Raw genomic sequence first — 57671 nt, 5'->3', positions numbered from 1 at the left:
TTTGCACCTGTCAGCGCCTGCGCCGCCGCAAGCCGCCACACATTGCTGCGCGCCCGCGCGTCATCGGTCGTCTCGTTCGCAGCCGTCACGTCGATCATCTGAAATCCCGCCTTGAAGCCCCGGCGGGAGCCTCCAATCGCGCGCACTATGGAGAGCAGGTGCAGGCCGATCAACCGGCGCAAACGGACGAAGGCCATGCGGGAGGCGCACGGTTGTTGGCCAGGTCGAACACCGACACTCCGGCGTCGTCCTGGCGGCAGCCGGGACCCGTAACCACCGAGTCTTGTTGCGAGAGGGATCGCCGCCCCAGCTACGTGCAACAACCAGCATTTGGGGTAATGGGGCCTGGCTTTCGCCAGGACGACGTCACGCCTGTTGTATCGCGCGTCACCTACCGCACAGGCTTCTTGCCCGGCCGCTTCTCGGCGCGCAGCGCGCCGGTCTTGTGCACCTTGGAGCGCGGCGCGATCGGGGCGCCGCGCGGATAGCCGCCCGGCCATTCGAGCGCGAGCGAACTGGCAAAGCCGAAGAAGCTCGAACGGCTCATGCCGAGCTCGGCGGCGCGCTTGTCGATGCGCGCGATCAGGCTCTTCGGCAGATAGACGTTGACGCGCTCGGACGGATCGGGCGGATCGACGCCCACCATGAAGAAGGCGGCCACATCGGAGCCCTTCGGCGGCACGATCCGCTCGATCGGCGTCGGCTCCGGCAGCGGGTGGCCCTGCTCGACCCAGCCGTCCACCGCCTGCGCCAGCGCATGCTCGGCGCGCTCGATCGCCTCCTCCTGCGACTTGCCGCCGGCGACACAGCCGGGAAAGTCGGGAAACCACGCCCCGAACGCGCCGCGCGGTCCGCGCTCTAGCACGGCCGGATAAAGCCGTCTCTTCATTCTGGCCTCCGTCGTTGAAGTATGCTATTTCACACACGTCGGTGTGTCAAATCACACAATACAAGGCAGGCAGCAGTGATGGACCCGCAAGCCGAACTCCGCATCATACGAGCCGCCTATGCCAAGCAGATCATGGCCGCCGCATTTCGTCGGCCCGGGACCCTGGCTGATGCTGCGATGGGGCCGCGACTACGCGCCGACGCCCGATGCCGATCCGGTCTACCTCTACACCAACGATCTGGTCGCGCTGTTGCCCGAGCGCCGCCTCAACAACGGTCAGCCGTCGCTGCACGCCTATCTCATGCACCACGCCGCGCCGGCTAGCGGCGAGCATGTGGTGCATATCGGGACGGGCACAGGCTACTACACGGCGCTCCTCGCGCATCTGGCCGGACCGGCCGGCCGCGTCACCGGCATCGAATACGACCCGGAGCTTGCCGCGCGCGCCCGCGCCAATCTCGCCCCCTATCCGAATGTCGAGATCATCGCAGGCGACGGCACGCGCGCATCGTTCGATCCAGCCGACGTGATCTATGTCAATGCCGGCTGCACCCAGCCCGCCGCGCGATGGCTCGACGGGCTTGCCGACGGCGGCCGCCTGATCCTGCCGCTGACGTCGGATGAAGGATTCAAGGGCGGCGCGCCGGAGCAGATCGCGCGCTCCGGCGCGGTGTTCCGCGTGCGGCGCGAGGGCGTACAGTATCAAGCCACCTGGATCTCACCAGTCGCGATCATTCCCTGCGACGGCGGACGCGAGGAGGCGTCCGAAAAAGTGTTGGCCGAAGCCTTTGCCCGCGGCGGCTGGCAGAGGGTGACACGGCTCTACCGCGATGCCGAGATTCCCGACGAACGCTGCTGGCTGCGCGGCGATGCGTGGTGCCTGGCCTACGATTGAGCCGCACCCGTCCGCACAAACATCAAAATCATGTTGTTGGCCGGCATCTCGAAGGCCCCGTCAAGCTTGAGCCCGACGCTCTCCGCAAGCGCCTCGACCTCAGCGATATCGCGCACGCCCCATTCGGCGTCGCGTTCGCGCAAGGACGTGTCGAACACCGCATTGCTGAGCGCGGTATGCTTGCCGCCGCGCTTGAACGGGCCGTAGAGGAACAGCCGGCCGTCGGCACGCAGATGCCGCGCGGCACCCGCGAACAGCCCCTCGGCCACGCGCCACGGCGCGATGTGGATCACATTGGCGCAGAAGATCGCGAGCAATTTGTCCGGACCTTTGCCGTCCGCTGGCACGGGTGACCAGGCCGGGTCGGACAGATCGATCGGCTGCGGCGGCCGGATGTTTGGTAGGCCGGCATACGCGCGCCAGGCCTCGATGCTGCGCAGATGCGCGGCGTGGAGATCGCTCGGCCGCCAAATGATGTCGGGCGTCTGGCCGGCGAAATACACGACATGCTGGCCGGTGCCGCTGCCGGCCTCCAGCACGTCGCCGGATCGGCCGGCGAGGTAGTCCTTCAGCACCGCCCAGATCGGCTGGTGATTGCGATGGAACGCTGCCGCGTCGAGCCGCCCGTCCGCCTCGACCGGTCTGCCGTCCTTGCCGAACTCCACCACAAACTCCGCCACTACGCTTCTCCTTGAGGGCTCAACCGCACACACATGACAGGCGGATGGACCGCCACGCTTCCATTAACCCCGTCGCAACGCGCCTATTCTCCGAGTTGCCAGCCGATGGCCTTTGTGCTTCCACTCTTTATATTGCGATGGCATCATCAGATTGAAGCCTGGGAAACGTCCTTGATCGCCACTATCTCCAAACCAGCCCTCGTTCTGGCGCTGCTGGCCGGCACCGCCATGGCCGCGCAGGCCCAATCCGCCGCCGAGGGCCAAAAGCTCGCCTTTGACCGCGGCAAGGGCAATTGCCTGACCTGCCATGTCATCAAGGGCGGCGAGCTGCCCGGTACGATCGGCCCCGAGCTGACCGGCCTCAAGGCGAAATACAGCCGCGACGAGCTGATCGCGATCGTGACCGATGAGACCAAGCGCAACCCGCAAACGGTGATGCCGCCGTTCGGCCGCAACCGGATCTTGAGCGAGAAGGAAATCAGCGCGGTGGTCGACTTCCTGCAAACGCTGTGACGCGGCGACATCAGCTTGAGGAGATATTTTCGATGAGCATCACGACCAGCAAATTCTCGAGGACCCGCCGCCTGGTGCTGAAGGGCGCGGGCGTCGCCGCGCTGATCGGCCTCGGCGTCATTCCGTTCGACGTGCCGCAGGCGCTCGCCGCCGCCAACGACAAATATCCGGAAGAGGCCTTCAAGCAGAAGAACGAGGCCGACGCGATCAAGGCGCTCTACGGCAAGACCGCCGAGCCCTCCGACAAGATCAAGATGGACGCACCCGAGATCGCCGAGAACGGCGCTGTGGTGCCGATCTCCGCCACCACGACGCTGGCCGACGTCACCTCGATCTCGTTCCTGGTCAGCGAGAACCCGATCTCGCTGATCGCCTCGTACAGGATTCCGGCCGGCACGCTGCCGAGCGTCGCCAACCGCATCAAGATGGCCAAGACCAGCAACGTCACCGTGATCGTCGAGGCCGGCGGCAAGCTCTACAGCGCCCAGAAAGAAATCAAGGTCACCGTCGGCGGCTGCGGCGGCTGAGTTCAATTGAGGGATAATCAAGATGGCATCGAGCATTCGCGTGCGCGCCACGTCAAACGGCGATATCACCGAGGTGCAGGCGCTGATCCAGCATCCGATGGATTCCGGCTTCGTCAAGGACGCCAAGGGCGAGATCATCCCGCCGCATTTCATCCAGGTGCTGACCTTCGAGTATGACGGCAAGCCGGTGTTCGTCGCCGACTGGGGCGGCGGCGTCTCCAAGGACCCCTACGTCAAGTTCGCCTTCAAGGGCGGCAAGAAGGGCGACGACCTGAAGGTCAGCTGGACCGACAACAAGGGCGCGACCGACGCCACCACGGCGAAGATTCAATGACACGGCGCCTCGCAATCCGGGCAGCGTTTGCGGCGTTTGCGCTCGGCATGCTGGCGTACGTGCCGGCGCGCGCGGCCGAGAGCATCGATCCCGCGGCCGACAAGGCGGCGTTCCAGAAATTCTTCACCAGCAAATTCCCCAAGCTGAAGCTCGAGGATTTCGTCAACGGTCCCTATTCGATGAATGAGGACCTGCACAAGCAGTGGGAAGAGAAGGAGCAGTTTCCGCCCTACGAGTTCTCGCTCGAAGCCGGCAAGGAAATGTTCGCAACGCCGTTCAAGAACGGCAAGACCTACGCCGATTGCTTCCCGAACCAGGGCATCGGCATCCGCCAGAACTATCCCTATTTCGACGAGAAGGAAGGCAAGGTCGTCACGCTGGAGCTCGCGCTCAACCGTTGCCGCGAGGCCAATGGCGAGGCGCCGTTCTCCTATGTGAAGGACGACATGGCGGCGCTCACCGCCTACATGGCCTTCACCTCGCGCGGCAAGCCGATGGACATCAAGATCCCGAACGATCCGCGCGCGCTTGAGGCCTATCAGAAGGGCAAGGAGTATTTCTACACCCGTCGCGGCCAGCTCAATTTCTCCTGCGCCACCTGCCACATCCAGAGCCCGGGCCAGCGGATCCGCGCCGAGGTGCTGGCGCCGGCGCTCGGCATCCTGAACGCGATGCCGATCTACCGCTCGGAATGGTCGGGCATGGGCACCACCAGCCGCCGCTTCACCACCTGCAACAGCCAGATTCGCGGCGTACCACTCAATCCGCAGGACGACGAGTACCGCAACCTCGAATACTACCTCTCCTATGTCAGCAATGGCCTGCCGATCTCGGGGCCGGGAGCAAGGCCATGAGCGCGGCGATGCGAGCCATCTTCGCGGCATCAGCCCTGTTGATCGCAACAGCGACCGCAGCCCTCGCCGCCTCCGAAGCCGACTACAAGGCGGCCTATGCCGCGGCTGAGACCGCCAACAAGGAAGCGGGCCTGCTGCGCAACCAGTGGACCACCACAGCCTCGACGCTCGCCGCCGCAAAAAAGGCCGGTGAGGCTGGTGATTTCGACACCGCAGTCGCCCAGGCCAAGGAGGCCGAGGCGCTGGCAAAGGCATCGATCTTCCAGGCCACCAGCGAAAAGGAACGCTGGAAGGACATGGAAGTTCGCTAATGGCGCGCAGGCCACGGGGGCCGCGCGGAGAGAGTGATGATTGTCCGCCGCCGGGATTTCCTGACAGCTTCGGCCGCCGCAACGCTCGTGGCCGGCCTGCCCCGCCTCGCGCGCAGCGCCGATACCGCCAGCGTCTACGACCTCGAACGCTTCGGCAACGCCCGCATCCTGCACATGACCGACACCCATGCGCAGCTGAAGCCGGTGTTCTTCCGCGAGCCCGGCGTCAATATCGGCGTCGGCACGATGGCCGGCCAGCCACCGCATCTGGTCGGCAAGGCGTTCCTCGACCGCTTCGGCATCCGGCCCGACAGCGCCGACGCCTATGCCTTTACCTGCGTCGAGTTCGAGAAGGCCGCCGTCCGCTTCGGCCGGCTCGGCGGCTTTGCCCATCTGAAGACGCTGGTCGACAAGCTGCGCGCCGATGTCGGCGAGAAGCGTTCGATCCTGCTCGACGGCGGCGACCTCTGGCAGGGCACCGGGCTCGCCAACGCCATGAACGGCGCCGACATGGTGGAGGCCGCCAATCTGCTCGGCATCGAGGCGATGACCGGGCATTGGGAATTCACCTATGGCGAACAGGTGCTGCGTGACAATCTCTCCCGCTTCAAGGGCGAGTTTTTGGCGCAGAACGTATTCCTGACCGAGGAGGCCGCGTTCAACGACGCCAAGGCGTTCGATCCGGCTTCGGGGCGGGTGTTCAAGCCGTCTGTCATCAAGGAAATCGGCGGCCATCGCGTTGCGATCATCGGCCAGGCCTTCCCCTATGTGCCGATCGCGCATCCCAAGCGCTTCACGCCGGACTGGAAGTTCGGCATCCGCGACGAGGAGCTGCAAAAGCTCGTCGACGGCCATCGCAACAACGACAAGGTCGAGGCGGTGATCCTGCTGTCGCATAACGGCATGGACGTCGACCTCAAGCTCGCCAGCCGCGTCACCGGCATCGACGTCATCCTCGGCGGCCATACCCATGACGCGATTCCGATCCCGATCACGGTGACCAATCCCGGCGGCGTCACGCTGGTGACCAATGCCGGCTCCAACGGCAAGTTCATCGGCGTGCTCGATCTCGACCTCACCAAGGGCAAGGTCGCCAATGTCCGCTACCGCCTGCTGCCGGTGTTCGCCGAACTCTTGAAGCCCGATCCCGCGATGCAGACGCTGATCGACAAGATGCGCGATCCGCATGTCGACGAGTGGAGCAACAAGCTCGGCACGGCCGACCGCCTGCTCTACCGCCGCGGCAATTTCTCCGGCACCGTCGACCAGCTGATCTGCGATGCGCTGCTGAACGAGCTCAACGCCGAGATCGCGCTGTCGCCCGGATTCCGCTGGGGCCTCACCACGCTCGCCGGCCAGCCGCTGACCATGGAAGACGTACTGTCGGAAACCGCGATCACCTATCCCGAGACCTACGTCGCCACGATGACCGGCAGCCAGATCAAGGATGTGCTGGAAGACGTCTGCGACAATTTGTTCAACGTCGATCCCTATTATCAGCAGGGCGGCGACATGGTCCGCGTCGGCGGCCTCGCCTACACCTGCACGCCGGGCGAATCCGTCGGCAAGCGCATTTCCGAGCTGAAGCTCGGCAATGGCAAGCATCTCGAAGCCGGCAAGCATTACAAGGTCGCAGGCTGGGCCTCCGTCAACCAGCAGAACGGCGCGCCGATCTGGGATGTCGTGGCCAAACATCTGCGCTCCGGCCGGCCGCCGAACCGCGACGAACCCGCCGTGACGCTGAAAGGCGTCGAGGACAATCCGGGCATCGCGAGGCACGGATGAGGCGGCGCGCGTTCATCGCCGCGCTCGGCCTTGCGGCGGTCGCGCTGGCGACGCCGCCGGCCCGCGCCCAGCTCGCGCCGTTGCAGGACAAGCCGTTCGCCGAGCACAAGGTCGTGCTGCAGCTCTCCGATAACGATCCGAAGAAGCAGGGCCTCGTCCTCAGCGTCGCCAGCAATCTGATGAAGCACTACGACCCCGACAAGGTGGCGGTCGAGATCGTCGCCTTCGGCCCGGGCATCGACCTGCTCAGGCCCGACAATGCCAGCCGCAAGCTGGTCGAGAGCCTGGTCGCGCAGGGCGCGCGGGTCGACATCTGCCTCAACACCGTCGACACCATCGAGCGCGACACCGGCAAGCGACCGGACTACATCGCCGCCGCCACTCCCGTACAGGTCGGCGTCGCGCAGATTCTGCTTCTCACCGAGAACGGCTACACGCTGGTCCGTCCCTAGGAGTCCTCCATGCTTCGCCGTCTCGCCGCCGCCACCGTGCTTTCGCTCGGCTTCGCAACCGGCGCACTCGCCGCCGACAAGCCGCACCATATCGCGATCCAGGTCGACCAGAACGACCCACAGATCATGAATCTCGCGCTCAACAACGCGACCAACGTGATCGAATATTACCGCGCCAGGAACGAGGACGTGGACATCGACATCGTCACCTACGGCCCCGGCCTGCACATGCTGCGTAGCGACACCTCGCCGGTGCAGGACCGCATCAGGCGGCTCAAGGATCTCGTCTTCCCCGGCAAGATCCAGTTCTCCGCCTGCAACAACACCAGGCAGGGCATGGAGAAGGCCGAAGGTCACGCGATCGCCGTCGTCCCCGACGCCACCATCGTACCGTCCGGCGTGGTCCATCTGATGGAGCTGCAGGAGCAGGGCTGGAGTTACGTGAGGCCGTAGAGGCTCCAAAACTGCGGCGCGAAGGCTTCGCCTTTGCGCGGGGGTGACGGGACAGCTTGTCACCGGGGATGGATTTGCTTTGAATTGCCCCTATCTATGGAATAATATCCTCCTCACGACTCGCCCCGGAGAACAGGTAAGCCGTCATGATTTTTCGCCAGCTGTTCGACAGCGTGTCCGGCACCTACAGCTATCTGCTCGCGAGCCGCGCCGGCGGCGAGGCCCTGATCCTCGATCCCGTGCTGGAGAAGGCCGACCGCTACTGCAAGCTGCTGCAGGAACTCGACCTCCGGCTGGTCAAGGCGGTCGACACGCATCTGCATGCCGATCATATCACCGGCCTCGGCGAGCTGCGCGACCGCACCCAGTGCATCACCATCATGGGCGAGCAAAGCAAGGCCGACGTGGTCTCGATGCGCGTCTCCGACGGCGACAAGGTGACGATCGAGGGCCTCTGCCTCGAAGCCTTGTACACGCCCGGCCACACCGACGATTCCTATAGCTATCTGATGGGCGACCGGGTCTTTACCGGCGACACGCTGTTGATCCGCGGCACCGGCCGCACCGATTTCCAGAACGGCAGCGCGCGGGCACAGTATGATTCGATCTTCAACCGCCTGCTCAGGCTGCCGGAGGAAACCCTGGTATTCCCCGCGCATGACTACAAGGGCGACACCGTCTCCACCATCGGCGAGGAGAAGCGCTACAATCCGCGGCTGCAGGTGAAATCGATCGACGACTATGTCGAGCTGATGAACAACCTTCATCTCCCGAATCCAAAGATGATGGACGTCGCGGTGCCCGCCAACATGCATGTCGGCCTGCACCAGGACGAGTTGGCCAGGGAAGGCCTCTCCCTCAACGCGCGCGATGCCATCGCGGGCCTCGGCCGGCCCGATATCCTGCTGGTCGATTTGCGCGAAAGCGGCGAGCGGGCCAAGCACGGCATGCTGCCCGGCGCCCTGCACGCGCCCTATCCCGGAATTTGCGCCACCTTGCAGCCCGGCGGCATGCTGCGCGAAGTCGCGGCCGCGACCGGCCGCCGCATCGTGTTCTTCTGCGCCTTCGGCGAGCGTTCGGCGATGGCCGTGGCGGCCGCGAAGAAGGCCGGGCTGGTAAACACTGCCCATATCGAAGGCGGCATGGATGCGTGGAAGAAGGCCGGCGGCCCGGTGGTGACGGGGTAATCTTGTAGCCCGGATGGAGCGCAGCGAAATCCGGGGCCTATCTTTCCGCGGAACAACCTTCCCGGATTGCGCTTCGCTTCATCCAGGCTACGCGATGGTCACCGCGTCAAGCGCTGTAACTCTTCCGTCAACCGGTCCAGCGCATCGGCCAGCATCACGCCGCCGCACACCGTGAGCCGCTCGGGCAGCACGATTCGCTTGCTCTCCGGATAGAAGCGCTCCAGCGCCGGATGCAGCAGGAAGGCGCGGCCCTCATCCTCGGCGCGATCACCGGCCTCCGACACCAGGATGAAATCCGGCCGCAATTTCACGATCGCCTCCAGCGAGGCAAATCCGCCCGCGCCGAAGCCGAGCTCGCCCGCCGCATTGGTGAGGCCGGTTGCCGCCAGCAGCGAGCTGACCAGGCTGCCGTCACCCGACACAAAGCCGCGGCGCTCCAGCGGCAGCACGCGATAGTGATGAATGCTCGCCACCGCCCGCGCCCGCGCGATTGCCGCATCGAGGCGCGCGACCTCGGTCTGCGCCCGATCCGGATGCTGCACCACGTCGCCCATCGCGCGGATCTGGTCCCTCACCTCATCCAGCGTGCGCGGCACGGTGAACTCGACGAGGTGCAACCCGTTGGCCTTCAAGAGATCGCGCGTCGCGCGCTTGTCGAACAGGCTGACGACGACAAGGTCGGGCTTGAGCAACAGCACGTCCTCGGCCCCGCCCGACAGCCGCGGATAGTTTCGCGCTTTCTCGGCGGCCCAGGACTGCCAGGCATCGCGTGAAAAGCGGCTCAGCCCGAGGATCTGGTCCGGATCGGCCAGCGACAGCACCAGTTGGTCGCTGCAGACGTTCATCGAGACGATGCGCGGTCCGGCAGCAAAAGAGACGCTCGCCGGCATGAGCCAGGCAAGAACCGAGAACATCAATGCAAGGCAGAGCGAAGCAAGATGGGCGCCACGCGAAGGGTGCGCCCCCTCTCCCGCTTGCAGGGGAGGGCTGGGGTGGGGGTAGCGCCGCCACGAACACTCTTCGATTGGAGAAAGCCCCCACCCGCATCGCATCTGGCGATGCGATGCGACCTCCCCCGCAAGCGGGAGAGGTGAGCCGAGTTCGTGGAGAGGCCTCGGCCTCATCACACGTCCGCCCACGGCACGATCACGGCCTCGCGCTGAAACTCGGCGCGATAGGCGCTGACCCGGAATACGCTGGCGAGGACCGCCTCGGACAACGCCTCATCCGGCGCGCCTTGCGCCGCCAGCCGGCCCTCCGACAGCACCAGCACATGATCGGCAAACCGCGCCGCGAGCCCGAGATCGTGGGTCACCACGATGACCAGCACGCCGGTGTCGGCGACGTTGCGCAGCTTCTGCATCACGTCGATCTGGTGGCGCGGATCGAGCGAGGCGGTCGGCTCGTCGGCGAGGATCACCGGCGCCTCCACTGCCAGCACGCGGGCCAGCGCGACGCGGCTCCGTTCGCCGCCGGAGAGCTCGGTGACGCGGCGATCGCCGAATTCGGTAACGTCGACCGCCTGCATCGCCCGCAGCACCGCCTCGATATCTTTCGGCGACAGCCGCGCCGGATCGGTCGCGCCATGCGGATAGCGCCCGAGCGCGACGATATCGCGGGCCGGCAGTGGCCAATGCACCATGTGCCCCTGCGGCAGATACGCGAAGCGCTTGGCGCGCTCGCGCAGCGCAAGCGTCGCCAGCGCATCGCCACCGATCCTGATCTCGCCGTCGGATGGAATTAGGCCAGCCAACGCGCGCAGCAAGGTGGTCTTGCCGGCGCCGTTCGGACCGACCAGCGCGACGAGGTGCCGCGCTTCCAGCGACAGCGAAACATCGTGCAGCACCTGGCGGCTGCCGAGCGAAGCATTGAGCGCGGTGGCGGAGAGCAGCGTCATGCCACGCCTCCGCCCAGCGCGCGGCGTTCGCGCATGATCAGATAGAGGAAGAACGGCACGCCGATGATCGACGTCAGCACGCCGACCTTGATATCCGAGGTCGAGGGGATGATGCGCACCGCGATATCTGCGGCGAGCAACAGTGCCGAACCGGTGAGCGCGCTCGGTACCAGCAGCCGCGCCGGATCGTGACCGATCAGAGGGCGCATCAGATGCGGGGCGACGAGACCGATGAAGCCGATCGTGCCTGACACCGCGACCGCACCGCCGACGCCGAGCGCAACCCCCGCGATCACGAGCAACCTTAGCCGCCCGACATCGACGCCGAGGCTCTGCGCCGCCTCCTCGCCGAGCGTCAGCGCGCGGAACGCGCTCGCCTGGCTGAGCAGGATGACAGCGCCCGCGATGATGAAAGGCAGCGCCAGCGCCACGTGCTGAAAGCTGCGGTCCTCCAGCGAGCCGAGCAGCCAGAATGCGATCTCCAGCACCACGAACGGATTGGCCGAGAGGTTCATCACCAGCGCCGTCGCCGCCCCGGCAAAGCTCGAGATCGCGAGCCCGGCGAGGATCAGGATCAGCAGCCCGGCATTGCGGCCGGCGATTGCGAGCAGCGCGAACACCGAGCCGAACGCGGCGATGATCGCCACCACCGGCAGCGCGTAGGAACGCACATCGGCGAGGCCGAGCGCGATCACCAGCACCGCGCCGAATGCCGCCGATTGCGGCGCGCCGAACAGCGACGGCGAGGCCAGCGGATTGCGCAGCAGGCCCTGCAGCGCCGCGCCCGATAGCCCGAGAATACCGCCGATCGCGAACGCCAGAATGGTGCGCGGCAGCCGGATCTCGCGCACGATCACCTGCGCCACATCGCTGCCGCCGCCGAACAGCGCCTCGATCACCGCGAGCGGCGACAGCCGCACCGGCCCGATGCCGAGCGAGAGCACCAGCAGCAGGACCACGAGCGCGAGCAGCGCCGCGGTGGCGCTCCACCGGCGCCGCGCCGCGACCTCGGCCGCCAAGGCAAAATCCTGCACGCTCATTGGATCCATGCTCTTACAGCGATCGCCGTGGCAGGCAAGCGACACCCGACAAAAACCGTGGCTGCGCGGCCGCCGCCCGACATTCGCCGGGTTGACATTGCTGCCGGGCCGAACCCTAGATGAACATGACGGTTCTTTAACGAGATGAAAAGGGAATGCGGTGCGGGGAAACTTCCCCAATGCCGCGGCTGCCCCCGCAACTGTATGCGGTGAATCCTTCGTCACAGGCCACTGGGAATCTCGGTCCTGGGAAGGCGACGAAGGGTAACGACCCGCGAGCCAGGAGACCTGCCGTCAGCCGTGGTCACACGCGAAGATGTCGGTCGGGGAGTACAGGCATGAGCTTCACCTGAGGCGAGAGCACAACGGTGAGACTGGTTCGCGGTGACGTGCCACTGACGTTGCCGAGGTCTCACTTAGATGTTCTCCAACCCATTCTCCCGGCGCCGCCGCGGGCTTCTGCTCGCGTCGACGATGATCGTGCCCACAATCGTTCTCTCGACCGCACGGGCGCAGCAAGCCCCCTCGCCCGATCAGCTACCGGCCGTCGAAATCACCAAGCCGGGCGACCAGAATTTTACGCGCGCCAAGCCGGCCGCTGACGAAGCACCGGCGCCTCGCCGCCCGGCGCCTGGTACCGTGCAAAGCAATAATGTTGGCAGCGGAGCTGGATCGAACACGACAGGGACTGGACCGACCACCGGAACAGGCGGCACCGGTAGCGGCGGCCGGCAGTTCGCCGGCATCGTCGGCTCCTCCTCGACCGTGATCACGGCCGACGACATCGCGCATTCGCCGCTGCAGTCGCTGCCCGAGATTCTCGCGCAGGTGCCGGGCGTGCAGCTACAATCGCTTTACGGCGGGCCGAACGGCGCCAAGACCTCGGTCGACCTGCGCGGCTTCGGCGCATTCGCCTCCGACAACACCCTGTTCCTGCTCAATGGCCGCCGCCTCAACGACGTCGACAAGGCCGGCTTCGATCTCACGACGATCCCGCTCGATTCGATCGCACGGATCGAGATCGTCAGAGGCAACAGCGGCGCGGTGCTCTATGGCGACAACGCGGTGGGCGGCGTGGTCAACATCATCACCAAGACCGGCGCCGGCGGTCCGCCGCCGGCGACGATACGCGCCGAAGGCGGCTTCGGCTCGTTCAACACCCGCATGGCCGCGGTGTCCGCGGCGCTCAATTCCGGCCCGTGGTCGACCTCGTTCTACGGCAACGGCATCAAGTCGGACGGCTACCGCGTCAACAACGCGCTCGACCAGCGCAACGCGGTCGGCAACGTCAATTACACCACGTCGGATCTCACCACCTTCCTCACCGTCACCGGCAGCGACCAGAAACTCGGCCTGCCCGGCGGACGGCTGGTCGATCCGTCGATCGGCGTCAACGAGCTGCTCACCGATCGCCGCGGCGCGGCGACACCGTTCGACTATGCCAACCAGCAGACATCAAGCGTCACGGCCGGCTTCACCAAGACGCTGATCAACGGCGCCGACCTCATTGTCGATGGCGGCTGGCGGCAGCGTGAGACGCAAAGCGGCTTCTTCGGCACCGTGCCGACCATCAGCTTCGCCTCGACCTATAACGATGCTGCGCTGCAGACCTGGTCGCTGACGCCCCGGCTCAGCGTCAAGAACGTCGCGTTCGGAATGCCGTCGACAATCCTGACCGGCATCGACTATTACGATTCGACGTTCCGCGAGGCGCGCGGCGCCTATCAGGGCGTCGACCCCTTCCACATCTACAATATCGATCAGCAGACCGTCGCCGGCTACTGGCAACACACGCTCGGCCTGCTGCCGACGACCGACTTCTCCTATGGCGCGCGCGTTCAGAACACCAGCGTCTCGGCGCGCGACCGCTACGACCCGAATGCGCCGTTCGCGTTCGATACCCAGGCGGCTCCGCTCGACAGCAACGAGACGCAATACGCGCTGCATGTCGGCGCCGAGCATCGCTTCACCGACACCTTCTCGGTGTTCGGCCGTGCCGCGCGCGCATTCCGCACGCCCGACGTCGACGAGCGCGTCGCATCCGGCCCATCATTCGACCCGCTGACCTTCGCGCCGATCCCGCAGAACTTTCAGCTCAAGACCCAGACGTCGCAGGACGTCGAGGGCGGCTTCCGAGTCAAGACCAACCTGTTTCAGGTTCAGACCAGCGTCTACCTGATGGACCTCGAGAACGAGATCCATTTCAACCCGGTGCTGTTCTACAACGTCAACCTCGATCCCACCCGCCGCTACGGCTCCGAGACCAGCGCCTCGCTGAGGGTCAGCGACAGCGTCACCCTGCGCGGCGGCATGGCGATCACCCGCGCCGTGTTCCGCGGAGGCATCTGGGCCGGCAATGACGTGCCGCTGGTGTCGCGCACCACCGGCAATCTCGGCGTGACCTGGAATATCTGGCAGAATTATCTGGTGTTCGACGCCACGGTGCGGGCCTGGAGCTCGCGCATCATGGACAACGACCAGGCCAACACCCAGAGCCGGATTCCCGGCAACGCCACCGCCGATCTCAAGCTCAGCGGACAAGTCGACCGCTTGTTCTGGTCGCTCAGTGTGAACAATCTGTTCAACGCGCTCTACTACGACTACGCCGTCGCGAGCTCGTTCACGGCCGGCCGCTTCTCGGCCTACCCGCTGCCCGGCCGCACCTACATGGTCAAGGCCGGCGCGACGTTCTAGCGCGATCGGCGCGGCCAAGAGTGACCCGGCCGCGCCATCTACATTACAAGCCCCGGCGAACTGGGGTAGACTTCCGGCAGATGATTTGACCCGCGCAGGGGAAACGCATGGCCAAGGCCGGAAAGAAGAGCAAGGTTAGCGCCGGGAACAACGACAAGTCAGACGACAAGTCGAAAAACTCTCCGCCGCCCGCAGCGCCGCAGGACGACGACTACTACGAGGATGGCGACATCGCCACGCCGAAGGTCGATCGCTACGGCAATGATGACGAGCCGTTGTGAGGGATGAGCGATATCCATCCCCACGTCGTCCCGGCGAACGCCGGGACCCATACTCCGCAGCGGATGTTGTGAATAGGGCTCGGCGTTTCACCATCGCTCACCAATAACCATTCGTGGTTATGGGTCCCGACGTTCGCCGGGACGACGTGTTGAGAGATCGTGCAAAAAACTTTCTCCTTCGATCGTCTTGATACTCGCGCGATCGAGCAGATGCGCGCCGAAGCCGCCGCGGGCCAGCGATGAGGCGATCGGCGGTGATGCCAGCAGCAGCGCTGTGGTCATCGCGAGCGGTACGGCGCTCAGCCAATCGAGCCGCACCGGCGTCAGTTCCTCTGTGCTTGCCCGATAGAGACCCTCGCCCGCGGCGATGCGGCCGCATTCCCTGATCAGGTCGCGCCGCGTGCCGTCGCGCGATGCGCTGCCGAGCAGCGCCTGCATGGCGAGATGGGTCCGCACGCCGGCGCGGCTTTCGGGCAGCGGCGGCGGCGTCTCGCCGAGCGAGGTGCGCAGCAGCAGATCGACCAGATCGGTGCCGGACCGGTACGCGTTCATCGGCTCGACCAGCCGCGGGTTGCAGTCGATCAACAGCGGCGTCGCGCTGTCGAGCGGCATGATGACGTCGACCGAGAGCGCACCGTGCCAACCGAGATGCGCGCCGATGGTCTCGAGCGCGGCGCCGATCGCCGGCCGGCTCACGCTCTCCTTGATCGCCTCGCCGCCGCCGATCCCGGCCGCGATCTGCCGGTAGGCGTGGAAGCCAGTCAGCGTGCCGCGGCAGAACACCGACTGGGCCTTCTCGACCGTGCCGGTGACGAGATCCTGCGCCAACACCTCGCCGGCAAAATCGCCGGCGGATTCGAGATCATAGAGCGCGCGGTTGAGATCGCCCGAGTCGCGCACGAACCAGATGCCGCGGCTGGCGGTGCCGACCGACGTCTTGACCACGGATGGAAACCGCACCGCCTCGCGCAGCTCCTCGGCCGAGCGCACGATCCGGGTCGGGGGCTGCGGCAGGCCGAGCTGGTCGAGCAGCCGGCTGAAGCCGGCCTTGCTGTGCACGGCGCGATAGCTGTCGAAGTCCGGCAGCGCCAGACCGGTCCGTGATGTCAGCCGCGCCGCGGCGCGGGCGAACAGGAAGCCCTGCTCATGGGTCGGCAGCAGCACATCGAATTGCCGCGATGCCAATAGCCGCTCGACGAAGCGCAGGAAGCCGGCCGGATCTGACCGCAGCGGCGGACAATGGTGGTACTTGCGGACAAAGCGGGAGTAGCGCGCCAGGCACCAGCGCGAGGGGTCGCAGACCTCGACATGATGGCCGGCCAGCCCCAGCATCGTGATCGCCTCGCGGCCGGAGGTGCTGGAGCCCTCTGACACAAGCACCCGGAGCGGCTTCTTGGCGTCGATCATGGCCGATCATCACCGCAGGCCCGCACTTTGTCGCCGCCTTTTATGCCGCATGTGTCGATCCGGCACGCCCGCGCCGGGGGCAGCCATGCGCCCGCGTTCATGGACAATTAGCGGCCAGGCTTTATTTTCTGCCCGCCCTGCCGGGCATTTTTTGACGCGTTTCTGCACGCGAACCGGTACCCTCTTCGCTCGAAAACGCTTTGGAATTGGGGTTTCTCTGACATGGTCGACATTCTGGCCGCACCGCAGCAAGCGAAAGCCGACAGCGCGCTGCGCACGCTGACGGGAATTTCGGTCGCCCATTGGGTCAGCCATTTCCATATCTTCGTGCTGCCGATGCTGTTCCCGTTCCTGAAGCAGCAGCTCGGCGTCGGCTATGTCGAGCTCGGTTTCGCACTGACGGTGTTTGCCGTGGTCTCTGGCCTGACCCAGGCGCCGATCGGCTACCTCGCCGACCATATCGGCGCGCGCAAGATCCTGCTGATCGGGCTGACCATCGGCGGCTGTGCGCTGATCGGGCTTGGCCTGCATCTGAGCTACACCTCGCTGATCGTCTGTGCGGTGGCGCTCGGCCTCGCCAACAGCGTCTACCATCCGGCTGACTACGCGATCCTCTCGGCCCATATGGACGAGGCGCGGATGGGCCGCGCCTTCTCGATCCACACCTTTGCCGGCTTCCTCGGCGGCGCGGTGGCGCCGGCGATCATGGCGGCTCTGGTCGCCTCGATCGGCGGCCTCGGCGCGCTGGTCGTGGCCGGCGCGGTCGGCCCGCTGGTGGCGCTGTTCCTGATCGTGCTCGGAATTCCCGATGCCGGCGCCAACAAGAACAAGCCGAAGGACGACACGGCATCGAAGGCCAGCGTGATCACGCCGGCGCTGATGGTGCTGACCGCGTTCTTCACGCTGCTCAGCCTGTCGACCTCGGGTATCAACAATTTCGGTGTGGTCGCGCTGATGGGCGGCTACGGCGCGTCGTTCTCGACCGCCAACATCGCGCTCACCGCGTTCCTCGGCGCCAGCGCCGCGGGCGTGCTCGCCGGCGGCTATCTGGCCGACTGGACCCATCGCCACAGCCAACTCGCCGCGGCCTGCTTCGCGGTCAATGCCGTGCTGGTGCTGCTGATTGCGCTGATGAACCTGCCGCCGGTCGTGCTCACGCTCGCGATGGGGCTTGCCGGATTCCTTGGCGGCGTGATCGCACCGTCCCGCGACATGATGGTGCGCAACGCCGCGCCTCCCGGTGCCGCCGGCCGCGCCTTCGGCATCGTCTCCACCGGCTTCAATTTCGGCGGCATCGTCAGCCCGCTGCTGTTCGGCTGGATCATGGACCAGCACATGCCGCATTGGGTGTTCGGCGCGTCCGTGTGCTTCATGGTGCTGACCGTGCTGCTCGCACTGGTCACCGAGCGCAAGCCGCAGGCTTCGGATCTTACAATCCAGGCACAGCCCCGTTAGGGCGCTCCCCCCGCATCGCGCGCCGCCGCGAACTCACCGGCCCCAGAATGCGGGCGTCGTCTTGAAGCGGCGCCAGCTCTTGCGCAGCGCTTTCGCCACCGCGATCTGATCGCGGGCCAGCCAGCCGGCCATCGCGCCGATGCCGAGATGAAGCGCAGGCTGGTCGTCCTGCGCGATGGTGTGGAGCAGCACGCGCGTGCTGCCGATGTCGCACACCCGCCCGAGGCTGGTCTGCAGCCCGGCGAGCCGCTTCACATAGCGCTTCGCGGGCGCGTGGGAGCCATAGAGCGGCAGGAAGAACTCCGCTGCATAGCGCAACTTCTTGAGGTTGATCCTGAGATTGTGCTGCGCGTGGATATCGAGCCGCCGGAAGCCCGCACCCCGCTTCAATGTCTTGCGATGCAATCGTTCCAGAATCTGATCGGCGAGCACCGGCATCGGTTGCGACAGGACAGCCAGCGCTTCGCTGTCGATCTCGTTGCGCCAGCCGCGGCGTTCCACCAGATGCCCCAGCGAGAGCAGGAAGCGGCTGCATCGGGGATCCGCCAGAACGCTTTGCAGGGTCCCATAGCTCGACTTCTGCCGCTGCTCAACCGCCTTGCGAAGGCCATCCAGGTCGATATCCGGAACCGCGCTGACCAGGCGGGTGATGGTCGTCTCGGCGAAGACGTCCCAATCCCGGGCCTGGCCGAGTTGCCGCATCAGCCATTTTGCTTCGCTGTTGATCGCCAGAAATGCCGGCGAAGGAATGTCGCGCCGGAACAGCGCACAGATCGTCCGCAAGCGCCGCAAGGCCACCCGCATCTGGTGCACGCCTTCGGGGTCCGATCCCTGCTCGGCCACCGCGTGATTTTTCAAAAGATGGTGCCAGCAGGAGCCCACCAACAGCGCGATGACGTCGTCGACCGCAAGCTCCGCGGTGATGCCCGGCAACTCGGCCTTGGCGGCCGACGGCGCGACATCGAACGCGAGCGCATAGCCGCGTTCCGCCTTGCTGCGCGTGCCGATCTGCAGCGGCGCAGCGTCGAGCAACTGCGTTCCGAGATCGAACAGGACGCCGGCATTGCCGCTCTTCAGTTCAAGCTCGATTTCCGACAGCACCTCCTGGCGCGCATCGGCCTCGATGGTCCCCTCGTCGAATGCGATTTCAACCGACGCATCGGGCAAATCGAGCTGCCGCGCGTGCCGGCGCACCTTGGTTGCGAACACCGGCACCAGCGCATCGTTGCTCAGCGCCGGCACGGGATCGCCGATCTCGTCGGCGGGGAATCGCGCCAGCTCGGGGGCGATGCCTTCAACCGCCGCCTCCCATTGGCGGCGCATCAGAGGCTGCGCGCGACCGGGCGCAAGCTTCAGCGTCTGGATGAAGCTCTTGCCGCTGCGCCGCACACGCAGCGACATGCCGTGCTGAAACAGCAGCCGCTCCGGCGTGTCGTAATAGACCGTTTCCAGCCGATGAAATGCGCCGCGATTGCGCGCATGCTGCACGATACAGGATGCTTCGCGCAGTTTCTCGAGGCTTCCTTGCGGCGCAAGCAGCTTGAGTTCGATTTCCGCCTGATCGCCATGCCTGACGGCAATAGCAGTCCCCGCATCGGTCACGACCGGCCGCCGTCCATCGAATGAAATCGCCCCAAGCATGGTCTATGAAGGTTTCATGACAATGACAAGGCATATCGCGCCATTGCAGCCTGCATTGGCTGCAAATTGTATCTAAACTCACGCTTTTAAGTTGGATTTGGCCGCACCGCCATCCGAGCGCGAGAAGCGCGCTGACGCGTTATGTGCAGCAGGAATTCATTCCGATCGCCGCTACGACACCTGCTTCAAGAGCGGCTCGATCCGCGACAACTCGTCGAGATCAACCGCTGCAGTTCGGCGAGATGATCGGCCTTGCTCGGAACCCGTTTCCTGGCCCTGCCTTGCGATCTCGGGGCTCCTTTCAACGCTGCCATCCGATGGCTACCGCTTGTAATTATATCGCAATACGATATGACGCCGCGTCCACTCCACCCGAGCCTTGCGCCACCAATGAGCGTCATTTCCACCAAATCGAACACCTCCGCCAAAGCCTCCGCCAAGACGGGCAACACGATCGGCGACAAGGCCAGCCACCTGCTGAGCGACTTCACCACCGATCCGCGCGTCGTGGTGATCTCGGCGATCGCCGTGTTCGTCTCCGCCGCCGGCGTGCTGGCCGGTGCGGGACTTCTGCAGCTGATCAAGCTTGCGACCAACATCGCCTATTTCGGCCGGTTCAGCTTCGCCGACCTGAAATTGCAGGACTCGCCGCTTGGGCTCTGGACCGTGCTGGTGCCGGTCGCGGGCTCGCTGATCATCGGCCTGATGGCGCGCTTCGGCAGCGAGAAGATCCGTGGGCACGGCATTCCGGAAGCCATCGAGGCGATCTTGCTCGGCCGTTCGCGGCTCGATCCCAAGGTGGCGATCCTGAAGCCCTTGTCGTCGGCGATCTCGATCGGCACCGGCGGCCCATTCGGCGCCGAGGGTCCGATCATCATGACGGGCGGCGCGATCGGCTCGTTGATCGCACAGATGCTTCCGGTGACGGACAACGAGCGCAAGACCCTGCTGGTGGCCGGCGCCGCCGCCGGCATGACCACGGTGTTCGGAACGCCGATCGCCGCGATCATGCTCGCGGTCGAACTCCTGCTGTTCGAATGGACGCCGCGCAGCTTCATTCCGGTCACCGTCGCCGCCGTGGTGGCAGCGGTCGGGCGCACCTTCCTGCACATGCCCGCGCCGCTGTTTCCGTTCACCGGCAGCGTCGACATCTCCGTGCTGCAGCTCGGCGCCTGGATGCTGATCGGAATCCTCTCCGGGCTGCTGTCGGGCGTGCTCACCCAGCTGGTCTATGGCTGCGAGGACATTTTCCTCAAGCTGCCGATCCACTGGATGTGGTGGCCGCTGATCGGCGGCCTGGTCGTCGGCCTCGGCGGCCTGATCGAACCGCAGGCGCTCGGTGTCGGCTATGACAATTTGGCTTCGATGCTGCAAGGCGACGTGGTGCTGAAAGCCGCGCTGCTGCTGCTCGTGGTGAAGGCCGTGATCTGGTCGGTCGCGCTCGGCTCCGGCACATCGGGCGGCGTGCTTGCGCCGCTGCTCATCATGGGCGGCGCGATGGGGACCGCGCTGAGCGGCTACCTGCCGGCGGCGAGCCCCGGGTTCTGGGCACTGCTCGCGATGGCGGCGACGATGGGCGGCACGATGCGCTCGCCTTTGACCGCGACCTTCTTCGCGGTCGAGCTCACCGGCAACACCCATGTGCTGCTGCCGCTGATCGCGGCCTGCGGCACGGCGCATGGCGTCACGGTGCTCTTGATGCGGCGCTCGATCCTGACCGAGAAGGTGGCGCGGCGCGGCCACCATCTGGTGCGCGAGTATCGGGTTGATCCCTTTGCGCTGACGCGGGTGCGCGACGTGATGACCAAGGCGGTCGAGACGGTCGCCGACACCATGACGCTGCACGGCGCGGCAGCCTTCCTGACCAACCCGAAGACCGGTCACCCGAGCTTCCCCGTCGTCGACGCCAACCATCACGTGCTCGGGGTAATCGACCCGCCATCGGTGCTGCGCTGGCGCCGCGCCGGCAAGCATCGCACCGCGACGCTCAAGCAATTGCTGGCGGGCAGCAAGATCACCGTCGCTTATCCCGACGAGTATCTCGACCGGCTGGCCGACCGCCTGATGCAGGTCAACGTCTCGCATCTGCCTGTGATCTCGCGCGAAGATCAGCGCCTCGTCGGCTATATCGGTTGGAAGGACCTGATGCGGGTCCGCGCCAGGCTGCAGGCCGAGGAGACCCAGAAGACATCGTTCTTCGGCGCGCGATAGGCACGCGTTGGCCTCCCCGGCGGAACCAATTTCCGCCGGGCGCAACGCATGTTCTCGCTGGCAAAATCGCTGCCAGCGCATCCCAGAGCTTCACCGGCGATGGTTGACAGCATCAAGGGCTCACCCATGATGCTCGCAACCAAGAACAGCCCCGGGATGAAACGCCATGACCTCGACCCCAGACCTCGTGATCCGCGGCGGCAGCATCGCCGACGGCAAGGGCGGCGACCTCTACGAGGCCGATGTTGCAATCACCGGCGGCAAGATCACCGAAGTCGGCAAGGTCGCAGCCAAGGGCAAGGAAGAGATCGACGCACGCGGCAAGCTCGTCGCGCCCGGCTTCGTCGACGTCCACACCCATTACGACGGCCAGGTCACCTGGAGCCAGGACATCACCCCGTCGTCGCAGAACGGCGTCACCACAGCGATCATGGGCAATTGCGGCGTCGGCTTCGCGCCGTGCCGGCCGAGCGATCACAACAGGCTGATCCAGCTGATGGAAGGCGTCGAGGACATTCCGGAGCCGGTGCTCTCCGCCGGCATCCCCTGGGCGTGGGAGAGCTTCCCCGACTACATGGAATGGCTGTCGAAGCGCAGCTTCGACATGGACATCGGCGCGCAACTGCCGCACGCGGCGCTGCGGGTCTATGTGATGGGCGAGCGCGGCGCGCGCCGCGATCCCGCGACGCCCGAGGATAACCAGGCGATGGCGGCGCTCGCCGGCGACGCGGTGCGATCGGGCGCGCTGGGCTTCTCGACCTCGCGCACGCTCAACCACCGCACCTCGACCGGCGACTACACGCCGACGCTGAAGGCGGGCGAGGATGAATTGACGGCGATCGCCGGCGCGATGCACGGCGTCGGCCGCAGCGTGCTGCAATTCGTGCTCGACCAGAGCACCGTGCATGAAGACCTGCCGATGATGCTGCGGGTCGCCGAGAACACCAAATGCCCGATCTCGTTCTCCGTCGCCCAGGCCGACAAGGCGCCGCGGCGCTGGCGGCAGACCATGGACACCATCAATGAGGCCACAGCGCGCGGCCTGTCGATCACGACCCAGATCGCGGCGCGCCCGGTCGGGCTGCTGCTCGGGCTGGAATTGTCGCGCAACCCGTTCCAGACCCATCCGAGCTATCGCGAAATCGCGAGGCTCCCGCTGGCGGAGCGGCTGACGCATCTGCGTCGACCCGAAGTCCGCGCCGCGATCCTGAGCGAGAGCGCAACCGCGACCGACGATCCGCTGTTCTTCCGGCCGAACTACGACAAGATGTATCTGCTGGGCAATCCGCCGGACTATGAGCAACCGCCGGAGAACGCGCTGGGCCCGCAGGCGCGGCGCCAGGGCCGACAGCCGGAAGAGCTCGCCTACGACGCGATGCTGACCGACGAGGGCCGCGGCATGCTCTATGTGCCGTTCCTGAACTATGCCGACGGCAATCTCGATGCCGTGCATGAGATGCTGCGCGAACCCAGCGCAGTGCCCGGCCTGTCCGACGGCGGCGCGCATTGCGGCATCATCTGCGACGCGAGCTTCCCGACTTATCTGCTGACGCACTGGACTCGCGATCGCAGCCGCGGCGAGAAGCTCTCGATCCCGTTCGTGATCGCAGCGCAATCGCGCAAGACCGCGCTGTCGGTCGGCCTCACCGATCGCGGCGTGATCGCGCCGGGCTTCAAGGCCGACGTCAACGTGATCGACTACGACCGGCTGCATCTACATCCGCCGAAGGTACATTACGACTTGCCGGTCGGCGGCCGCCGGCTGCTGCAACAGGTCGACGGCTATGATGCGACCATCGTCTCCGGCATCGTGACCCAGCGCAACGGCAAGGCCACCGGCGCGCGGCCCGGCAGGCTGGTGCGCGGCGCGCAGGGAATGAATTGAGATAGACGCCCCCTCCCCTGGAGGGGCCGAGACGAGCGAAGCTCGCTCTGGGGTCGGATCACATTGAGCGCGGCGAAATGTGAGACGGGGTGGGGTGACCTCTCAACACGGGCAGTGCCCGAATGGAGAGATCACCCCACCCCGCTGTGCATTCCGCTTCGCTACATGCTCAGCGACCCTCCCCCTCCAGGGGAGGGTCGAAGCAGCTCGCCCCTTACGTCGGCGACATCGCGCCCTTGATCGCGCCTGCTGGCTGCGAGCCGCCGGTCAGCCGCGCGCGCTCGGTGTTGGGCCACAGCAGCAACAATCCGAGCAGGCCGGAGCCGGCCATGATTGCGGCGTTGATGGTGAAGCCCGACATGTAGCCGGCCATCGGCGTCGAGGCATGCTGGATCACATTGCCCATCACCATCGGCGCCAGGATACCCGAGATGGTGTACAACGCGCCGTAGATCGCGATGATCGCGCCGCGCTGCGACACCGGCGTGAACTCGCCGAGCATCGGCGGGCACACCACATAGATCGAGCCGCACAGGCCGGAGCCGATCACCAGCAGTGCGATCATCAGTGCACCCGGCGGCGCATAGGGCAGCGTTGCGAGGATGCAGCCGCCGATGATCAGCGGCACCGAGCCGAGTACGCCGCGCGCGCCGCGGGTGGTGAAGCCGCGCGCCAACATCAGCTGCGAGATCCAGCCGGTCAGGATCACGATCGTCGCACCGAAGATCCAGGGCAGGATCGAGACGAAGCCGGCCTGCTGCTGCGAGAAGCCGAGCCCTTCGATGATGAAGGAGGTGAACCAGGTCAGCCCGAGCGACAGCGCCCAATAGGCGCCGAAGGTCGCGACCACGCAGCCGACGAAGGTGCGCGAGGTCAGCAGCTTCCAGTAGGGAATCCGCGACTCCTCGGCCATGACGGCAGCCGTGGACACCAGCGGCCCCTCCTTGCCGAGCGCGAACCAGGCGACGGTCCAGAGCAGGCCGACGATGCCGAGCGCGCCGAAGGCGTGATGCCAGCTGTGATTGACGATGATCCAGTTCAGCGCCGGCACTGCGAGGATCACGCCGAACGCCGACCCCTGCGACAGGATCGCGGTCGGCAGCGTCCGCTTCTCGTCCGGAAACCATTTGTAGATGGCGTGCGCGGCAACCGAGAAGGCCGGTCCCTCGCCGGCGCCGAGGATGATGCGGCAGATCACCAGCGTCGCGTAGCTGACGGTCCCGATCATCGGAAACTGCGCCAGCGACCAGATCACCGCCAGAATCAGCAGCACCCAGCGCGTATCAACGCGGTTGACGATGAAGCCGACCACGATCGCCGAGATCGAGAACAGGATGAAGAAGGCCGAGCCGAGATCACCGAATTGCTCCGGGGTGAGACCCATCTCCTTCCGGATCGGCACGCCGGCAAGCCCGACCACGATCTTGTCCGCAAAGTTCACCACCATGAACAGGAACAGAAGGAAGGTGATCGTCCAGGCGCCTTTGGGCGTCCCCGTTGACATCCCCTTGGACGTCGGTTGCGTCGTCATGTCTGGCTCCCCGTCGTTTCGTTTTTTGGCTTCGTAAGATCGGCCCCAATTGGTGATGCTAGCCACGCCTCGCCGCGCAACGCAACCCGCATTTCCTCGGGTCCTGTGGCCGGCGCGACACCAACGCCGGGCAAGCGCCCGATCACGATCGCGTCGTCGCGGCCAGTGAAGCGGTGATCTGTCATGGGCCGACTGCTATGCTCCGGGCAACAAGAAGCCGAGGTTATTGGAGGTTGGGTTATTTCATGAACAGATCGATCCTTCGCGTGGCCGCCTGCGCTGCGCTTGTGTCCGCCGCACTGCTCGCAGTGCCTCAAGTCCGCGCCCAGGACGCCGCCGGTCCCGACTATGCTGCGATCGTCGCGGCGCCCGATCGAAGCGATGCGGATCGCCAGGTCGACCAGCGCCGTCAGCCGGCCAAGATGCTGGCCTTTGCCGGCGTCAAGCCCGGCATGAACATCCTCGACATGGCCGCGAGCGCCGGCTACAGCACCGAATTGCTCGCGCGCACCGTCGCCCCGTCGGGCAAGGTCTACGCGCAGGATTCGGCGACCGTGCTCGAGCGCTTCGTCAAGGACAAGTTCGACACCCGCGCCAAGTCGACGGCGATGAAGAACGTCGTCCATGTCGTGCGCGACTACGACGATCCGATCCCGCCCGAGGTCAGCAACCTCGACATGATCACCTTGTTCTTTTTCTATCACGACATCAGCTATCTGCCGGTCGATCGCGCCGCGATGAACAAGAAGATGTTCGCCGCACTGAAGCCGGGCGGCTTCCTCGTGATCGCGGACCATTCGGCCAAGACGGGCGAAGGCACAACCGTCGCCAAGACGCTGCACCGGATCGAGGAGAGCACCCTGAAGCAGGAGATCGAGGCCGCCGGCTTCAAGCTGGTGGCCGAGGCCGATTTCCTGCATCATGCGGAGGACCCGAAGGACATTCCCGTCTTCAAGGCACCGGTGCCGATCGACGAGTTCGTCCTGAAATACCAGAAGCCTTGAGTGAGGCACGGCCATCGCTTCATCTGACCAGACCGCCGCGGTGCTTCGCGTCACCGGCCTGACCAAGAGTTACCGCTCTGCCGGTGAAGACGTCGCGGTGCTGCGCGGCGTCGATCTCGCTGTGGCGACCGGCGAGAGCGTGGCGCTATCAGGCGAATCCGGCAGCGGCAAGAGCACGCTGCTGCATCTGATCGCGGGGCTGGACGCCGCGGACAGCGGCGAGATCAGGCTTGCCGATATCACGGTCTCCGGTCTCAACGATGCCGGCCGTGCCGAGCTGCGCCGCGATCGCCTCGGCCTCGTGTTCCAGCAGTTCAACCTGATCCCGAGCCTGACAGTTGCGGACAATCTGGTCTTCCAGTCCCGCATCGCCGGCCGCCACGATGCGGCCTGGCATGACGAGTTGGTCGAGCGCCTTGGGCTCAAGCAGCTGCTGAAGCGCTACCCCGAGCAATTGTCGGGCGGCCAGCAGCAGCGCGTCGCGATCGGCCGCGCGCTCGCGCCGAAGCCGCTGTTGCTGCTCGCCGACGAGCCGACCGGCAATCTCGACGAGGACACCGCCGACGAGGTGCTGCATCTGGCGCGCGATCTGGTTGTTCGCACCGGCTGCGGCTTCCTGATGGTCACCCACAGCGCGCGGCTCGCCGCAACGCTCGACCGCCAGGTCACGCTGCATGCTGGCATCATCGCATGAGGCGGGCGTTGTGGATCCTTGCCGTGCTGCTCAGCCATTGGCGGCGACATCCGATGCAGCTCGCAACGCTGCTGATCGGGTTGATCTCGGCGACTGCATTGTGGAGCGGCGTGCAGGCGCTGAACCAGCAGGCCCGCATCGCCTATGACCGCGCCGCCGCGACCTTCGGCGGCTCGCGCACCGCCATGCTGGTGAGCCGCGACAGCGCGACCTTCCCGCAGCAACTATTCGTCGATCTGCGCCGCGCCGGCTGGCCGGTGTCACCGACGCTGGAGGGCCGCGTCCAGATCGATGGGCGCAGCTTCCGCCTGCTCGGCGTCGAGCCGGTGACGCTGCCGTCCGAGGTCGGCAACGCGCCGGCGGTCGGGCGCGGCAGCCTACAATCGTTCGTCACGCCGCCGGGCGAAATGCTGGTGGCGCCGGAAACGCTACGCGATCTCGGCCTCAAGGAAGGCGAACGGACGCACGCCAACGGCACGACCTTGCCGCCGCTGCGCGTGCAGGCGGAGCTGGCCCCCGGCGCACTCGTCGTCGACATCGGCGTCGCACAGGACATCCTGAAGATGCCCGGCCAGGTGTCGCGCCTGCTGGTCGGCCAATCGAAAGCGCCGCATGCATCGCTGGAAAGCGTGGCAGGCGAAAAACTCCGCCTGGTCGAGCCGAGCGCCGAGAGCGACCTCGAACGGCTGACCGACAGTTTCCATCTCAACCTCACCGCATTCGGCCTGCTGTCGTTCTTCGTCGGCCTGTTCATCGTCAATTCCGCGATCGGCCTCGCCTTCGAGCAGCGGCTGCCGATGCTGCGCACCTTGCGCGCCTGCGGCGTCTCGGCGCGGCTGCTCAACACCGTGCTGGTGATCGAGCTGGTGTCGCTGGCGCTGGTCGCCGGCCTGATTGGCCTGGTCTGCGGCTACTTCATTGCGGCGGCCTTGCTGCCCGATGTCGCGGCCTCGCTGCGCGGGCTTTATGGCGCGCAGATCCCTGGACAGCTTTCGCTCAAACCTATCTGGTGGTTTGCCGGCATCGCCATCAGCATTCTGGGCGCGCTCGCAGCCGCCGCCGCGAGCCTTGCCAAGGCGATCCGGATGCCGGTGCTGGCGACGGCGCAGCCGCAAGCCTGGCAGCAGGCGCAACGGCGCTGGCTGATGTTCCAGAGTGCCGCGGCGCTCGCGGTGTTTGCGGTCGCCGCGGCTCTGATCCAGTTCGGCGATTCCCTGATCGCGGGCTTTGCCGTGCTGGCCGCGCTGATGCTCGGCGCGGCGTTGATCCTGCCGATGGTGCTGCAAATCGCGCTCGCATTCGGCCAGCGCAGCGCGCGGGCGCCGGTCGGCATCTGGTTCTGGGCAGACAGCCGCCAGCAGCTCTCAGGCCTGTCGCTGGCCCTGATGGCGCTATTGCTCGCGCTCGCGGTCAATGTCGGCGTCAGCACCATGGTGGAAAGTTTTAGCCGCACCTTCCTGGTCTGGCTCGACGGCCGCCTCGCCGCCGACGTCTACATCAGCGCCGCCAGCGATCAGCAGGCGAAGGAGATCAAGGCGTGGCTGCGCGATCGGCCTGAAGTCGAGGCGATCCTGCCCGGCGGCCGCGCCGACACCCAGCTTGGCGGCGCGCCGATCGAGGTGTTGGGCCTACCCGATCACGCGACCTATCGCGACAATTGGCCGTTGCTGGAAAGCACGTCCAATGCCTGGGTGCGCTTGCGTCCCGGCGACACCTGTCTGGTCAGCGAGCAGCTGTCACGGCGGATGAAGCTTGGCCTTGGTGATCATATCGAGGTCCCCGCCCCTGGCGGTCCCTGGCCGCTCGAAATCGTCGGCATCTATGCCGATTACGGCAACCCCAAGGGCCAGATCGCGGTCAACTTCGCCGCGCTGACCCGGCGTTTCCCGCAAACGCCGCAGACCCGGCTCGGGCTCCGCGTCGCGCCGGACAAGATCACGCCGCTGATCACGGCGTTGCAAGAGAAGTTCGGTCTCGACGACCGCAACGTCGCCGACCAGGCGACCATGAAGCGGGAATCCAGGCGAGTGTTCAACCGCACCTTCTCGGTGACGGCGGCGCTCAACGCCTTCACGCTCGGCGTCGCCGGCATCGCGCTCCTGACCAGCCTGCTGACCTTGGCCAATTCACGGCTGCCGCAGCTGGCGCCGCTGTGGGCGATCGGCCTAACGCGACGGCGGCTCGCGGTGCTCGAACTGTTGAAGACCATGGCGGTCGCATTGATCACCGCGCTGTTCGCACTGCCGCTCGGCCTTCTGGTCGCCTGGTGCCTGCTCGCGATCGTCAATGTGAAAGCATTCGGCTGGCGGCTGCCGTTCCAAATTTTCCCGCTGCAGCTGATCGAGCTGCTCGCGGTGGCGCTCGCCGCCGCCTTCTGTGCGGCGGCGCTGCCGGTCGCTAGACTGGCGCGCATGCAGCCGGCCAGCCTGATCAGGATCTTCGTCAATGAGCGCTAGCAGCGCGATCACCCGCCGCGCCTTTGCCGGCGGTGCGCTGGCGCTCGCGCTCGGCGGCAAGGGTCTTGCGCAGGGTTTTGCCGGGCTCGGCGAGAATGCCGAAGGTTTTGCTGCGGTCGCGCCGGGCAGGCCATTCGTATTCCCGATCGATCACGGCCCGCATCCGGAGTTCCGGATCGAGTGGTGGTACGTCACCGCGAACCTGTCCGATGCCAGCGGCGCGGCCTATGGCGCGCAATGGACGCTGTTCCGCCAGGCGATGAAGCCGGGCGGCCCCAGCGAAGGCTGGGCCAACCAGCAAGTCTGGATGGGCCATGCCGCCGTGACCAGCGCCACCACGCATCGCTTCAGCGAGACGTTTGCGCGCGGCGGCGTTGGGCAAGCCGGGGTCGAGGCGACGCCGTTCCGCGCGTGGATCGACGCCTGGGAGATGCACGGGATCGACCCGTTCGATGCGCAGCGCGCCGCGCCGATCGAGCTGAAGGCGTCGGCTGCCGACTTCAGCACCGCCCTCCGGCTGACCGCGGACCGCCCGTTGGTGCTGCAAGGCGACCACGGCTACAGCCGGAAGTCGGATCGTGGACAGGCCTCCTATTATTACAGCCAGCCGTTCTACAAGGCATCCGGCCGCATCGCGATCGACGACAGGCCGATCGACGTCACGGGCATGGCATGGATGGATCGCGAATGGAGCAGCCAGCCATTGGCGGTGGACCAAACCGGCTGGGACTGGTTCTCGCTGCATCTGCCCGGCGACGAGAAGCTGATGCTGTACCGGCTGCGCCAGAAGGACGGCCGCGAGAACCTGTTCGGCAACTGGATCACGCCGGACGGCCGCTCGGCCGAGATTGCGGCAGCCGGCAACAGCATCACGCCGATTGCGACCACCGAGATCGACGGCCGCAAGCTGCCGACGTCATGGCGCGTCAGCCTGCCGGCGCGCGGCCTGGCCATCGAGACCACGCCGGTCAATCCGAAGGCCTGGATGGGGACCAGCTTCCCCTATTGGGAGGGCCCGATCCGCTTTTCGGGCAGCCACGCGGGAATCGGCTATCTTGAGATGACCGGGTACTGAAACGCCGACAGAAGATCGGCGCGCCCAAAATCGGTTAGCCAGTCACACCGGTCGCTGCCGCCCCGTCATGACATCGGGGCCAATGAAACCAGAGGACACGCCTGACATGTACCATTACACGGCCATCGTGACCTGCCTTGCGGTCGCGTTCTACTTCTTCACCTCGACACAGGTCGCGCGCGCCCGTGCCGCCTATGGCGTCAAGCTGCCGGCGATCTCGGGCCATCCGGATTTCGAGCGTGTCTTCCGCATCCAGATGAACACGCTGGAATGGATGCCGATCTTCCTGCCGTCGCTGTGGCTGTTCGCGATCTATATCGGCGATGCCGCGGCCGCAGCCGTGGGCGCGCTCTGGGTGATCGGCCGCATCGTCTACTTCATCGGCTATCGCGAAGCGGTGGCGAAGCGCAGCCGCGGTTTTGCGATTCAGGCCGTGGCGTGCATCATCCTGTGGGTCGGCGCACTCGGCGGCGGCGTGTGGCGGCTGGTGCATTGAGGGCGCCACACACTCACCGTCGTCCCGGCGAAGGCCGGGACCCATAACCACAGCAACCAGTTTTGCGAAGGCTGGGGCCGCAGCGCAGCAGAGCAACCGACATCAGTGGTTGGGTCCCGGCCTTCGCCGGGACGACACCGATATTGTTGCCTCAGCTCCACGTCACTTGGTCAGCGGGCAGCCGCTGTCCTTGGCGCGCGGGAAGGCCTGATCGCCCGGCACCACGGCGAGCTGTTTGTAATAGTCCCACGGCTTCTTCGATTCCGAGGGCTTCTTGACCTCGAACAGATACATGTCGTGCACCATGCGGCCGTTCTCCTGCACCTTGCCCTGTGCGAAGGCGTCGTCGACCGGCAGCTCCTTCAGCTTCTTGGCGACCGCATCGGAGTCCTTGGTGCCGGCGGCCTTCACCGCCTTCAGATAGCTCAGCGTCGCCGAATAGGTGCCGGCGTGGATCATGCTCGGCATCCGCCCCGTCCGCTTGAAGAAGCGCTCGGAGAAGGCGCGGGCCTTGTCGTCATGATCCCAGTAGAAGCCTTCGGTCAGCACCAGGCCTTGAGCAGCCTCGAGGCCGAGACCGTTGACCTCGGCGAGCGTCATCAGGAGGCCGGCGAGCTTCTGGCCGCCCCTGACGATGCCGAACTCGGCGGCCTGCTTGATCGAGTTGGTGGTGTCCTGGCCGGCATTGGCGAGGCCGATAACCTTCGCCTTCGAGCTTTGCGCCTGCAGCAGGAACGAGGAGAAGTCCGACGAATTCAGCGGCACCCGCACCGAACCCAGCACCTTGCCGCCCGCCGCGGTAACGATCTCGCTGGTGTCCTTTTCCAGCGCATAGCCGAACGCATAGTCGGCGGTGAGGAAGAACCAGCTGTCGCCACCGGCCTTCACCAGCGCGCCGCCGGTGCCGACCGCCAGCGCGTGGGTGTCGAACGCCCAGTGGAAGCCGTAGGGCGTGCAGGACGCGCCTGTGATCGCCGACGTCGCGGCGCCGACCACGATGTCGATCTTCTTCTTTTCCTTCGAGAGCTCCTGCACCGCAAGCGCCACCGACGAGGTCGTCAGCTCGGTGATCATGTCGACGCCATCGGCGTCATACCAGCGCCGCGCGATCGAAGTCGCAAGGTCCGGCTTGTTCTGGTGATCGGCGGTGACCATCTCGATCTTCTGGCCGAGCACTTCGCCGCCGAAATCCTCGATCGCCATCCTGGCGGCTTCGACCGAATATTTTCCGCCGTAATCGGCGTAGACGCCCGACTGGTCGTTCAGGATGCCGATCTTGACGCCCTGTGCCATCGCCGGCGCCGCCAGCATCAGGCTGCATGCCGCAACCGCAGCCAAAAATCCCGACTTCATTGTTATGTTCTCCCAGCAGTCTCTCATCAGGAAAAATCGGCGCGACATTATTTTATAACCCCGTGCCTGCCCATCTGTTTCCGCTCAGCCGTTAGTATGGGCCTGCGGCGCCATTCCGGGGCGCGCGCAGCGCGAGCCCCGGAATGACGGGTGGAGAGCACAATGCTCACCCCGCAGCAGTCGCCGCTGGCTCCTTCGGCTTGCCCTCGTTCTTTCCTTCCGCGAGGTTGCGCACCACCATGTAGAAGATCGGCGTGAAGACGAGGCCGAACAGGGTGACGCCGAGCATGCCGAAGAACACGGCGACGCCGACCGCCTGCCGCATCTCGGAGCCCGAGCCGGTCGACAGCACCAGCGGCAGCACGCCGAGGATGAAGGCGAACGACGTCATCAGGATCGGCCGCAGGCGCAGCCGACAGGCCTCGATGACCGCCTCCAGCCGTGGCCGGCCCTCGAGCTCGATATCGCGCGCGAACTCGACGATCAGGATCGCGTTCTTGGCGGCGAGGCCCACCAGCACCACGAAGCCGATCTGGGTCAGGATGTTGACGTCCTGGCCCATGATGCGCACGCCGATGGTGGCCGCGAACAGGCACATCGGCACGATCAGGATCACCGCGAACGGCAATGTCCAGCTGCCATATTGCGCGGCCAGCACCAGATAGACGAACAGCACGCAGATCGGGAACACGTAGAGGCCGGCATTGGCGCCGTTGACCTGCTGGTAGGACAAATCGGTCCATTCGAACGAGAAGCCGCTCGGCAGGGTTTCGTCGGCGATCTTCTTGATGGTGTTGAGCGCCGTCGTCGAGCTGACTCCCGGCGCCGGTTCACCCTGCAGTTCGGACGCCGAGTAGAGATTGTAGCGCGCGACACGGTCGGGGCCCGAGATGTCCTTGAAGTCCACGACGCTGCCGAGCATCACCATGTCGCCATTGGCGTTGCGGGTACGCAGCCGCGAAAGATCGGTGGTCTCCTTGCGAAACGGCAGATCGGCCTGCGCGGTGACGTGGTAGGTGCGGCCGAACAGGTTGAAGTCGTTGACATAGGTCGAGCCGAAATAGGTCTCGATCGTGTCGGTGATGTTGGCAATGGGAACGCCGAGCTTCTGCGCCTTGACGCGATCGATATCGACGAACAATTGCGGCGTGTTCGCGGAGTACGGCGAGAACACCGAGGTCAGGCTCGGCGATTTGCGCGCGGCCTGCACCAGCTCGTCGGTCGCGGACGCCAGCAGTTCGGGCCCGCGTCCTTGTCGATCCTGGACGCGGATGGTGAAACCACCGCCGGTGCCGATACCGGGCACGGCCGGCGGCGGAATGACGATGATGAAGGCGCCCTGGATCACCGACAGACGCTTGCGCAGCTCGGCGGTGATCGCGGTCGCCGTCAGTCCCTTCTTCAGGCGTGCCTCCGGCTCGTCGAACACCGGGAACAGCGCCGCGGCATTGCCCGCCTGCGTGCGCGTCGCGCCGGAGAAGCCGGCGAAGGCCGCAACGCGAACGATGCCCGGCGTATCCAGCGCGATCCGCTCGATCTCGCGCACCACCGCCGTGGTCCGCGCCAGCGACGCGGCGCCCGGCAGCTGCGCCGAGATGATGACGTAACCGCGGTCCTGCGCCGGGATGAAGCCCTGCGAGGTGGTCGCGAGCAGCCAGCCGGCGCTGCCGATCAAGACGAGGTAGATCGCGACCATCACCACCGTGTGCCGGATCACGAAGTCGGCGACACCAGCATAACCATGCGCCAGCCGGTCGAACACGCGGTTGAACAGCGCGGTGAAGCTGTCCCAGCCGCGGGCGATGATGTTCCAGCGCGCCGGCGGCCGCTTCTCCTCGTGCGGGACCAGAATCTGCGATGCCAGCGCCGGCGACAGCGTCAGCGAGCAGAAGCAGGAGATCGCGGTCGCGACCGCGATGGTCACGGCGAATTGCTGGAAGAACTGCCCGGAGATGCCGCCGAGGAAGGCGGTCGGCACGAACACCGCACACAACACCAGCGCGATCGAGACCAACGCGCCGCCGACCTCCTCCATGGTCTTGAGCGCAGCCTCGCGCCTGGACATGCCGTGCTCGAGATGCCGTTCGACATTCTCGACCACCACGATGGCGTCATCGACCACGATGCCGACCGCGAGGACCAGGCCGAACAAGGTCAGATTGTTGATCGAGAAGCCGAGCGCGGCCATCACCGCGAAGGTGCCGACCAGCGACACCGGGATCGCGATGATCGGGATGATCGCAGGCCGCCAGCCCTGCAGGAACACCAGCACCACGATGACGACGAGCGCCATCGCCTCGTAGATCGTCTTGATCAGCTCATGGACCGATTGGGCGATGAATTCGGTCGGATTGTAACCGATGTTGTAGTCGAGCCCCTTCGGGAAACCCGCCTTCATGTGCTCCATCGTGTCGGAGATGCTCTTGGCGGTGGCGAGCGCGTTCGATCCGGGGCGCTGCGTCACCAGCAGGGCGACCGCCGATTTGCGCAGCAGGAAGCTGTTGGTGGCGTAGGACAGCGCACCGAGCTCGACGCGCGCGACGTCGCGCAGCCGCACGGTACGGCCATCGGAGCCGGCCTTCACCACGATATCCTCGAACTGCCTGATGTCCTTGAGGCGGCCGGTGAACACGAGGTTCGGCTGGAATGCGCGATCGGCGATCGGCGGCTCGGCGATCTGGCCGCCCGCGATCTGCAGGTTCTGCGCCCGAATTGCCGCCAGCACCTCGGCCGAGGTCAGGCCGAGATTGGCGATCCGGTCGGGATCGAGCCACAGCCGCATCGAGTAGTCGCGCGCGCCGAACATCTGGATGTCGCCGACGCCGTCGAGCCGCAACAGCTGGTCACGGACCTGCAGCAGCGCGTAGTTGGAGATGTAGAGCTGGTCGAACGTGTCGTCGGGCGACAGCATGAACACGACCATCAGGATGTCGGGCGAGTTCTTGCGGGTGACGACGCCGTTGCGCTGGACTTCTTCAGGCAGCCGCGGCTGCGCGATCGCGACGCGGTTCTGCACCAGCACCTGGGCCTTGTCGAGATCGGTGCCGAGCTTGAAGGTCGCGGTGATGGTGAGCTGGCCGTTCGAGGTCGCCTGGCTGTAGAGATACAGCATGTCCTCGACGCCGTTGATCTCTTGCTCGATCGGAGCCGCGACCGTGTCGGACACGGTCTGCGCCGAGGCGCCCGGATACTGCGTCGTGACGGTGACGGTCGGCGGCACGACCTGCGGATATTCCGAGACCGGCAGCGTCGGATAGGCGATCGCGCCGACGATCAGCAGCACGATCGACAGCACCATCGCGAGGATGGGCTGGTTGATGGAGAGCCTGCCGAGATTCATGGCTTGGCACCTGCCGCCGGCTTGTCGCCCGCCGGGGCTTTGTCGCCCGCCGGGGCCTGGGCCATTTTCGGCGTCACCTTGGCGCCGACGCGGGCACGTTGCAGCCCGTCGACGATCACATGGTCCTCCGGCTTGAGGCCTTCGCGGATCACGCGCAGGCCCTCATCCAGCGGTCCGAGCGTGACCGCTCGTGCTTCCACCGTGTTGTCGTCCTTGACCACGAACACGATCTTGCGCGACTGGTCGGTGGCGATGGCGGTATCCGGGATCAGCAGCGCCTCATAGGGCGAGGAGCCGATCAGACGGACGCGGCCGAACTGGCCGGGCAGGATCGAGAGGTCCTTGTTCGGGATCACCGCGCGGCTGCGCAGCGTTGCGGTCGAGACGTCGAGGCGGTTGTCGATGAAGTCCATCTTGCCCTCATGCGAGGGCTTGGTCTCGCCGGTCAGCGCCACCTGCACAGGGTTCGCCGTGTCGCGCGAACTCGGCCGCCGGCCTTCGAACCACAGCTTGCTGTTACGTTGATAGGTCGCCTCGTCGACGTCGAAATAGATGTAGATCGGATCGAGCGACACGATCGAGGTCAGCAGCGTCGCACCGCCCTCGCTGCCCTGCACCAGATTGCCGGGGGTTACCAAATGCCGGCTGACGCGGCCGGTGATCGGCGCCAGCACATGGCTGAATTCGACGTTGAGCTGCGCGGCCTTCAACGTGCCCTCGGCCTGCGTCTCGGCGGCGCGCGCCGCCTGCAACGCCTGGCGGCGCTGGTCGACGACCTGCTCCGAGACCGCGCTGGTCTGCACCAGATTGAGCCCGCGCTCGAGATCGCGCTTGGCAAGCTCTCCCTTGGCCCGCGCGTCAGCGAGCTGACCTTCGGCCTGCAGCACGACCGCCTCGAACGGCCGCGGATCGATGATGTAGAGCAGATCGCCGGCATGGACGATCGCACCATCCTTGAACTCGACACTGTTGACGAAGCCGCCGACGCGGGCGCGGACCTGAACCTCCTCGATCGCCTCGAAGCGGCCGGTGAATTCGTCCCAATCGGTGACGGTGCGCTTGACCGGCTGCGCGACGGTCACGAGCGGCGCCGGCGGCGCGGCCTGCGATTGCGCAGTCTTGTCGTCGCAGCCGCCGAGCGCCAGCGCGGCCAATAGCCCGATCGGCGCGAGGCCACGCCGGCACGCCCTGACGAATCCCTGGCGGCGAAGCGAACGAGGCTCGACACCGCTCACCGGAGCCGGACGCTCCATTCTGTCAATCGAACTCAATTCGCTCTCCCCAAAGACTACGAAGCACGCCGACCAAAGCAGGGCTACGAAAGTCGCAATTAAACTTGCGGTGATTCAGCACGGATGCACCACGGCGATGCCGCGGCAGCGGACGTCACAGATGTAGCCGCCACCCAGTCTGTTCAAGATGGTCGCAGGATCAAGCAAATAGTTTCGTAGTCTGAAAGCCTTACGACACGCTCGCGAAACCGTGACGACGAAAAGGGGCAGTTTGGCTGGCCTATCCAAGGCGCAAGGTCACAGACAGATCGTTCCGAATCAATCACAACGCGAGTTAGCTTCACAGATTCGTCACACCGCACCCGATTCTACTTTTGGCACACGAACCCCGGGCCCACAAACGTCAGGGCCAGTCAAGCCCCCATACTCTACCTCCCGCTGCACGGCGGAATCGACGTTAACGGTGTGGTTGTCATCCGGACACACATTGACACCCGGTAGTATCGCCAATACGGTCATGGTTGCCAAAGCATGAATATTCTTGGCCGGCCGCATTTTTCTCGAACATTCATTGTGTTTTGTCGCGGCGCGAGTGTGTGAAAGCGACTACGTAAATGGCAAGCGCATTTGACCTTGCTGATGCCACGGCTGCGCGGAGATCGCGGCTTTCTCGAATTGCAGGCGGCCTGGCGCGATCGCCGGTCGCGGGCGATCAACTTGAACGTGTGAACGGCTTCACACGTCATCGTCCCCAACAATTGTAGATATTGATCGGCTTCCACGCCGATCGCAGGAGTGCTCATGACGACCATACCTGCCTATACAATCGGTGGTTTAACGCGCCCCGAACTTCAGCTTGATTCGACCGGTCATATCGTCCTCGACGCGGCCGCCCAAGCGTTCGCCGACACGTATGGTCTGCAATATCTCTACCTCGGCTGCCCTCCCGGCACGCTCTGGCCCCCGGTCACCGACCAGCTGTCGGCTCCGGTCGACGCCAATGCGGGAAACAACACGGTCATCGAGGGCGCCGCGGCCAACACACTCGTCAACATCACCGCGCAAGCCACCAGCAGCAGCGGCCATGCCGTCACCTATTCGTTGACCGGCGATAGCTCCGGTGGCGGGTTCAAGATCGATCCGAACACCGGCGTGGTGACGGTCGCCGATCCTACCAAGATCAATTACGTGACCAGCCCCGGCCACGCCTATACCATCACCGTTCAAGCGAGCGACGGCATTGCAACGAGCGCGCAGAGTTTTGCCATCGCGGTCACCGACGTTGCGCCGTCCACCCCCGTCGACAGCAATGCGGCGGCCAACAAGGTCGCGGAAGGCGCGGTGGCCGGCACGGCTGTGGGCATCACCGCGACCTCGACCGACATGAATCCGGTGACCTACAGCCTGGCTAGCGACAGTTCGGGCGGCGGCTTCAAGATCGACCCGCACACCGGCATCGTCACCGTCGCCGATCCCACCAAGATCGACTACACGACCGCGCCCGGTCACGCCTATACCATCACCGCGACGGCGAGCGACGGCACCCTGAGCAGCTCGCAGAGCTTCACGATCGACGTCACCTTGGGTGCGGCAACTCACTTTGCCGTGAGCATTCCAGCCAACGGCGCGGCCGGGACGCCGGGCACGGTCACCGTCACCGCGCTCGATGCCCTGAACCACGTCGTTACCAACTACACCGGCACGGTTCATTTCACGTCGAGCGACGGCCACGCCGCGCTGCCAGCGGACGTCACGTTGACCAACGGCACCGGCAGCTTCAGCGAAACCCTCGACACCGCCGGCAGCCAGACCATCACCGCGACCGACACGGTGACCGGCATCACCGGCACGTCGAATGCCGAAGCCGTCACGCCCGGTGCCGCCACGCACTTCGCGGTGAGCCTTCCGGCCAATGGCACGGCGGGAACACCAGGCTCGTTCACGGTCACCGCGCTCGATGCCTTCAACAACGTCGCCACCGGCTATGTCGGCACGGTGCATTTCTCGTCGAGCGACGGCAGCGCCACGCTACCGACCGACATGATGTTGACCAATGGTACCGGAACCTTCATCGAGACCTTCAAGACCGCCGGCAGCCAGACCGTCACCGCAACCGACACGGTCAGCGCCATCGCCGGCACGTCGAACGCCGAGACCGTGGCGGGCGGCACCGCGACGCATCTTGTGGTCAGCATTCCGGCGAGCGGCTCCGCGGGGACACCAGGTTTGGTCACCGTCACCGCATTCGATGCCTTCGGCAACGTCGCCACCGGCTATTCGGGCACTTTGCACTTCACATCGAGCGATGGCCACGCCGTGCTGCCCGCCGACATGACGCTGACCAACGGCACCGGCAGCTTCAGCGAGACATTCGAGACGGTCGGCAGTCAGACCATTACGGCCACGGACACGGTCAGCGCCATCACCAGCACCTCGAATGCGGAGACCGTGACGCCGGGTCCCGTCACGCACTTCTCGGTCAGCATTCCGGCCAGCACCACTGCGGGAATCGCAGGTTCAGGCACCGTGACCGCACTCGATGCCTTCGGCAACACCGTCACCGGCTATACCGGCACCGTGCACTTCACGTCGACCGACGGCCATGCGGTCCTGCCGGCCGACATGACGCTGACCAACGGCACCGCCACCTTCAACGAGACGCTCGACACCGCTGGAAGCCAGACCATCACCGCGACCGATACGGTGACGTCAGCCATCACCGGCACGTCGAATGCCGAAACCGTGACGGCCGCCGCCGCCACACACTTTGCGGTCGGCATCCCGGGCAGCGGCGCTGCGGGAACCGCGGGTTCAGGCACGGTGACCGCGCTCGATGCCTTCGGCAATGTCGTCACCGGCTACAGCGGCACCGTACACTTCACGTCGAGCGACGGCAGCGCCACGCTGCCGGCCGACATGACGTTGACCAATGGCACCGGGACCTTCAACGAGACCTTCGATACCTCGGGCAGCCAGACCATCACTGCGACCGACACGGTCAGCGCCATCACCGGCACGTCGAATGCCGAAAACGTCGCGCCCGGCCCCGCCACGCATTTTGCGGTGAGCATCCCGGCCAACGGCCGCGCGGACATTGCGGGATCGGTCACCGTCACGGCGCTCGATGCCCATGGCAATATCGCCACCGGCTACACCGGCACCGTGCATTTCACATCGAGCGATCCCACTGCCGTGCTGCCGTCCGACACGACGCTGACCGGCGGCGTCGGCACCTTCACCGAGAAGTTCGAGACCGCCGGAAGCCAGACCATCACCGCGACCGACACGGTCAGTGCCGGCGTCACCGGCACGTCAAACACCGAGACCGTGGCTCCTCCGGACGCTCCGCCCGTCGTAACCGGCGGCCATACCCTGAACTACATCGAAGGACAGGCCGCCACCGCGTTCGACCCGGCGCTGACGGTCACCGACGCCGACAACACAACGCTCGATCATGTGACGGTGCAGATCACCGGCAACTATTTCAACGGCCAGGATGTCCTCGCTTTCGCCAACACCGCGCACATCAACGGCGCTTGGGACGCCTTGCACGGTGAGTTGACCTTGACCGGCACCGCCGGCTCCACGGTCGCCGACTTCCAGAGCGCGCTGGATTCGATCACTTACTTCAACACCAGCAACAACCCGTCCGGTCTGGCCCGCACGGTGACCATCACCGCCAATGACGGTACGCTCGACGGCCCGCCTGCGACCGACACCATCGACGTCACGCCGGTCAACAACCCGCCGGTGGTGACGATCGGCGCCATCACCAACTTCAGCGAGCCGCCGGTCGGCACGCCGCCGGCGAATTCGATCCCGGTCACGATCGCCCCGAACCTCACGATCACCGACGTCGACAGCACCAACCTGATCAGCGCGACCTTCGAGCTGACCGACCTCAAGCCGTCGGACGCGCTCTCGATCGCGGGTCACGCTGGCACCAGCGGTGACATCGGCAATATCCACTTCGCGATCTCCAGCACGGCCACCACCGAAACCGTCACCCTGACCGGGACCGACACGATCGCGCATTACAACGCGGTGCTCGACGCCGTCCAGTTCAACAACACCGGTGAGCCCCCCGACACCACGGCGCGCACCTATACCGTGACCGCTGTCGACGACGGCGGCACCGCGAACGGCGGCAACGACACGGGATCGGCATCCGCAACCCAGACCGTCACCGCGATCGACGATCCGCCGACCGCGACGGTGCCTTCGGATTCATCGGTCGGGACGGCCTTTTCGCACACCAGCCTCGCGATATCGGGGCTATCGGTCGCCGACATCGATTCCGCCGGCCGCAACGAAACCGCGACCATCACTTCGAACCACGGCGCGCTGTCGTTCGACACCACCGGACTTGCCAGTTTCACCAACAACGGCACCCATACCGTCACGCTGACGGGGACGATCGCGCAGCTCAACACCGCGCTGGCGACGCTGACCTACAACAGCGATGACGGTTTCACCGGCAGCGACGCGGTTTCCCTGAACATCAACGACAACGACCATACCGGCGCCGGCGGGCCGCTCACATCGGGCCCACAGACCTTCCACGTCGGCGTCGTGCCGCAGGTGTTCTACATCGACAATTCGGCCACGAGCAGCCACAACCTCGGCACCCAGGCGGATCCGTACACCTCGATCGCCGCCTTCAACGCGGCGAATCCGGCCGGCTCCGGCGACTATGTCGTGCTCGAGCCCGGCACGGGCACCTACAGCGAAGCCAACGGCATCAATCTCGCCGACGGTGTCAACCTGATCGGCGGCAGCCATACCCTGACGTTCACCAATCCGGTGACCCACCAGCTGGTCACCGCGAATGTCGGCTCCGGCGCCGACCCGGTCATCCATGTCACCGGCGCCGACAACGGCATCGACCTGCTCGGCACCACGGGTCACACCATCACCGGCGTCAGCATCGACACCTCGGCTTCGACCGGCATCGGCATCAGCGACGACGGCAACAATGTCGGCACCGTCACGATGTCCGACATCACGGTCAAGACCGCCAGCGGCGCGGGCTTGAGCTTCACCCATGGCGGCACCATCACGGTCACCGGCAGCAACAACACCATCACGTCGACGACCGGCACCGCCCTCGATGTCGAACACACCAACATCGGCGCCGGCAATCTCACCTTCAAGAGCATTTCGGCGACGGGCTCGTCGGGCAGCGCCGGCATCGTTCTCGATACGACAGGAACAGCCGGCGGGCTCACGATCACGGGCAATGGCACCGCCGGCTCCGGCGGCACAATCGCCAACGAGACCGGCGGCGATATCCTCACCGGCACCGACGCCGGCGGGCAAACCACATCGGGCGACGGCGGTACCGGCATTTTCCTGCACAACACCGCCAACGTGTCGCTGACTGACATGACGCTGCACGACTTCAGCAACTTCGCGATCTACGGCAATGGCGTCACCAATTTCACGCTCGCCAACAGCGCGATCAGCGGCACCAACGGCACCACCAATGCCGGCGACCGTGAGGAAAGCAGCATCCGGTTCGACAATCTGCTCGGCACCGCGTCGATTACGGGATCGAGCATTTCGGGCGGCTTCACCCAGAATGTCGATCTCTACAACACCAGCGGCACGTTGAACCGCCTGACCATGGACAGCGACACGTTCGGCCTGATCGGCTCGAGCGGCAACGACAACGTCCTCGGCCAAGTCTACAACTCCGCGACCGCCAACTACACGGTGACCAACAGCACGTTTTCCGGCACGCGGTCCGACTTCATCGCGTTCGCCGCCAACAACAATTCGTCGATGGACGCCGTGGTGCGGAGCAACACGTTCCACAACGGCGAAGCGATCGTTCCCGGCGGCGGCACAGCGGTCGACATCAGGAGCGGATCCGGCGGCAATGTCTCCGCCGCGACCACCACGTTCGACATCTCGCACAACATCCTGACCGACGGTGGCGCCAACGCCTTCGACACGGTCGGCATTTTCGTGGCGAAGGGCCAGGACAACGGCACCATGTCCGGCACCATCGCCAGCAACGATATCGGCCCGGCGAAGGTGGGATCCAACTCCGACGGCATCTTCGTCCGCGACGCGGGCGCCGGCAGCCTGACGACGCTGATCCAGAACAACACCATCACCGGCGTCGGCGATGCCGGCATCGCGCTGCAGAACAACGACGGCAGCTCGACCCTCAACGCCACGCTCTACGGCAACTCGGTGTCGTCGCCGACCTCCAACAGTCCGTTCGCGGCGCTCGATGTCGAGAACGGCGCGACGGCGACCGACACCAGCACGACGAATGTCGTCATCGGCATGGGTGCCGGCGGCACTGGGAGCAAGAATACGCTGAACCATAGCACGCTCTACGCTACCGACGTCGAGTTGAGCAATTTCAACGCCAGTACCCATCTGAACCTCTCGAAGAACGGCTCAACATCGGGGACCGCCGCAGGCGTGATCACCGACGACAACACCAGCACCACGGGCGGCATCACCGTCGACACCACGGGCGGCAACGGCACGACGACGCTGGTCAGCACGCTGCCGACGCTTCCCGCGGTGGTCGCACCATTGCTCGCCGAAGCAGGCGGCGTTCAGGCATCGACCCCGAGCACGGGCGAGATGCACCTGACGCAAGCCGAGCTCAACTCGGTGGTGTCGGCGGCGATTGCCGAATGGACGAGTGCGGGCGCCAACGCGACGCAGCTCGCCCTGCTGCATGCTGCGACCTTCAGCGTTGCCGACCTCGCCGGCCAGATTGTCGGTCAGGAAGGTGGACTGCATATCACGATCGACACCGATGCCGCCGGCCACGGCTGGTTCATCGACCCGACGCCGGCGGACAGTTTCGAGTTCACCCATGCCGTCAACGCAGCCGGCACCGATCTGTTGACCGATCCGTCGACGGCCGCGGCAGGTCATCTCGATCTGCTGACCACCGTGGTGCACGAACTGGGCCACGTGCTCGGCCTCCCCGACTCCGTTTCGCCGTCCGATGCCAACAGTCTGATGTATATCGGCCTCGTCGACGGCGAGCGCAGGCTTGTCACTACCTCGGATGTCGCCCAATCCAATGCGGCCCTGCAAAAGGCGATGCCCACGCAAGGCACAGCAACCTCGAACCAGCAAACCGCCACTTTGCAGACCACCGGTACGCTCAAAGTGACCAGCGGCGACAGCTTCGACTTCTCGTCATTGACCCAGACGCAATCACAGACCAACACAAACCACGTGGACGTGGCCGCGAACACCCAGACCTTGTCCGATCCGTTCAGCGGACAGTCCAACGCCGCGACGCCATGGTGGGTCGGCCACGAGATGACCTACGCCGCCATGGGCGGCAGCCCGGCCGAGCATCTCCAGACCCATCACGATCTGGTGGTTTGATCGAACGTCGCGACGACCCGAACGGCGCCGGCCGGAACGATCCGGCAGGCGCTTCGATTCGGTCGGGCCGCATTCACGGCAAGCGTCGCGGCGAGCGCCACGTCATCGCAACGACATCCGCGCGTCACGCGTCCGAACAAAAAATCACAAAACTCCGACAATCGTTGAGGTTGCACTTTGTACAAAACACGCTATCGTGCATTCGTTATCGCGCGACCGCATTTGCCTTGCATTTTCATTAATTGAGTCACTGACGAGACGGCTCGTCTGACGGAGGATCGATGTCCCAACCGTTTCTCTCGGAAATCAGGATGATGTCGTTCAACTTTCCGCCGAAAGGCTGGGCTTTTTGCAACGGCCAGTTGCTGCCGATCAATCAGAACCAGGCGCTGTTCTCGTTGCTCGGCACGACCTATGGCGGCAATGGCCAGACAAATTTTGCGCTGCCCAACCTGCAGGGAAAAGTGCCGATGCATGCGGGCTCGGGGTTCGTTGTCGGGCAGACCGGTGGTGAAACATCCCACACGTTGTCGATCGCCGAAATGCCCCAGCATCCGCATACGTTTCAGGGCACGACCAACAACGCCGACAACGCTGCGGTCACCGGCAATCTCATGGCGACGTCCGCCAATCTCTACACCGCTGCCGCCAATTTGACGACGCTGGACCCGAGCACTGTCGGCAATGCCGGAGGCTCGCAGGCTCACGAGAACATGCAACCCTATCTCACGCTCAGCTTCTGCATCGCATTGCAGGGCATCTTCCCCTCCCGGACTTGAAGGACGCGCGCTATGGGCCAGCCTTACGTTGGCGAGATCCGCATGTTCGCCGGCAGTTTTGCGCCGGTCGGCTGGATGCTCTGCCAGGGACAGATCCTGCCGATCAGCCAGTACGACACGCTGTTCAACTTGATCGGAACCACCTATGGCGGTGACGGCCAGCAGACATTCGCTCTGCCGAACCTGCAGGGGCGCCTACCGTTGCACCAGGGCAGCGGCTTCACCTTGGGGCAGAGCGGTGGCTCCGAACAGGTGACGCTGACCACCCAGCAACTGCCCATCCACAACCACCCGATGGCGGCATCCCTGAATAACGCGACCGGCAACACTGTGACCGGCAATGTCGTGGGCACCGTGGGAGCGACCCAGATCTACCGCGAGGTCTCGGCCGCCTCGCCGATGGCGAGCCAGGCGTGCTCGTTCGTCGGCGGCAGCCAGCCGCACGACAACATGCAACCCTACCTCTGCTACAACTTCATCATTTCACTGTTCGGCGTTTACCCGAGCCAAAACTAGGGCGGGACCATGTCTGATCAATTCCTGGCCGAAATCCGCATTTTTCCGTTCGGTTTTGCACCGTTGGGGTGGGCCTTATGCAACGGCCAACTCATGCCGATCTCGCAAAACACCGCGCTTTTCTCGCTGATCGGCACTTTCTACGGCGGCGACGGCAAGAGCACTTTTGCGTTGCCCAACTTGCAGGGCAGCGCGCCGATGCAGCAGGGCCAAAGTTCCTTCGGAACGGTCTACGACATCGGACAGGCCGGCGGCGCGCCGAGCGTCACACTGCTGCAATCGGAGATGCCGCAGCACAACCACGGAGTTCTGGGCAATATCAATCAGTCCAACCTCCCCACGCCAAGTCCGGTACGATCCCTTTCACGCGCGAACCCGGGGCAAGCCTACACGGCGACGCTGACCAACATTTCGCCGTTCTCGGCAACCAGTTCAATTATGCCGGTCGGCGGCAACCAGGCCCATAACAACCTGATGCCTTATCTCACGTTGTTTTTCTGCATCGCGTTGCAGGGCATTTATCCGCAGCGCAGTTGAACGGGCCATGACGGATGGTTTGAGCATCGATACGGTTGCCGCGGCGTTCGGATGGACGCGCGCCGCGGATGCCGGCCTGAGCTTCCGTCGGATCACCGACGCCGATTTGCCCTTCCTGGCGCGACTCTATGCTTCGACGCGCACCGATGAACTGGCAGTGACACCGTGGAGCGCGGAGCAGAAGGCCGCTTTCCTTGCCATGCAATTCCATGCGCAGCATACTCATTACCAGCAGCACTATCCGGCCGCCGACTGGCTGGTGACGATGCGTGGTGGAGTGGATATCGGCCGCCTCTATGTCGACCGCTGGCCGAGCGAGCATTGCGTCATCGATATCGCCTTCCTGCCGGACCATCGCGGATCCGGTCTCGGCGGCGCGTTGATGCGCGACCTGCTCGACGAGGCCGCCGGCGCAGGCAAGGCGATGTCAATCCATGTCGAGAAGTTCAATCCGGCGATGCGGCTCTACCGCCGGCTCGGCTTCGTCACCGAGGAAGACAAGGGCGTCTACGACCTGATGCGCTGGCGGGCGGCGGGAGCTTCCGGCCCTCAGGTGAAGACCGCCTGATAGCCGTTGCCGTCTCCGAGCGGGCCGATCGGCACCAGGAAGATCTCAATCAGGCCCAGCGCCGGATGCCGCACTGGATAGATCGCCTGCGGCAACCATGCCCCCTTCGACGTCGTGAACAGCAGCGAGAATGCACCGCCCGGCCGGCCGCTGTTGCCCACGGGCTCGACGTTGGCGAGCTTCAGCGCCACGACGCCTTCCGCCGTCTGCATCTCGAACTCCGCGCCCTGATGCGACCGGAAGTCATCGATATGCAGTTTGGCCAGATCGACGGTAGATGTCATGCGGACGTCCCTGTTGCCGTCGAGGTGTAACACACGCCGCGATCTTGCCGTCAAGATTTCTGCCGGGCATACGCTGTCTGAACCGAAGGTCTCCGTCTTCCCCGCGCCCTCTGCCCAAGAGGAGGGCTAGTAAACGCAAGACTCGGGTGCATCGCGTCGCGAGGATGCGGATGTATGAGTCACAAACTGCGCAACATACTCGGTGTCGTCCTGGCGAAGGCCAGGACCCATTACCCCAGATTTCGATTGCTGCACGACGCTGGAGCCGCGATCCCGTTCATCACCAAGCGCGGTGGTTATGGGTCCTGGCTTTCGCCAGGACGACGGCGGTGACGCGGAGCCCCAATTTGATCTATCCCGGCCAGGTCCTCCGACCACACAACCCAGAGCCCTGATGACGGCCCCGATTTCCTCCGCTAACCTCCCGGCAAAGGGCCGCTGGCAAGGCGGGCCATCTTGAGGGAGGACAGCCGCGTGCATCGAGGCCGTGTCGTATTCGGCGCCATGGACGAGGTCGTGTTCGGGCGGCCCGCCCGTGAGGCCATCGTCGAGCAACTGGACCGGCTTGGCGTCCAGCGCGCCTTCCTGATGGTGTCGGGTACGCTGAACCGCGAAACCGACGAGATCGAAAAAGTCCGCGAGAAGCTCGGTGCTCGCTGCGTCGGCACCTTCGACCAGATGCCGGCGCACACGCCGCGCGCCGCGGTCATCGCGGCGGCGCAACAGGCGCGTGACGCGAAGGCCGATCTGATCGTCACCATCGGCGGCGGCTCGATCACCGACGGCGCCAAGGCGGTGCAGCTTTGCCTCGCCAACAACGTCACGACGACAGACGGCATCGACACGATCCGCACCCGTGGCGGCCTCTCGCCCGACATGAACCCTCCCACCGTGCGCCAGATCAGCGTGCCGACCACGATCGCCGGCGGCGAGTTCTCCTCGATCGCAGGCGTCACCAACGAGGCCAAGCGGCAGAAGGAGATGCTGCGCCATCCCCTGGTGATGCCCCGCGCCACCATCCTCGATCCTGAAATCTCGGTGCACACGCCGGACTGGCTGTTCCTGTCGACCGGCATCCGCGCGGTCGATCATTGCGTCGAGGGCATCTGCTCGCGCGAGGCGCATCCCTATGGCGATGCACAGGCGCTGAAGGGGCTGGAGATGCTGGCGCAGGGCCTGCCGCGGGTGAAGGCCGATCCGAAGGACATCTCGGCGCGGATGGATTGCCAGATCGGCACCTGGCTCTCGACCGGCCCGCTGGCCTCCGGCGTGCCGATGGGCGCGAGCCACGGCATCGGCTACGTGCTGGGGGCCGAATTCGACGTGCCGCACGGCTACACGTCCTGCGTGATGTTGCCTGCGGTGATGCGCTGGAACAAGCGCGACAATGCCGACCGGCAGGCGCTGGTCGCGGCCGCGATGGGCCATCCGGGCGCAGACGCCGGCGACGTGCTCGACCGCTTCATCCGCGACCTCGGCATGCCGCGCAGCCTGCAGGAGGTCCACGTCGGCCCCGAGCATTTCGACCGCATCGCGGCGGGTGCGATGCGCACGCCCTGGGTGCCGCGCAATCCGCGCAAGATCGACGGTCCGTCCCAGGTCCGCGAGATTCTGGTGATGGCGACTTAAAGCAAGAATGAGGGGAGATCTGAGCTTCGATGTACACCGGCAAGCATGCTCACCTGCGCCCGCTGCAACCGGCCTTCATCATGGCCGGCACCGGCGAGATCGTCACCTATCGCGAGCTCGAGGCGCGCAACAACCGTCTCGCGCATCTGTTCCGCAACCGCGGCATGAAGCGGCTCGACCACTATTCGATCTTCATGGAGAACAACAACCGCTACCTCGAGGCCTGCGGCGCCGGTGAACGCTCCGGCCTCTACTTCACCTGCGTCAATTCCTACCTCACGGCCGGTGAGCTCGCCTACATCCTCACCAACAGCCAGTCGCGGATCCTGATCACCTCGAAGCTGAAGCTCGAGATCGCGCGCGAGGCGCTGAAGGAGTGCCCGCAGGTCGAGCTCTGCATCGTGGTCGACGGCGATGGTGAAAGCGATCGGATCGTCGGCTTGCGAGCGGCCACCGCGGGCCTGCCGGCGACGCCGATCGCGGACGAATATGCCGGCACCGCGATGCTCTATTCGTCCGGCACGACCGGCCGACCCAAGGGTATCGTGCGGCCGCTGCCCGAGCAGCCGCCGTCAGAAAATCTGCCGCTGTTCGATTTCCTGACCAAGCTCTGGCATTACCGCGAGGGCATGGTCTACCTGTCGCCGGCGCCGCTCTATCACTCGGCGCCGCAGGCCGCGGTCAATCTCACCATCCGGATGGGCGGCACCGTTGTCATCATGGAGAGCTTCGATCCCGAGCGCTATCTCCAGCTGGTCGAGAGATGGGGCATCACCCACAGCCAGCTGGTGCCGACGATGTTCTCGCGCCTGCTGAAGCTGCCCGAGGAGGTTCGCGCCCGCTACGATCTGTCGACGCTCGAGATCGCGATCCATGCCGCGGCGCCCTGCCCGGCGCTGGTCAAGGACGACATGATCAAATGGTGGGGCCCGATCATCCACGAATATTACGGCGCGACCGAAGGCCTCGGCTTCACCGCCTGCAACAGCGAGGAATGGCTCGCGCACCGCGGCACCGTCGGCAAGGTGCTGCTCGGCGACCTGCATATCCTCGACGAGAACATGCAGCCCTGCCCGAAGGGCACACCGGGCACCGTGTGGTTCAAGACCGCGACGCCGTTCGAGTATTTCAACGATCCGGCCAAGACCAGCGAGGCGCGCTCGGCAGACGGCAGCATGAGCACGGTCGGCGACGTCGGCTATGTCGACGACGACAACTTCCTCTATCTGACCGACCGCGCCACCTTCATGATCATCTCCGGTGGCGTGAACATCTACCCGCAGGAATGCGAGAACCTCCTGATCACCCATCCCAAGGTCGCCGATGCCGCGGTGTTCGGCGTGCCCAATGTCGATCTCGGCGAGGAGGTGAAAGCGGTGGTGCAGCCGGTCGACGGTATCGCGCCGGGGCCGGAGCTCGCCGAGGAGCTGATCGCCTTCTGCGCCAGCTCGCTGTCGCGCCAGAAGGTGCCGCGCTCGGTGGATTTCGAGGCCGAGCTGCCGCGGCTGCCGACCGGAAAACTCTACAAGCGCCTGCTGCGCGATCGCTATTGGGGCAACAAGACCTCGCGGATCGTCTAGACAGGTGATGCGGCGAGCCGGGTAGTCGCAGCCGGGGACGCCGCACGGCGTAACAGACTCGCCCGGCGCGCGGATTTCGCGCTATGCTCCGGGATCGCAAGCCAGCTTCGCCGGAGGCCGCCATGCCCTCGCCCCAGCCGCGCGAGCCGGAGCCGGTACAGGCCGGAAGGCTCGAATTCACTGCCGCCGAGATCGGTGCGCTCGCCCATCTCTATCGCGGCGAGGTCTACCGCAGCACGGTCTGGCGCACCCGCCTCGACAGCTCCACCAACTGGGCGGTGGTCACGACCGGCATCGCACTGTCGGCGACCTACAGCAACGCCGAGGCCTCGCCTTTGCCGATGGTGCTGGTCGGGTTGCTGGTCACGGTCTTCCTGTTGTTCGAGGCGCGGCGCTATCGCTACTTCAACGTCTGGCGCGCCCGGGCACGGCTGCTCGAAACCGATTTCTACGCGCCGATGATCCGTGGCGAAGGTCCGACGCCGAACGCGGCCTGGACCGAGTTGCTCGCCAACGACTACCGCCGCCCGAGCTATCACATCAGTCTTGCCCGGGCGATCGGCCGGCGGCTGCGCCGGACCTATGGCTGGATCTTCGCGATCCAGGCCATCGCCTATTACGGCAAGCTGGCGATCCACCCGCTGCCGCTGACCACGCTGAGCGAGATCTGGGACCGCGCCTCGATCGGCCCGATTCCCGGAGCCATCGTGGTTCTGGCCGGCGTCGCCTTCCATTCCAGCTGGGCGCTGTTCGCCTTCGTCACGCATCGCATGGAGGTCGCAGACCGGCGCACGCGGCACAATCTGATCGCGATGGGGTGAGGCGGCGCGAGCCGCGTTGCCGCTGGCGGGCTTTTCCCCTAACCTCGCCTCAACAAGAAACGTCAGGGAGGATTTGCCGATGGAAGTGATCCCGCTACGCGAGGGATTCGGAGCCGAACTGCGCGGCGTCACGCTTTCGGATATTGCCGCCAGCGATGCCGCCTATGCAGCGGTGCGCACGGCGTTCGAGGAACACTCGGTGCTGGTGTTCCGCGGCCAGGAGGTCAGCGACGACATCCAGCTCGCCTTCTCGCGCCGCTTCGGTCCGCCCGAGACGACCAAGGTCGGCTCGATGGGCACCGGCTCGCATTTCGTGATCCTCTCGACCTTCGGACCCGACGGCAAGGTGGTTGCCTCCGACCATCGGCAGCAGCTGCGCGCCAGGGCCAACCAGCTCTGGCACACCGACTCCTCCTTCAAGCGCGTGCCGGCGCTGGCCTCGATCCTGTCCGCGCGCATCATCCCCGAACATGGCGGCGAGACCGAGTTCGTCTCGATGCGCCTCGCCTTCGAGCGGCTCGACAAGGACGTTGCCAAGCGCCTGGAGAACTCCTTCGCCTGGCACTCCTACGCACATTCGCGCAGCAAGGTGGCAACCGGGCTCGCGACGACTGAAGAAGTCGACGCGCTGCCGCCGGTGTGCTGGCGCATGGTCTGGCGCAATCCGGTCAGCGGCCGCGGCGCGCTCTACCTCGCCTCCCATGCCTATGGCGTCGAGGGCATGGATGCCGACGCCGGCAAGGCGCTGATCGAGCAGCTGACCGAAGCCGCCACTGCGCCCGGCGTCAGCTATCTGCACCAATGGAAACAGGGCGACGTCGTGATGTGGGACAACCGCGCCACCATGCATCGCGGCCGCCCCTGGCCCGCGCATGAAGGCCGCCTGATGATCCGCACCACGATCTCGGCAACCGAGGCCGATGGTGTCGCGAACATGCACCTGCCCTCAACGCAGGCGGCGGAGTGAAGCGAATGCTGCTGTCCCGTCATCCTGAGGAGCGCGAAGCGCGTCTCGAAGGATGGACGGCCACCGATCGGGTCATGCATCCTTCGAGGCTCGCCTCGCTCGCACCTCAGGATGACGGGACAACACAACGTACGAAATGTCGGCGACAAACTGTCGCTGATTGCGGACTGCTTCAAGTCGCGCCCATCAGCATTGGCAATCGAATTCGAACGAAGATTCGTCATTGCATAGCAAAACAGACTGAGTTCCGCACAATCACAGCCATTATTCCCGGTCCGTGGAAATTTTGATGCTGCCACGTCATCCGAATTGCCAATCCCCACACGGCCGTCGCTGGTTGCCCGAAAGCCTCACCGTGGTATCGTCGATGCCAATCGGCCATTGAGACCGAAATTCGTGGAGGGGACCATGCGGAGCGTGCAAGCGCTGGCCGTCGCGGTGTTGTCTGTGCTGACCATCAGCGACGTTTCACGCGCAGCCGAGCCGAAATCCGGCGGCATCTTCAGGATCTATCACCGCGATAGCCCCGGCAGCGCCTCGATCCACGAGGGCGCGACCTATTCGATGAACATTCCGTTCATGCCGATCTTCAACAACCTCGTCATCTTCGACCAGCACATCGCGCAGAACAGCGCCGACACGATCCGGCCCGAGCTTGCGGAAAGCTGGGCCTGGAGCGGCGACAACAAGACGCTGACCTTCAAGCTGCGCAAGGACGTGAAATGGCACGACGGCAAGCCGTTCACCGCGGCCGATGTCAAATGCACCTTCGACATGCTGATGGGCAAGTCGCAGCAGAAGTTCCGGCAGAACCCGCGCAAGTCCTGGTACGATCAGGTCGACGAGGTCACGACCAACGGCGACTATGAAGCATCGTTCAAGCTGAAGCGGCCGCAGCCCGCGCTGTTGTCGCTGCTCGCCTCGGGCTATTCGCCGGTCTATCCCTGCCACGTGTCGCCGGCCGAGATGCGCACCAAGCCCGTCGGCACCGGCCCGTTCAAGTTCGTCGAGTTCAAGGCCAACGAATCGATCAAGCTCACCAAGAATCCTGATTACTTCAAGAAGGGTCTGCCCTATCTCGACGGCATCGAGTTCACCATCATCCCGAACCGCTCGACGGCGATCCTCGGCTTCGTGTCGGGCAAGTTCGACATGACATTCCCGACCGAGGTCTCGATCCCGCTGCTGAAGGACGTCAAGTCGCAGGACCCCAAGGCGGTCTGCGTGGTGGAGCCGAACAACGTCTCCACCAACATCATCATCAATTCGAGCGCACCGCCGTTCGACAATCTCGACATCCGCCGCGCGCTGGCGCTGGCGCTCGACCGCAAGGCGTTCATCCAGATCATGTTCGAGGGCCAGGGCGATATCGGCGGCACCATGGAGCCTGCTCCCGACGGCCTGTGGGCGATGCCGAAGGACATGCTGGAGCAGATCCCCGGCTACGGCCCCGACATCGAGAAGAACCGCGATGAAGCCCGCAAGCTGATGCAGAAGGCGGGGTATGGCCCCGACAAGCATCTGCAGATCAAGGTGTCGACCCGCAACATCGCGGTCTACCGCGATCCCGCGATCATCCTGATCGACCAGATCAAGAGCATCTATATCGATGCCGAGCTCGACGTCGTGGACACCGCGCAGTGGTTCCCGAAGATCGCGCGCAAGGACTATTCGCTCGGCCTCAACCTCACCGGCAACGCCGTCGACGAGCCCGACCAGTCCTTCTACGAGAACTATGCTTGCGGCTCGGAGCGCAACTACACCAACTATTGCAACAAGGACATCGAGAAGTTGTTCGACCAACAGTCCGAGGAGACCAATCTCGACAAGCGCAAGAAGCTGGTCTGGGAGATCGACAAGAAGTTGCAGGAAGACGTCGCGCGGCCGATCATCTTCCATGCCCGGACCGGCACCTGCTGGAAGCCTTACGTGAAGAATGTCACGATCATGTCCAACAGCTCCTATAACGGCTATCGCTACGAAGACGTCTGGCTGGACAAGTAGGCATAGCGTTTTCGCGCGAAGTCGCATCAAGGGAGAGAGCCAGGGTGTTTGCCTATATCGTGCGGCGGCTGTTCCTGATGCTCGTGACCCTGTTCGGGATCTCGGTCATCATCTTCGTGCTGCTGCGTGTCGTTCCGGGCAACATCGTCGATATCCTGTTCGACGCCGCGGGCTTCGTCGATCCCGCCGACAAGGCCAATCTCGAGCGCGAGCTCGGCCTCAGCCAGCCGATCGTGATCCAGTATCTGCACTGGATCGGCGGCCTGCTGCACGGCGATCTCGGCTATTCCTATGTCTCCGAGAAGCCGGCGCTGGAAGAGATCCTGCCGCGGATCCCGATCACCGCGCGGCTCGCGGGGCTGGCGCTGTTGTTCTCCGCCTCGATCGGCATTCCGCTCGGCGTCATCAGCGCCGTGCACCAGGGCTCGAAGCTCGACTATGCGCTGCGCGTCGTCAGCCTCAGCGGCCTGTCGCTGCCGTCGTTCTGGCTCGGCCTGTTGATCCTGATGGCCTCGGTCTCGCTGTTCGGCACCATGCCGATCTTCAATCCGAACCCGAAGACCTGGCTCGAGGCGCTAACCATCTATGCGGTGCCGGCGATGGCGGTCGGCTTCCGCAGCGCGGCGCTGACCATGCGCATCACCCGCTCCTCGATGCTGGAGATCCTGCGCCAGGACTACATCCGCACCGCGCGCGCGAAGGGCGCTTCCGAGGCCTCCGTGAACTACCACCACGCGCTGAAGAACGCGGTGCTGCCGGTCATCACCGTGATCGGCATCGAGGCCGCATTCCTGATCGGCGGCCTGATCGTGACCGAGACCGTGTTCAACATCCCCGGGATCGCCCGCTTCCTGGTCGAGGCGCTGCGCTGGCGCGATTATCCGATCGTGCAGAACCTCGTGATGTTCATTGCTGTCGTCGTCGTGGTCGTGAATTTCATCGTCGACATGCTCTATGCGGCGATCGATCCGCGCATCCGGTTTGGAGACTAAACGCGTGGCAACGATCAATTTTGACAGCGAGCTGCGACGCGCCGGGGCCAACGCCACCGGCGGCTGGGGGCGGCTTGCGTTCCTCGCGCAGCGCCACGTGCTCGGCACCATCGGCCTGATCATCATGCTGCTGTTCCTGCTGACCGCGATCTTTGCCGATCTGATCAGCCGCTACGATCCGCTCACCGTCGATTCCGCACACCGGCTAGCCGCGCCCTCCATGCTGCACTGGTTCGGCACCGATTCGTTCGGCCGCGACGTCTGGAGCCGCATCGTCCACGGCGCGCGGATCTCGCTTGCGGTCGGCATCGGCTCGACGACCTTGGGCGCGACGCTCGGCGTGATCGTGGGCCTTACCTCCGGCTATCTCTCCGGCTGGGTCGACCTCGTGTTCCAGCGGGTGACCGACATCCTGCAGTCGCTGCCGCTCTTGGTGCTTGCGCTTGTGATGACCGCGGCGCTCGGCCCGTCGCTGCCGAACGTGATCCTTGCGATCGCCATTCCCCTGATCCCGACGGTTGCCCGCGTGATCCGCGCCAACACGCTGGCGCTACGCGAGCAGCCGTTCGTCGAAGCTGCCAAATCGATCGGCATGAGCGAGATGCGGATCGCGCTGCGCCACGTGCTGCCGAACACCATCGCTCCGTTGATCGTGCTGGCTACCGCGCAGCTCGGCTCGACGATCCTGACCGAGGCGTCGCTGTCCTTCCTTGGTCTCGGCATTCCCGAGCCCTATCCGTCCTGGGGCCGCATGCTGTCGGAATCCGCCGCCGAATATGTCCGCACCGCGCCGTGGCTGGTGATCTTCCCCGGTATCGCGATCAGTCTCGCGGTGTTCGGCACCAATCTGTTCGGCGACGCGCTGCGCGACATCCTCGATCCAAGGCAGCGCGGCTGATGAGCGAGGCACTTCCGGCAGAGACGATTCTCGACGTGAAGAACCTGCAGACGGTGTTCTTCACCAATTCCGGCCTGTTCCGTGCGGTCAACGACGTCTCTTTCTCGGTCCGCCGCGGCGAAACGCTGGCGATCGTCGGCGAATCCGGCTGTGGCAAGAGCGTCAGCGCGCTCTCGATCATGCGCTTGGTGCCCGATCCGCCCGGCCGCATCGTCGGCGGCTCGGTGACGCTCGAAGGCACTGACCTGCTGAAGCTCGACGATGCCGCGATGCGTGCCATCAGGGGCAACCGCATCTCGATGATCTTCCAGGAGCCGATGACCTCGCTCAATCCGGTGATGCGGATCGGCGACCAAATCACCGAGGCCGTGCGCCTGCATCGGAAGATGAGCAGCAAGGAAGCCTGGGCGCAGGCGGTCGACATGCTGCGGCTGGTGCGCATCCCCGAACCCGAGCGCCGTGCGCAGGAATATCCGCACCAGCTCTCCGGCGGCATGCGCCAGCGCGCCATGATCGCAATGGCGCTGGCGTGCCGGCCAGCGCTCCTGATCGCCGATGAGCCGACCACGGCGCTCGACGTCACCATCCAGGCGCAGATCCTGGCGCTGATCGTCGATCTGCAGCAGCGGCTCGGCACCGGGTTGATCCTGATCACCCATGACCTCGGCGTCGTCGCCCAGACTGCGCAGCGCGTGATCGTGATGTACGCCGGTAAGAAGGTCGAGGAAGCGACAGTTGAATCCTTGTTCGAGACGCCGCTGCATCCCTATACGCGCGGGCTGATGGCCTCGATGCCGGCGGTGATCGCGCTCGGGGCAAGGACCGACGCGCGACTGACCGAGATCCCCGGCATGGTGCCGTCGCTGACCAATCTGCCGCCGGGCTGCGCCTTCGCGCCGCGCTGCAAGCTCGCGGTCGACCGCTGTCGTCAGGAGTATCCGCCGCTCAAGGAGGTCAAGAGCAACCACTGGGCGGCTTGCTGGCGCGCCGGCGAGATGGTGGGGGCGTCATGACCGAGCAACGCCCGCTCCTCGAGGTGACCGATCTCGTCAAGCATTACGCTGTACGCGGCGGCGTGCTGCGCCGGCAGGTCGGCACCGTGCATGCGGTCGACGGCGTCAGCTTTTCGCTCGGCGCCGGCGAGACGCTCGGCTTGGTCGGAGAATCCGGCTGCGGCAAGTCGACGGTGGCGCGCACCGTGCTGCGGCTGGTCGAGCCGACCAGCGGCGCGATCCGTCTCGACGGCGAGGATATCGCGCCGCTCAGCAAGACCGCGCTGCGGCCGTACCGCCGCTCGATGCAGATCGTGTTCCAGGACCCGTTCGCCTCGCTCAACCCGCGGATGACGGCCGGCGATATCGTCGGCGAGCCATTGAGCGTGCACGGCATCGCGACCGGCGCGAAGAAGCACGAGCGCATCGCCGAGCTGTTTCAGCAGGTCGGGCTCCGCCCGGACCAGATGAAGAACTTTCCGCACCAGTTCTCCGGCGGTCAGCGCCAGCGCATCTGCATCGCGCGCGCGCTGTCACTTGGGCCGCGGCTGATCGTCTGCGACGAGCCGGTCTCCGCGCTCGACGTCTCGATCCAGGCGCAGGTGATCAACCTCTTGATCGACCTGCAGCGCAAGCAGAACTTCTCTTACTTGTTCATCGCGCACGATCTCGCGGTCGTCGCCCACATCAGCCACCGCGTCGCGGTGATGTATCTCGGCCGCATCGTCGAGATTGCCGACAAGCACGAGCTGTTCGCCAATCCGCGTCACCCTTATACGCAGGCGCTGCTCGCATCGGTGCCGATCGCCGACCCCAGGGCCCGGCGCATCGCGCCGCTGATCGACGGCGATGTGCCGAGCCCGATCAACCCGCCCTCGGGCTGCGCCTTCCACACCCGCTGCCGTTACGCGATCGACCGCTGCAAGACGGAGCGTCCGGCACTGCAAGCGGCCGGCACGGCGCATCAGGTGGCGTGCTGGCTGAACGACGGGACGGGGCAAGCCGCCTCATACTCCACTGTCGTCCCGGCGTAGGCCGGGACCCATTACCCCGACTGTCCATTGATTTGCGGGGCTGGGGCTACAGGCTGTTCCAACAACATACTGCAGTGGTTGATGGGGTGGACGGCCCCCTACGGCATCAGTGTGCCAGAATGAGGTT

47 protein-coding genes and 1 riboswitch (1 of these 48 running past the window's edge) are annotated in these 57671 nt (G+C 65.3%); of the genes, 34 read left to right on the top strand and 13 right to left on the bottom strand.

The window, feature by feature from the left end; genetic code table 11:
* Together CO675_RS24185 and CO675_RS24180 are read right to left on the bottom strand one after the other, a co-directional pair.
* Nucleotides 1-98, bottom strand: the beginning of a protein-coding gene (locus tag CO675_RS24185; RefSeq protein WP_097674477.1) for an MFS transporter. It extends 1147 nt beyond the left edge of the window; the window shows 98 of its 1245 coding nt (coding positions 1-98); it begins with the start codon at nucleotides 96-98; its stop codon lies beyond the left edge, outside the window.
* Between the two features lie 293 nt (nucleotides 99-391).
* Nucleotides 392-889, bottom strand: coding sequence for a type II toxin-antitoxin system HicB family antitoxin (locus CO675_RS24180; RefSeq protein WP_097674355.1), 498 nt, complete (start codon nucleotides 887-889; stop codon nucleotides 392-394).
* Nucleotides 890-1007: 118 nt separating this feature from the next.
* On the opposite strand from CO675_RS24180, the gene CO675_RS24175 reads away from it, so the two are divergent.
* Entirely contained in the window at nucleotides 1008-1784 is a 777-nt protein-coding gene (locus tag CO675_RS24175; protein ID WP_245452890.1) for a protein-L-isoaspartate O-methyltransferase family protein, read from the top strand.
* On the opposite strand, the gene CO675_RS24170 is transcribed toward CO675_RS24175, so the two are convergent.
* The gene (locus tag CO675_RS24170; protein ID WP_097674354.1) at nucleotides 1775-2464 is read right to left on the bottom strand and encodes a DUF938 domain-containing protein; all 690 of its coding nucleotides are present in this window, start codon (nucleotides 2462-2464) and stop codon (nucleotides 1775-1777) included. The two genes, CO675_RS24175 and CO675_RS24170, sit on opposite strands and share 10 nt — an antisense overlap.
* A gap of 228 nt (nucleotides 2465-2692) precedes the next feature.
* Here CO675_RS24170 and soxX point away from each other — a divergent pair, with 228 nt between their 5' ends.
* The 9 genes from soxX (at nucleotide 2693) to CO675_RS24125 (ending at nucleotide 8880) form a co-directional block, all read left to right on the top strand.
* A complete protein-coding gene (soxX, locus tag CO675_RS24165; protein ID WP_245452906.1) occupies nucleotides 2693-2977 on the top strand; it encodes a sulfur oxidation c-type cytochrome SoxX in 285 nt (94 codons plus the stop codon).
* Nucleotides 2978-3009: 32 nt separating this feature from the next.
* Nucleotides 3010-3504, top strand: coding sequence for a thiosulfate oxidation carrier protein SoxY (soxY, locus tag CO675_RS24160; RefSeq protein ID WP_097674352.1), 495 nt, complete (start codon nucleotides 3010-3012; stop codon nucleotides 3502-3504).
* 22 nt (nucleotides 3505-3526) lie between these two features.
* Nucleotides 3527-3838 (top strand): thiosulfate oxidation carrier complex protein SoxZ, encoded by a 312-nt coding sequence (gene soxZ / locus CO675_RS24155; protein ID WP_097674351.1) that lies wholly within the window; start codon nucleotides 3527-3529, stop codon nucleotides 3836-3838.
* The gene (gene soxA, locus CO675_RS24150; RefSeq protein ID WP_502693402.1) at nucleotides 3835-4692 is read left to right on the top strand and encodes a sulfur oxidation c-type cytochrome SoxA; all 858 of its coding nucleotides are present in this window, start codon (nucleotides 3835-3837) and stop codon (nucleotides 4690-4692) included. Before soxZ ends, soxA begins: the two co-directional genes overlap by 4 nt.
* Nucleotides 4689-5003, top strand: coding sequence for a hypothetical protein (locus tag CO675_RS24145; RefSeq protein WP_097674350.1), 315 nt, complete (start codon nucleotides 4689-4691; stop codon nucleotides 5001-5003). Before soxA ends, CO675_RS24145 begins: the two co-directional genes overlap by 4 nt.
* A gap of 36 nt (nucleotides 5004-5039) precedes the next feature.
* Nucleotides 5040-6788 carry a thiosulfohydrolase SoxB gene (gene soxB, locus CO675_RS24140; protein ID WP_097674349.1) on the top strand — a complete coding sequence of 583 codons (1749 nt, stop codon included), beginning with the start codon at nucleotides 5040-5042 and terminating at the stop codon, nucleotides 6786-6788.
* Complete coding sequence (locus CO675_RS24135; RefSeq protein WP_097674348.1) at nucleotides 6785-7240, top strand: DsrE family protein; 456 nt, start codon at nucleotides 6785-6787, stop codon at nucleotides 7238-7240. Before soxB ends, CO675_RS24135 begins: the two co-directional genes overlap by 4 nt.
* A 9-nt stretch (nucleotides 7241-7249) precedes the next feature.
* Nucleotides 7250-7693, top strand: a complete 444-nt coding sequence (locus CO675_RS24130; RefSeq protein WP_097674347.1) for a DsrE family protein — start codon at nucleotides 7250-7252, stop codon at nucleotides 7691-7693.
* Between the two features lie 146 nt (nucleotides 7694-7839).
* The gene (locus tag CO675_RS24125; RefSeq protein ID WP_097674346.1) at nucleotides 7840-8880 is read left to right on the top strand and encodes an MBL fold metallo-hydrolase; all 1041 of its coding nucleotides are present in this window, start codon (nucleotides 7840-7842) and stop codon (nucleotides 8878-8880) included.
* A gap of 98 nt (nucleotides 8881-8978) precedes the next feature.
* Here the strand turns inward: CO675_RS24125 and CO675_RS24120 are convergent, their stop codons facing one another.
* The 3 genes from CO675_RS24120 to CO675_RS24110 form a co-directional block, all read right to left on the bottom strand.
* Nucleotides 8979-9794: an ABC transporter substrate-binding protein gene (locus tag CO675_RS24120; protein WP_097674345.1), complete on the bottom strand. Its 816-nt coding sequence runs from the start codon at nucleotides 9792-9794 to the stop codon at nucleotides 8979-8981.
* A gap of 209 nt (nucleotides 9795-10003) precedes the next feature.
* Nucleotides 10004-10777, bottom strand: a complete 774-nt coding sequence (locus tag CO675_RS24115) for an ABC transporter ATP-binding protein (RefSeq protein WP_097674344.1) — start codon at nucleotides 10775-10777, stop codon at nucleotides 10004-10006.
* Nucleotides 10774-11817, bottom strand: coding sequence for a FecCD family ABC transporter permease (locus tag CO675_RS24110; protein WP_097674343.1), 1044 nt, complete (start codon nucleotides 11815-11817; stop codon nucleotides 10774-10776). Before CO675_RS24110 ends, CO675_RS24115 begins: the two co-directional genes overlap by 4 nt.
* A 112-nt stretch (nucleotides 11818-11929) precedes the next feature.
* A riboswitch (cobalamin riboswitch) is annotated at nucleotides 11930-12127 on the top strand.
* A gap of 164 nt (nucleotides 12128-12291) precedes the next feature.
* Between CO675_RS24110 and CO675_RS24105 the strand changes: the two genes are divergently transcribed.
* The gene (locus CO675_RS24105) at nucleotides 12292-14511 is read left to right on the top strand and encodes a TonB-dependent receptor (RefSeq protein WP_245452889.1); all 2220 of its coding nucleotides are present in this window, start codon (nucleotides 12292-12294) and stop codon (nucleotides 14509-14511) included.
* Between the two features lie 107 nt (nucleotides 14512-14618).
* Complete coding sequence (locus tag CO675_RS41095) at nucleotides 14619-14792, top strand: hypothetical protein (RefSeq protein ID WP_097674341.1); 174 nt, start codon at nucleotides 14619-14621, stop codon at nucleotides 14790-14792.
* A gap of 117 nt (nucleotides 14793-14909) precedes the next feature.
* On the opposite strand, the gene CO675_RS24095 is transcribed toward CO675_RS41095, so the two are convergent.
* The gene (locus CO675_RS24095; protein WP_097674340.1) at nucleotides 14910-16199 is read right to left on the bottom strand and encodes an ATP-grasp domain-containing protein; all 1290 of its coding nucleotides are present in this window, start codon (nucleotides 16197-16199) and stop codon (nucleotides 14910-14912) included.
* Between the two features lie 222 nt (nucleotides 16200-16421).
* Here CO675_RS24095 and CO675_RS24090 point away from each other — a divergent pair, with 222 nt between their 5' ends.
* The gene (locus CO675_RS24090; protein ID WP_097674339.1) at nucleotides 16422-17654 is read left to right on the top strand and encodes an MFS transporter; all 1233 of its coding nucleotides are present in this window, start codon (nucleotides 16422-16424) and stop codon (nucleotides 17652-17654) included.
* A 33-nt stretch (nucleotides 17655-17687) separates the two neighbouring features.
* Here CO675_RS24090 and CO675_RS24085 read toward each other — a convergent pair whose 3' ends face one another.
* On the bottom strand, nucleotides 17688-19256 hold the full coding sequence (locus CO675_RS24085) for a CYTH and CHAD domain-containing protein (RefSeq protein ID WP_158231297.1): 1569 nt from the start codon (nucleotides 19254-19256) through the stop codon (nucleotides 17688-17690).
* A 429-nt stretch (nucleotides 19257-19685) separates the two neighbouring features.
* On the opposite strand from CO675_RS24085, the gene CO675_RS24080 reads away from it, so the two are divergent.
* Together CO675_RS24080 and CO675_RS24075 are read left to right on the top strand one after the other, a co-directional pair.
* Nucleotides 19686-21506, top strand: a complete 1821-nt coding sequence (locus CO675_RS24080; protein ID WP_245452888.1) for a chloride channel protein — start codon at nucleotides 19686-19688, stop codon at nucleotides 21504-21506.
* Nucleotides 21507-21672: 166 nt separating this feature from the next.
* Entirely contained in the window at nucleotides 21673-23391 is a 1719-nt protein-coding gene (locus CO675_RS24075; RefSeq protein WP_097674337.1) for an N-acyl-D-amino-acid deacylase family protein, read from the top strand.
* A gap of 214 nt (nucleotides 23392-23605) precedes the next feature.
* Here the strand turns inward: CO675_RS24075 and CO675_RS24070 are convergent, their stop codons facing one another.
* Complete coding sequence (locus CO675_RS24070) at nucleotides 23606-24922, bottom strand: MFS transporter (protein WP_097674336.1); 1317 nt, start codon at nucleotides 24920-24922, stop codon at nucleotides 23606-23608.
* Between the two features lie 245 nt (nucleotides 24923-25167).
* Here CO675_RS24070 and CO675_RS24065 point away from each other — a divergent pair, with 245 nt between their 5' ends.
* The 5 genes from CO675_RS24065 (at nucleotide 25168) to CO675_RS24045 (ending at nucleotide 30647) form a co-directional block, all read left to right on the top strand.
* Nucleotides 25168-25926 (top strand): class I SAM-dependent methyltransferase, encoded by a 759-nt coding sequence (locus tag CO675_RS24065; protein ID WP_097674335.1) that lies wholly within the window; start codon nucleotides 25168-25170, stop codon nucleotides 25924-25926.
* Nucleotides 25927-25966: 40 nt separating this feature from the next.
* Nucleotides 25967-26620: an ABC transporter ATP-binding protein gene (locus CO675_RS24060; protein WP_097674334.1), complete on the top strand. Its 654-nt coding sequence runs from the start codon at nucleotides 25967-25969 to the stop codon at nucleotides 26618-26620.
* Entirely contained in the window at nucleotides 26617-29076 is a 2460-nt protein-coding gene (locus tag CO675_RS24055) for an ABC transporter permease (protein ID WP_097674333.1), read from the top strand. Before CO675_RS24060 ends, CO675_RS24055 begins: the two co-directional genes overlap by 4 nt.
* Nucleotides 29066-30151: a lipocalin-like domain-containing protein gene (locus CO675_RS24050; protein ID WP_097674332.1), complete on the top strand. Its 1086-nt coding sequence runs from the start codon at nucleotides 29066-29068 to the stop codon at nucleotides 30149-30151. Before CO675_RS24055 ends, CO675_RS24050 begins: the two co-directional genes overlap by 11 nt.
* Nucleotides 30152-30257: 106 nt before the next feature.
* The gene (locus CO675_RS24045) at nucleotides 30258-30647 is read left to right on the top strand and encodes an MAPEG family protein (RefSeq protein ID WP_097674331.1); all 390 of its coding nucleotides are present in this window, start codon (nucleotides 30258-30260) and stop codon (nucleotides 30645-30647) included.
* Between the two features lie 162 nt (nucleotides 30648-30809).
* Here the strand turns inward: CO675_RS24045 and CO675_RS24040 are convergent, their stop codons facing one another.
* The 3 genes from CO675_RS24040 to CO675_RS24030 form a co-directional block, all read right to left on the bottom strand.
* Nucleotides 30810-32000 carry an ABC transporter substrate-binding protein gene (locus CO675_RS24040; protein WP_097674330.1) on the bottom strand — a complete coding sequence of 397 codons (1191 nt, stop codon included), beginning with the start codon at nucleotides 31998-32000 and terminating at the stop codon, nucleotides 30810-30812.
* A 166-nt stretch (nucleotides 32001-32166) separates the two neighbouring features.
* Nucleotides 32167-35340: an efflux RND transporter permease subunit gene (locus tag CO675_RS24035; protein ID WP_097674329.1), complete on the bottom strand. Its 3174-nt coding sequence runs from the start codon at nucleotides 35338-35340 to the stop codon at nucleotides 32167-32169.
* Entirely contained in the window at nucleotides 35337-36575 is a 1239-nt protein-coding gene (locus CO675_RS24030) for an efflux RND transporter periplasmic adaptor subunit (protein ID WP_502693403.1), read from the bottom strand. Before CO675_RS24030 ends, CO675_RS24035 begins: the two co-directional genes overlap by 4 nt.
* A 798-nt stretch (nucleotides 36576-37373) precedes the next feature.
* Between CO675_RS24030 and CO675_RS24025 the strand changes: the two genes are divergently transcribed.
* From CO675_RS24025 to CO675_RS24005, 5 genes are all read left to right on the top strand, one after another.
* Entirely contained in the window at nucleotides 37374-43943 is a 6570-nt protein-coding gene (locus CO675_RS24025; RefSeq protein ID WP_097674328.1) for a hypothetical protein, read from the top strand.
* Nucleotides 43944-44224: 281 nt separating this feature from the next.
* A complete protein-coding gene (locus tag CO675_RS24020) occupies nucleotides 44225-44722 on the top strand; it encodes a phage tail protein (protein ID WP_245452886.1) in 498 nt (165 codons plus the stop codon).
* Between the two features lie 12 nt (nucleotides 44723-44734).
* On the top strand, nucleotides 44735-45238 hold the full coding sequence (locus CO675_RS24015) for a phage tail protein (RefSeq protein ID WP_097674326.1): 504 nt from the start codon (nucleotides 44735-44737) through the stop codon (nucleotides 45236-45238).
* 9 nt (nucleotides 45239-45247) lie between these two features.
* Nucleotides 45248-45775 carry a phage tail protein gene (locus CO675_RS24010; protein WP_097674325.1) on the top strand — a complete coding sequence of 176 codons (528 nt, stop codon included), beginning with the start codon at nucleotides 45248-45250 and terminating at the stop codon, nucleotides 45773-45775.
* Nucleotides 45776-45782: 7 nt separating this feature from the next.
* Nucleotides 45783-46343, top strand: coding sequence for a GNAT family N-acetyltransferase (locus CO675_RS24005; protein WP_097674324.1), 561 nt, complete (start codon nucleotides 45783-45785; stop codon nucleotides 46341-46343).
* Here the strand turns inward: CO675_RS24005 and CO675_RS24000 are convergent.
* Nucleotides 46325-46627, bottom strand: coding sequence for a DUF6916 family protein (locus CO675_RS24000; protein WP_097674473.1), 303 nt, complete (start codon nucleotides 46625-46627; stop codon nucleotides 46325-46327). The genes CO675_RS24005 and CO675_RS24000 overlap by 19 nt on opposite strands.
* 474 nt (nucleotides 46628-47101) lie before the next feature.
* On the opposite strand from CO675_RS24000, the gene CO675_RS23995 reads away from it, so the two are divergent.
* The 9 genes from CO675_RS23995 (at nucleotide 47102) to CO675_RS23955 (ending at nucleotide 57544) form a co-directional block, all read left to right on the top strand.
* Entirely contained in the window at nucleotides 47102-48256 is a 1155-nt protein-coding gene (locus tag CO675_RS23995; RefSeq protein ID WP_198964722.1) for an iron-containing alcohol dehydrogenase, read from the top strand.
* A 29-nt stretch (nucleotides 48257-48285) separates the two neighbouring features.
* Nucleotides 48286-49836: an AMP-binding protein gene (locus CO675_RS23990; protein ID WP_097674322.1), complete on the top strand. Its 1551-nt coding sequence runs from the start codon at nucleotides 48286-48288 to the stop codon at nucleotides 49834-49836.
* A gap of 122 nt (nucleotides 49837-49958) precedes the next feature.
* Complete coding sequence (locus CO675_RS23985; protein WP_502693401.1) at nucleotides 49959-50657, top strand: DUF2270 domain-containing protein; 699 nt, start codon at nucleotides 49959-49961, stop codon at nucleotides 50655-50657.
* Nucleotides 50658-50736: 79 nt separating this feature from the next.
* Complete coding sequence (locus CO675_RS23980) at nucleotides 50737-51624, top strand: TauD/TfdA dioxygenase family protein (protein ID WP_097674320.1); 888 nt, start codon at nucleotides 50737-50739, stop codon at nucleotides 51622-51624.
* Between the two features lie 408 nt (nucleotides 51625-52032).
* Entirely contained in the window at nucleotides 52033-53628 is a 1596-nt protein-coding gene (locus CO675_RS23975) for an ABC transporter substrate-binding protein (RefSeq protein WP_097674319.1), read from the top strand.
* 44 nt (nucleotides 53629-53672) lie between these two features.
* A complete protein-coding gene (locus tag CO675_RS23970) occupies nucleotides 53673-54620 on the top strand; it encodes an ABC transporter permease (protein WP_074129975.1) in 948 nt (315 codons plus the stop codon).
* 4 nt (nucleotides 54621-54624) lie between these two features.
* Nucleotides 54625-55518 carry an ABC transporter permease gene (locus tag CO675_RS23965; protein WP_097674318.1) on the top strand — a complete coding sequence of 298 codons (894 nt, stop codon included), beginning with the start codon at nucleotides 54625-54627 and terminating at the stop codon, nucleotides 55516-55518.
* Nucleotides 55518-56531 carry an ABC transporter ATP-binding protein gene (locus tag CO675_RS23960; RefSeq protein ID WP_097674317.1) on the top strand — a complete coding sequence of 338 codons (1014 nt, stop codon included), beginning with the start codon at nucleotides 55518-55520 and terminating at the stop codon, nucleotides 56529-56531. The genes CO675_RS23965 and CO675_RS23960 overlap by 1 nt, the downstream gene beginning before the upstream one ends.
* Nucleotides 56528-57544, top strand: coding sequence for an ABC transporter ATP-binding protein (locus CO675_RS23955; RefSeq protein ID WP_097674316.1), 1017 nt, complete (start codon nucleotides 56528-56530; stop codon nucleotides 57542-57544). Before CO675_RS23960 ends, CO675_RS23955 begins: the two co-directional genes overlap by 4 nt.
* The last annotated feature ends 127 nt before the right edge of the window (nucleotides 57545-57671 follow it).

Source organism: Bradyrhizobium sp. C9, from assembly GCF_002532045.1.
Classification (GTDB): Bacteria; Pseudomonadota; Alphaproteobacteria; order Rhizobiales; family Xanthobacteraceae; genus Bradyrhizobium.
The sequence above is the reverse complement of the archived record's forward strand: the minus strand, read 5'-3'. Positions and strand labels throughout refer to the sequence as shown.

Excerpts from the sequence above, each read along its gene's own strand:
- CO675_RS24180 (WP_097674355.1), bottom strand. The coding sequence starts at position 889 with ATGAAGAGACGGCTTTATCCGGCCGTGCTAGAGCGCGGACCGCGCGGC.
- CO675_RS24175 (WP_245452890.1), top strand. The coding sequence starts at position 1,008 with ATGCCAAGCAGATCATGGCCGCCGCATTTCGTCGGCCCGGGACCCTGG.
- soxX (WP_245452906.1), top strand. The coding sequence starts at position 2,693 with ATGGCCGCGCAGGCCCAATCCGCCGCCGAGGGCCAAAAGCTCGCCTTT.
- soxY (WP_097674352.1), top strand. The coding sequence starts at position 3,010 with ATGAGCATCACGACCAGCAAATTCTCGAGGACCCGCCGCCTGGTGCTG.
- soxZ (WP_097674351.1), top strand. The coding sequence starts at position 3,527 with ATGGCATCGAGCATTCGCGTGCGCGCCACGTCAAACGGCGATATCACC.
- soxA (WP_502693402.1), top strand. The coding sequence starts at position 3,835 with ATGACACGGCGCCTCGCAATCCGGGCAGCGTTTGCGGCGTTTGCGCTC.
- CO675_RS24145 (WP_097674350.1), top strand. The coding sequence starts at position 4,689 with ATGAGCGCGGCGATGCGAGCCATCTTCGCGGCATCAGCCCTGTTGATC.
- soxB (WP_097674349.1), top strand. The coding sequence starts at position 5,040 with ATGATTGTCCGCCGCCGGGATTTCCTGACAGCTTCGGCCGCCGCAACG.
- CO675_RS24135 (WP_097674348.1), top strand. The coding sequence starts at position 6,785 with ATGAGGCGGCGCGCGTTCATCGCCGCGCTCGGCCTTGCGGCGGTCGCG.
- CO675_RS24130 (WP_097674347.1), top strand. The coding sequence starts at position 7,250 with ATGCTTCGCCGTCTCGCCGCCGCCACCGTGCTTTCGCTCGGCTTCGCA.
- CO675_RS24125 (WP_097674346.1), top strand. The coding sequence starts at position 7,840 with ATGATTTTTCGCCAGCTGTTCGACAGCGTGTCCGGCACCTACAGCTAT.
- CO675_RS24120 (WP_097674345.1), bottom strand. The coding sequence starts at position 9,794 with ATGTTCTCGGTTCTTGCCTGGCTCATGCCGGCGAGCGTCTCTTTTGCT.
- CO675_RS24115 (WP_097674344.1), bottom strand. The coding sequence starts at position 10,777 with ATGACGCTGCTCTCCGCCACCGCGCTCAATGCTTCGCTCGGCAGCCGC.
- CO675_RS24110 (WP_097674343.1), bottom strand. The coding sequence starts at position 11,817 with ATGAGCGTGCAGGATTTTGCCTTGGCGGCCGAGGTCGCGGCGCGGCGC.
- CO675_RS24105 (WP_245452889.1), top strand. The coding sequence starts at position 12,292 with ATGATCGTGCCCACAATCGTTCTCTCGACCGCACGGGCGCAGCAAGCC.
- CO675_RS41095 (WP_097674341.1), top strand. The coding sequence starts at position 14,619 with ATGGCCAAGGCCGGAAAGAAGAGCAAGGTTAGCGCCGGGAACAACGAC.
- CO675_RS24095 (WP_097674340.1), bottom strand. The coding sequence starts at position 16,199 with ATGATCGACGCCAAGAAGCCGCTCCGGGTGCTTGTGTCAGAGGGCTCC.
- CO675_RS24090 (WP_097674339.1), top strand. The coding sequence starts at position 16,422 with ATGGTCGACATTCTGGCCGCACCGCAGCAAGCGAAAGCCGACAGCGCG.
- CO675_RS24080 (WP_245452888.1), top strand. The coding sequence starts at position 19,686 with ATGAGCGTCATTTCCACCAAATCGAACACCTCCGCCAAAGCCTCCGCC.
- CO675_RS24075 (WP_097674337.1), top strand. The coding sequence starts at position 21,673 with ATGACCTCGACCCCAGACCTCGTGATCCGCGGCGGCAGCATCGCCGAC.
- CO675_RS24070 (WP_097674336.1), bottom strand. The coding sequence starts at position 24,922 with ATGACGACGCAACCGACGTCCAAGGGGATGTCAACGGGGACGCCCAAA.
- CO675_RS24065 (WP_097674335.1), top strand. The coding sequence starts at position 25,168 with ATGAACAGATCGATCCTTCGCGTGGCCGCCTGCGCTGCGCTTGTGTCC.
- CO675_RS24055 (WP_097674333.1), top strand. The coding sequence starts at position 26,617 with ATGAGGCGGGCGTTGTGGATCCTTGCCGTGCTGCTCAGCCATTGGCGG.
- CO675_RS24050 (WP_097674332.1), top strand. The coding sequence starts at position 29,066 with ATGAGCGCTAGCAGCGCGATCACCCGCCGCGCCTTTGCCGGCGGTGCG.
- CO675_RS24045 (WP_097674331.1), top strand. The coding sequence starts at position 30,258 with ATGTACCATTACACGGCCATCGTGACCTGCCTTGCGGTCGCGTTCTAC.
- CO675_RS24040 (WP_097674330.1), bottom strand. The coding sequence starts at position 32,000 with ATGAAGTCGGGATTTTTGGCTGCGGTTGCGGCATGCAGCCTGATGCTG.
- CO675_RS24035 (WP_097674329.1), bottom strand. The coding sequence starts at position 35,340 with ATGAATCTCGGCAGGCTCTCCATCAACCAGCCCATCCTCGCGATGGTG.
- CO675_RS24025 (WP_097674328.1), top strand. The coding sequence starts at position 37,374 with ATGACGACCATACCTGCCTATACAATCGGTGGTTTAACGCGCCCCGAA.
- CO675_RS24020 (WP_245452886.1), top strand. The coding sequence starts at position 44,225 with ATGTCCCAACCGTTTCTCTCGGAAATCAGGATGATGTCGTTCAACTTT.
- CO675_RS24015 (WP_097674326.1), top strand. The coding sequence starts at position 44,735 with ATGGGCCAGCCTTACGTTGGCGAGATCCGCATGTTCGCCGGCAGTTTT.
- CO675_RS24010 (WP_097674325.1), top strand. The coding sequence starts at position 45,248 with ATGTCTGATCAATTCCTGGCCGAAATCCGCATTTTTCCGTTCGGTTTT.
- CO675_RS24005 (WP_097674324.1), top strand. The coding sequence starts at position 45,783 with ATGACGGATGGTTTGAGCATCGATACGGTTGCCGCGGCGTTCGGATGG.
- CO675_RS24000 (WP_097674473.1), bottom strand. The coding sequence starts at position 46,627 with ATGACATCTACCGTCGATCTGGCCAAACTGCATATCGATGACTTCCGG.
- CO675_RS23990 (WP_097674322.1), top strand. The coding sequence starts at position 48,286 with ATGTACACCGGCAAGCATGCTCACCTGCGCCCGCTGCAACCGGCCTTC.
- CO675_RS23985 (WP_502693401.1), top strand. The coding sequence starts at position 49,959 with ATGCCCTCGCCCCAGCCGCGCGAGCCGGAGCCGGTACAGGCCGGAAGG.
- CO675_RS23980 (WP_097674320.1), top strand. The coding sequence starts at position 50,737 with ATGGAAGTGATCCCGCTACGCGAGGGATTCGGAGCCGAACTGCGCGGC.
- CO675_RS23975 (WP_097674319.1), top strand. The coding sequence starts at position 52,033 with ATGCGGAGCGTGCAAGCGCTGGCCGTCGCGGTGTTGTCTGTGCTGACC.
- CO675_RS23960 (WP_097674317.1), top strand. The coding sequence starts at position 55,518 with ATGAGCGAGGCACTTCCGGCAGAGACGATTCTCGACGTGAAGAACCTG.
- CO675_RS23955 (WP_097674316.1), top strand. The coding sequence starts at position 56,528 with ATGACCGAGCAACGCCCGCTCCTCGAGGTGACCGATCTCGTCAAGCAT.